The 57004-nt window shown below is 63.6% G+C and carries 49 protein-coding genes; 21 read left to right on the top strand and 28 right to left on the bottom strand.

Going from position 1 to position 57004, the window contains the following annotated elements:
• Window positions 1–280 precede the first annotated feature (280 nt).
• From FH061_RS26450 to FH061_RS26435, 4 genes are all read right to left on the bottom strand, one after another.
• Entirely contained in the window at window positions 281–2500 is a 2220-nt protein-coding gene (locus tag FH061_RS26450; RefSeq protein WP_151638826.1) for a hybrid sensor histidine kinase/response regulator, read from the bottom strand.
• A gap of 157 nt (window positions 2501–2657) precedes the next feature.
• The gene (locus FH061_RS26445) at window positions 2658–3287 is read right to left on the bottom strand and encodes a pyridoxamine 5'-phosphate oxidase family protein (RefSeq protein ID WP_151638825.1); all 630 of its coding nucleotides are present in this window, start codon (window positions 3285–3287) and stop codon (window positions 2658–2660) included.
• Between the two features lie 46 nt (window positions 3288–3333).
• Window positions 3334–3549 (bottom strand): hypothetical protein, encoded by a 216-nt coding sequence (locus tag FH061_RS26440; protein WP_151638824.1) that lies wholly within the window; start codon window positions 3547–3549, stop codon window positions 3334–3336.
• Entirely contained in the window at window positions 3546–3758 is a 213-nt protein-coding gene (locus FH061_RS26435) for a DUF4177 domain-containing protein (protein WP_151638823.1), read from the bottom strand. Before FH061_RS26435 ends, FH061_RS26440 begins: the two co-directional genes overlap by 4 nt.
• A 373-nt stretch (window positions 3759–4131) precedes the next feature.
• Here FH061_RS26435 and FH061_RS26430 point away from each other — a divergent pair, with 373 nt between their 5' ends.
• Window positions 4132–4911, top strand: coding sequence for a fused MFS/spermidine synthase (locus tag FH061_RS26430; protein WP_151638822.1), 780 nt, complete (start codon window positions 4132–4134; stop codon window positions 4909–4911).
• Window positions 4912–4950: 39 nt separating this feature from the next.
• Here the strand turns inward: FH061_RS26430 and FH061_RS26425 are convergent, their stop codons facing one another.
• Window positions 4951–5349, bottom strand: coding sequence for a lysozyme inhibitor LprI family protein (locus FH061_RS26425; RefSeq protein WP_151638821.1), 399 nt, complete (start codon window positions 5347–5349; stop codon window positions 4951–4953).
• 153 nt (window positions 5350–5502) lie between these two features.
• On the bottom strand, window positions 5503–6321 hold the full coding sequence (locus tag FH061_RS26420) for an alpha/beta fold hydrolase (RefSeq protein ID WP_151638839.1): 819 nt from the start codon (window positions 6319–6321) through the stop codon (window positions 5503–5505).
• Window positions 6322–6602: 281 nt separating this feature from the next.
• On the opposite strand from FH061_RS26420, the gene FH061_RS26415 reads away from it, so the two are divergent.
• Complete coding sequence (locus tag FH061_RS26415; RefSeq protein ID WP_151638820.1) at window positions 6603–7292, top strand: gamma-glutamylcyclotransferase; 690 nt, start codon at window positions 6603–6605, stop codon at window positions 7290–7292.
• A gap of 50 nt (window positions 7293–7342) precedes the next feature.
• On the opposite strand, the gene FH061_RS26410 is transcribed toward FH061_RS26415, so the two are convergent.
• The gene (locus FH061_RS26410; protein ID WP_192805269.1) at window positions 7343–7609 is read right to left on the bottom strand and encodes an MbcA/ParS/Xre antitoxin family protein; all 267 of its coding nucleotides are present in this window, start codon (window positions 7607–7609) and stop codon (window positions 7343–7345) included.
• Between the two features lie 284 nt (window positions 7610–7893).
• Here FH061_RS26410 and FH061_RS26405 point away from each other — a divergent pair, with 284 nt between their 5' ends.
• From FH061_RS26405 to FH061_RS26395, 3 genes are all read left to right on the top strand, one after another.
• Complete coding sequence (locus tag FH061_RS26405; protein WP_151638819.1) at window positions 7894–8091, top strand: hypothetical protein; 198 nt, start codon at window positions 7894–7896, stop codon at window positions 8089–8091.
• 488 nt (window positions 8092–8579) lie between these two features.
• Window positions 8580–10214 (top strand): FAD-dependent monooxygenase, encoded by a 1635-nt coding sequence (locus FH061_RS26400; protein WP_151638818.1) that lies wholly within the window; start codon window positions 8580–8582, stop codon window positions 10212–10214.
• 491 nt (window positions 10215–10705) lie between these two features.
• Window positions 10706–12259, top strand: coding sequence for a DUF4214 domain-containing protein (locus FH061_RS26395; protein WP_151638817.1), 1554 nt, complete (start codon window positions 10706–10708; stop codon window positions 12257–12259).
• A 93-nt stretch (window positions 12260–12352) separates the two neighbouring features.
• On the opposite strand, the gene FH061_RS26390 is transcribed toward FH061_RS26395, so the two are convergent.
• The 5 genes from FH061_RS26390 to FH061_RS26370 form a co-directional block, all read right to left on the bottom strand.
• Window positions 12353–12607, bottom strand: a complete 255-nt coding sequence (locus tag FH061_RS26390; protein ID WP_151638816.1) for a hypothetical protein — start codon at window positions 12605–12607, stop codon at window positions 12353–12355.
• A gap of 289 nt (window positions 12608–12896) precedes the next feature.
• Window positions 12897–13493: a hemerythrin domain-containing protein gene (locus FH061_RS26385; protein WP_151638815.1), complete on the bottom strand. Its 597-nt coding sequence runs from the start codon at window positions 13491–13493 to the stop codon at window positions 12897–12899.
• Window positions 13494–13658: 165 nt separating this feature from the next.
• Window positions 13659–16598, bottom strand: a complete 2940-nt coding sequence (locus tag FH061_RS26380) for an Hsp70 family protein (RefSeq protein WP_151638814.1) — start codon at window positions 16596–16598, stop codon at window positions 13659–13661.
• A 22-nt stretch (window positions 16599–16620) separates the two neighbouring features.
• Entirely contained in the window at window positions 16621–18468 is a 1848-nt protein-coding gene (locus FH061_RS26375) for an Hsp70 family protein (RefSeq protein ID WP_151638813.1), read from the bottom strand.
• Entirely contained in the window at window positions 18465–19067 is a 603-nt protein-coding gene (locus FH061_RS26370; RefSeq protein ID WP_151638812.1) for a DUF2760 domain-containing protein, read from the bottom strand. The genes FH061_RS26375 and FH061_RS26370 overlap by 4 nt, the downstream gene beginning before the upstream one ends.
• A gap of 729 nt (window positions 19068–19796) precedes the next feature.
• On the opposite strand from FH061_RS26370, the gene FH061_RS26365 reads away from it, so the two are divergent.
• Both FH061_RS26365 and FH061_RS26360 read left to right on the top strand, forming a co-directional pair.
• Window positions 19797–21524 carry a methyl-accepting chemotaxis protein gene (locus FH061_RS26365; protein WP_151638811.1) on the top strand — a complete coding sequence of 576 codons (1728 nt, stop codon included), beginning with the start codon at window positions 19797–19799 and terminating at the stop codon, window positions 21522–21524.
• A 110-nt stretch (window positions 21525–21634) separates the two neighbouring features.
• Window positions 21635–22375, top strand: coding sequence for a sulfite exporter TauE/SafE family protein (locus FH061_RS26360; protein ID WP_151638810.1), 741 nt, complete (start codon window positions 21635–21637; stop codon window positions 22373–22375).
• Between the two features lie 110 nt (window positions 22376–22485).
• Here FH061_RS26360 and FH061_RS26355 read toward each other — a convergent pair whose 3' ends face one another.
• Window positions 22486–23328: a class I SAM-dependent methyltransferase gene (locus FH061_RS26355; RefSeq protein WP_225984903.1), complete on the bottom strand. Its 843-nt coding sequence runs from the start codon at window positions 23326–23328 to the stop codon at window positions 22486–22488.
• 212 nt (window positions 23329–23540) lie between these two features.
• Here FH061_RS26355 and FH061_RS26350 point away from each other — a divergent pair, with 212 nt between their 5' ends.
• Window positions 23541–24257, top strand: coding sequence for a winged helix-turn-helix transcriptional regulator (locus FH061_RS26350; protein WP_151638809.1), 717 nt, complete (start codon window positions 23541–23543; stop codon window positions 24255–24257).
• A gap of 117 nt (window positions 24258–24374) precedes the next feature.
• On the opposite strand, the gene FH061_RS26345 is transcribed toward FH061_RS26350, so the two are convergent.
• Complete coding sequence (locus FH061_RS26345; protein WP_151638808.1) at window positions 24375–25148, bottom strand: endonuclease III domain-containing protein; 774 nt, start codon at window positions 25146–25148, stop codon at window positions 24375–24377.
• Window positions 25149–25193: 45 nt separating this feature from the next.
• Here FH061_RS26345 and FH061_RS26340 point away from each other — a divergent pair, with 45 nt between their 5' ends.
• The 4 genes from FH061_RS26340 to FH061_RS26325 all read left to right on the top strand — a co-directional run bounded on the left by FH061_RS26340 (window position 25194) and on the right by FH061_RS26325 (window position 31000).
• Window positions 25194–25550, top strand: coding sequence for a hypothetical protein (locus FH061_RS26340; protein WP_151638807.1), 357 nt, complete (start codon window positions 25194–25196; stop codon window positions 25548–25550).
• 84 nt (window positions 25551–25634) lie between these two features.
• Window positions 25635–26387 carry a peptidylprolyl isomerase gene (locus tag FH061_RS26335; protein WP_151638806.1) on the top strand — a complete coding sequence of 251 codons (753 nt, stop codon included), beginning with the start codon at window positions 25635–25637 and terminating at the stop codon, window positions 26385–26387.
• A gap of 132 nt (window positions 26388–26519) precedes the next feature.
• A complete protein-coding gene (locus FH061_RS26330; protein WP_151638805.1) occupies window positions 26520–29579 on the top strand; it encodes an ABC transporter transmembrane domain-containing protein in 3060 nt (1019 codons plus the stop codon).
• Window positions 29576–31000 (top strand): sigma-54 interaction domain-containing protein, encoded by a 1425-nt coding sequence (locus FH061_RS26325; protein WP_151638804.1) that lies wholly within the window; start codon window positions 29576–29578, stop codon window positions 30998–31000. Before FH061_RS26330 ends, FH061_RS26325 begins: the two co-directional genes overlap by 4 nt.
• Before the next feature lie 338 nt (window positions 31001–31338).
• Here the strand turns inward: FH061_RS26325 and FH061_RS26320 are convergent, their stop codons facing one another.
• The 9 genes from FH061_RS26320 to FH061_RS26280 form a co-directional block, all read right to left on the bottom strand.
• Complete coding sequence (locus FH061_RS26320) at window positions 31339–32112, bottom strand: PP2C family protein-serine/threonine phosphatase (RefSeq protein WP_151638803.1); 774 nt, start codon at window positions 32110–32112, stop codon at window positions 31339–31341.
• Window positions 32113–32164: 52 nt separating this feature from the next.
• On the bottom strand, window positions 32165–32458 hold the full coding sequence (locus tag FH061_RS26315; RefSeq protein ID WP_151638802.1) for a hypothetical protein: 294 nt from the start codon (window positions 32456–32458) through the stop codon (window positions 32165–32167).
• Window positions 32459–32620: 162 nt separating this feature from the next.
• Complete coding sequence (locus tag FH061_RS26310; RefSeq protein WP_151638801.1) at window positions 32621–32881, bottom strand: hypothetical protein; 261 nt, start codon at window positions 32879–32881, stop codon at window positions 32621–32623.
• Between the two features lie 110 nt (window positions 32882–32991).
• Complete coding sequence (locus FH061_RS26305; protein WP_225984902.1) at window positions 32992–33276, bottom strand: hypothetical protein; 285 nt, start codon at window positions 33274–33276, stop codon at window positions 32992–32994.
• 64 nt (window positions 33277–33340) lie between these two features.
• Entirely contained in the window at window positions 33341–33625 is a 285-nt protein-coding gene (locus FH061_RS26300) for a hypothetical protein (protein ID WP_151638793.1), read from the bottom strand.
• Window positions 33626–33960: 335 nt separating this feature from the next.
• Window positions 33961–35385: an ABC transporter permease gene (locus FH061_RS26295; protein WP_151638800.1), complete on the bottom strand. Its 1425-nt coding sequence runs from the start codon at window positions 35383–35385 to the stop codon at window positions 33961–33963.
• Window positions 35382–36851, bottom strand: coding sequence for an ABC transporter permease (locus FH061_RS26290; protein WP_151638799.1), 1470 nt, complete (start codon window positions 36849–36851; stop codon window positions 35382–35384). The genes FH061_RS26295 and FH061_RS26290 overlap by 4 nt, the downstream gene beginning before the upstream one ends.
• A complete protein-coding gene (locus tag FH061_RS26285; RefSeq protein ID WP_404822515.1) occupies window positions 36848–37618 on the bottom strand; it encodes an ABC transporter ATP-binding protein in 771 nt (256 codons plus the stop codon). The genes FH061_RS26290 and FH061_RS26285 overlap by 4 nt, the downstream gene beginning before the upstream one ends.
• Before the next feature lie 229 nt (window positions 37619–37847).
• Complete coding sequence (locus tag FH061_RS26280) at window positions 37848–40016, bottom strand: TonB-dependent siderophore receptor (protein WP_151638797.1); 2169 nt, start codon at window positions 40014–40016, stop codon at window positions 37848–37850.
• Window positions 40017–40422: 406 nt separating this feature from the next.
• Here FH061_RS26280 and FH061_RS26275 point away from each other — a divergent pair, with 406 nt between their 5' ends.
• Entirely contained in the window at window positions 40423–41025 is a 603-nt protein-coding gene (locus FH061_RS26275) for a DUF3455 domain-containing protein (RefSeq protein WP_192805268.1), read from the top strand.
• Between the two features lie 189 nt (window positions 41026–41214).
• Here the strand turns inward: FH061_RS26275 and FH061_RS26270 are convergent, their stop codons facing one another.
• From FH061_RS26270 to FH061_RS26255, 4 genes are all read right to left on the bottom strand, one after another.
• Window positions 41215–41415 carry a hypothetical protein gene (locus FH061_RS26270; protein WP_151638795.1) on the bottom strand — a complete coding sequence of 67 codons (201 nt, stop codon included), beginning with the start codon at window positions 41413–41415 and terminating at the stop codon, window positions 41215–41217.
• Window positions 41416–41592: 177 nt separating this feature from the next.
• Window positions 41593–41853: a hypothetical protein gene (locus FH061_RS26265; protein ID WP_151638794.1), complete on the bottom strand. Its 261-nt coding sequence runs from the start codon at window positions 41851–41853 to the stop codon at window positions 41593–41595.
• A 110-nt stretch (window positions 41854–41963) separates the two neighbouring features.
• Window positions 41964–42248, bottom strand: coding sequence for a hypothetical protein (locus tag FH061_RS26260; protein WP_225984902.1), 285 nt, complete (start codon window positions 42246–42248; stop codon window positions 41964–41966).
• Between the two features lie 64 nt (window positions 42249–42312).
• On the bottom strand, window positions 42313–42597 hold the full coding sequence (locus FH061_RS26255; protein WP_151638793.1) for a hypothetical protein: 285 nt from the start codon (window positions 42595–42597) through the stop codon (window positions 42313–42315).
• Between the two features lie 531 nt (window positions 42598–43128).
• Here FH061_RS26255 and FH061_RS26250 point away from each other — a divergent pair.
• A complete protein-coding gene (locus FH061_RS26250) occupies window positions 43129–45414 on the top strand; it encodes a serine/threonine-protein kinase (protein WP_151638792.1) in 2286 nt (761 codons plus the stop codon).
• A 32-nt stretch (window positions 45415–45446) separates the two neighbouring features.
• On the opposite strand, the gene FH061_RS26245 is transcribed toward FH061_RS26250, so the two are convergent.
• Window positions 45447–46592 carry a formylglycine-generating enzyme family protein gene (locus FH061_RS26245; RefSeq protein WP_318841052.1) on the bottom strand — a complete coding sequence of 382 codons (1146 nt, stop codon included), beginning with the start codon at window positions 46590–46592 and terminating at the stop codon, window positions 45447–45449.
• Between the two features lie 557 nt (window positions 46593–47149).
• Here FH061_RS26245 and FH061_RS26240 point away from each other — a divergent pair.
• From FH061_RS26240 to FH061_RS26210, 7 genes are all read left to right on the top strand, one after another.
• Window positions 47150–47575 (top strand): DUF4399 domain-containing protein, encoded by a 426-nt coding sequence (locus tag FH061_RS26240; protein WP_151638790.1) that lies wholly within the window; start codon window positions 47150–47152, stop codon window positions 47573–47575.
• Window positions 47576–47683: 108 nt separating this feature from the next.
• The gene (locus FH061_RS26235) at window positions 47684–48109 is read left to right on the top strand and encodes a DUF4399 domain-containing protein (protein ID WP_151638789.1); all 426 of its coding nucleotides are present in this window, start codon (window positions 47684–47686) and stop codon (window positions 48107–48109) included.
• A gap of 229 nt (window positions 48110–48338) precedes the next feature.
• Window positions 48339–50288, top strand: coding sequence for an HD domain-containing phosphohydrolase (locus FH061_RS26230; RefSeq protein ID WP_151638788.1), 1950 nt, complete (start codon window positions 48339–48341; stop codon window positions 50286–50288).
• An 89-nt stretch (window positions 50289–50377) separates the two neighbouring features.
• Window positions 50378–51793, top strand: coding sequence for an efflux transporter outer membrane subunit (locus FH061_RS26225; protein ID WP_151638835.1), 1416 nt, complete (start codon window positions 50378–50380; stop codon window positions 51791–51793).
• Window positions 51794–54331, top strand: a complete 2538-nt coding sequence (locus FH061_RS26220; RefSeq protein ID WP_151638787.1) for an FHA domain-containing protein — start codon at window positions 51794–51796, stop codon at window positions 54329–54331.
• On the top strand, window positions 54328–55698 hold the full coding sequence (locus FH061_RS26215; RefSeq protein WP_151638786.1) for an HlyD family efflux transporter periplasmic adaptor subunit: 1371 nt from the start codon (window positions 54328–54330) through the stop codon (window positions 55696–55698). The genes FH061_RS26220 and FH061_RS26215 overlap by 4 nt, the downstream gene beginning before the upstream one ends.
• Before the next feature lie 167 nt (window positions 55699–55865).
• A partial coding sequence (locus FH061_RS26210) for a DUF6861 domain-containing protein (protein ID WP_151638785.1) occupies window positions 55866–57004 on the top strand: 1139 nt, incomplete at its 3' end.

Genomic DNA, 57004 nt, shown 5'->3' with positions numbered 1-57004 from the left:
CAGTTCATCTTCATCGAGGCATTGCCCGCATCCACGATTGCGTGGAGTGGCTTGCGTGATGGGCATGGCTACGGCATGGCCGCGCCGTCATGCCTGCCGCAGGTCCGGTACCATGCCGCGTTGTCTTCGTCTCTGCCCTCCACGTGACGCTGGATTGAGCAGCAGGACAGTCGCATGACGTCCCAAGGCAACAGATCCCCGCCACACCAGCGCAAGAGGGAGGTTATGTCCTCCAGCCGATCGACTCGTCAATGATGCGGCCGTTCCGCGGCCGGCCTCCTCACTGGCTGAGCAGCTTTACCGCCTTGCCGATTTCGTATGGCTTGGCCAGCAGCTGCACGCCGGGGATGTCGATGCGCTTGTCGGTATAGCCGGTACTGAGTACCACCCTGATGCCCGGATAGCGCTCGCTTACGATTTTCGCCAGGTCGATGCCGCTGATGCGGCCCGGCATCACGATATCCGAAAACACGACGTCCGGACGGGGATGCGCGCCGCTCTCCAGCATTGCCAGCGCGGCATCGCCTGAGCCGGCAACCAGCAAGCGGAAGCCGGCTGCCTCCAGCGCCGGCAGCACCGCCTCGCGCACCAGAGGATCGTCCTCGACCAGAAGCACGGTCATGCCGCGCCCCGCGCCGATGGCTGCCGGTTCCGCATCCGGCAGCTCCGCCATCGCGGAAACCGGGTGCGTTCCCCTGGGCAGGTATATCTCGACGGTGGTGCCGGCACCAGGCGTGCTATGCAACAACAGCGTACCGCGCGACTGCGTCGCAAAGCCGTACGCCTGCGGCAAGCCCAGGCCGGTGCCCTTGCCGACCCCCTTGGTCGTGAAGAAGGGATCGAGTGCCTTGGCCAGAACCTCCGGCGGCATGCCGAAGCCGGTATCCGAAACCGCGATGCGCACATAATCGCCGGCGGGCAATGTGTTCAAAGGATGCGTTAAGGCGTGGTTGCCCGCCTGGACACGCAGCCGCCCGCCTTCAGGCATAGCGTCCTTGGCGTTGAGCGCGATATTGAGCAGGGCGAGCTCAAACTGCAGCGGATCGACCGTGACCTGCCACAAGCCGGGGGCGCAGTCGACTTCGAGCGCGATATTGCTTGGAAGTACGTTCTGCACCAGTTGAACGAAACTGCCGATGCGTTCGTCGACGCTGGTGGTGACCAGGCGCGCATCCTGTATGCGGCCGAAGGCGCCGAGCTGGCTGGTCAGCGCCGTGGCCCGGTCCACTGTCTTCTTGCAGGTTTCGATCAGGGATTGCACGCGCTGCCGGTCCGAAGTGATCTCGGCCAGCTGCAGCGCGGTGGCGAGGGTTTGCAGGAGGTTGTTGAACTCATGCGCGATGCCGCCGGTCAGCCGGCCGAGCGCCTCCAGTTTCTGGCTCTGCAGCAGCGCCGACTGCGCGCGCTCGAACGCGGACACCGCCTCGGCGACGCGCTGTTCAAGTTCGGTCTTGGCGCGCTGTATCTGCCGGCTGGCATTCACCATGGTGTAGCCCACCGTATCCGCTTCGGCCAGACCCTGCGGCGTGTAGCTGACTTCCTGCCCCTGCCCGAGGATCTCGGCGGTCCTGCCGAGATCCTCGATGGGCCGGATGACGCCCGAGGCGAAGCGGCGCGCCGCGATCACCGCCAGTGCCAGCAGCAGCAGCATGACGGCGCCCAGCAAGGCGGCGGCGCGCAGGGCGACACGCCGAACCTCCGCTTCCGGAATGCTGATCAATACTTTCCAGTCGGCGTTCGGCACATGGCTGTAGAACGCCTTCACCGGGATGCCATCGAGCGAGACACTGCGATAGACGCCTTCCCGGCGGCTTGCCAGCTGCTGGCGGCTGCTTTCGCGCAGCACCCGTCCGACATTGCTCTGCGGGTCCCGGGTGCGCGCAACAATCGTACCGGTACGGTCAACGATCGAACCTATCCAGCGGGATGGAAAACTCTGGGCCTGGAACAGCGACTGCAATTGCGCGGTGTGCACTCCCATCATCAGGAAATACCGGATCTGCCGGTCGACCTTCACCGGCACCTGTATGTTGAAGTCGTAACGCCTGCCGACCGGCGCGAAAAACATGTCGGACACCAGCGTGTTATCGGCGCCGTACCTGTCCATCAGTTGCGCCAGGTTCGATGAGCGCTGCGTCGGCACCGGATCGCCGAATGCGGCCCGGGTATTGAAGACCTGGCGGCCGTCGGGCTCGATCAGGATGATGGCGGTATCCGCGGTTGGCGCCATCTTGCGGGCGAAGGCATAGAACAGGGAGAAATCCCTAGCGCGTATGCTGTCTTCCAGCGACGGCGAGCTGGCCATGGTCCGCAGTATGCTTTCCCGGTTGCGCAATTCGCTGTCGACCAGCAGCGCAAAGGCGCGCGCCGTCTCGGCCACGGTACGCTCCTGTGCCTTCTGCTCCTCGCGGTAGACGTACGAGACCACCAGCGCCGATGCGATGAAGGTGGGCAGGAACAAGGCAAGGACGAGCAGCAGCAGGCGGTTTCTAATGCGCATTGTGAATGTGGTGACGGTAGGCTTGCGAACCGCACAGTGTATAGAAAATCCGGAGCGGGCAAGGTTGTGCGCCGGCGCCTGCTGCCGGCGCCGGGTCGGTACGACGGGAATGTTTTAGGCGCAACTGATCGAGCAGCGGCGCGCTGCCGTCATTGCGTCAATAAATGCTGGTCTTCAGGCGCTCGGGCAAGTCCTGGTCATACTGCTTTCCATCGATCTCCTGCCGGCTCAGGTCTTGCAGGATCGTCCCGAGACTCGGCAGGGAAGAGCGGGCCACATGCTCTTCCGCATCCCACAGCCGGGAGCGCAGTATCGCCCGCGAACACTGGAAGAAAACGGCATCGACATGAATTTCCAGCACCGAACGAGGCGGCTTCCCATCGATCGCGAAGCGGTCCAGCACCGCCGGGTCGATCAGGATGCGCGCCCGGCCGTTGACGCGCAGGGTTTCGCCGACTCCCGGAATCATGAACATCATGGCGACGCGTGGATCGGCAATGATGTTCCTCAGGCTGTCGATGCGGTTGTTGCCGCGCCGATCCGGCAGCAGCAGCGTCTTTTCATCGCGGACCTCGACGAATCCTCTCGGATCGCCCCTGGGCGACACATCAAGACCGCCCGGGCCGCTCGTGGCCAGGGCAAGGAAAGGAGAGGCTTCGATGAATGCCCGGTAATGGGGGTGGAGGTAATCGACCTCCTTGCTGATCGATGCCGCCGCAGGCACGCCGTAAAGCTGTTCCAGCGCCGCCATGTCGGAAATGCTCAAGGGCTCATTCTCTGCGTGCATCGTTGGCTCCTCCGCCGGGTTGTCGAAGTGTAGGGATGTCCGTCGATCATCCATCAATGAAGCCATTGTCCTTCATTTTCTTTTCCGAGACATATTCCCTGACGGCGAGCGTGACGACAAGGACGATCCCGATCAGTATGCCCGCCGTGACGGACAGTTTGAAAAACACTTGTGCCGAGACCGGCTGGATCCAGATCTGGGCAATGGCGAGCAATGCCCAGGCGACCGCAATGGCAAGCGTTGTCAGCAGGCCGGCTTTCATTCATCCCTTTCCAGGACGACGACATAGGCTTCCCTCTTCCAGAGAAGCAGCATGCGCCGGATATCCTTTTCCATGGTGATGACCCGCCAGCCCTGGCTGGCATTCTTGTTCAAAAATTCGGTGAAGCGGACCGGGTCGACTTTGGAAGCGCCGAGCAGCAGCGAACCCAGCATGCCTTCCTGATAGATAACGACTTTGTATTGTTTCATGGTGTGAATGAGTGAAGAAAAAATCGGCACATGCGCCCGGCAGGATGATATCTCCGCCGCGCGCGGCCGCGCCAGCCCGATAGTAGGGGAAAAACGCAAGTCGTGAGAACGTGATCGATCACGGCGATGATCTCAAGCCGCCTATCCCAGCGCTGCACCCTGTCCAGTCCCGAGCGCCAAGGAGATACCTGGCACTGTACTCGATCGCCGCGTTCATCGGTGAACAATGAGCCAAGCAAAAGGCAGTTGGCTTCCGCCATGCCGCCCGCCGCATGGCCATCGTTTGTTTTCATCGCGCCGGAACCATGCCTTGACGGATGTTACTCATTCGTTATGACACAGGGCATCGTGCCGATCACGAAAAGAGAAGCGCATGAACTACAAGGCATACGAAATCGCCGGGACCGACTACGTGATCGTTGATCATGAGGGATATCGCTATCTGATGACCCGGCAAGGAGAAAATGCGGCACACGGCCGCATGGTGCTGGAAGATCCGGACGGCCTGCCCGGGGAATACCTCGTCGCCACGTTGCGCGTGATGCTGTTCAAGCCGGATCCTGCAGATGTGCTCAACGTCGGTCTCGGCACTGGGATGCACGCCAAATTCTTTCATCGCTTCATGCCGAAGACACGTGTCGTCGCGGTGGAAATCGATCCCGATATTGTTGCCGTTGCACACCAATATTTTTTCTTGCCGCCCGACGATGAACGGCTTTCCATCGTCATCGACGACGGCGCGCGTTATCTGGCGCGGCAAAGTGACCGGTACGATCTGATTTTTTCCGATTGTTTCGACAACACGTTTTCCATGATCGATTCGCTTGCCGACGAGCCCTACTACCGCTCCTGCAGGCAAGCCTTGCGGACCGACGGAATCCTGTGCATCAACGTCTTCCGCAGAGATGCGGATTGGCAGAAATGGCATCTGGCCTTGCTGCACTCATTGTTCGCGGCAGTGCTGGTGGTGGCGGTTTCCCATGAACAGAATGTGGTGTTTGCATTCAAGTCGGCGCCCGAGCTGGACCTCGATGTGCTCGCCGAGCGTGCCCGCGCTCTTGAACCTGCTCTGCAACTCGGGCTGCCGGATTTCGTTGATCGGCTTCCGGCACTCTTGTATCTCCAGTCTCCGATCCATGCGGTAGCGCCATGATATCGAGCCTGCAAAACGGGTGCGTCTTCCCGGTCCGTCCTATTCCGCCTCGAAATATTCAAGGTCCTTGATGCGCTTTTCCGCATGATTCTGCATGCAGCCGATATGCATCATGGTGCGAATGCTGCCGCCCGCATGCTTCTGATAGACGGCATTGCAGTCAGCCTCGCGGAATTTGACCCATGCCCGCTGCGCCGCGATGAATGCGTTACGCACTTTCGCATCCGGCTGTTCCGCATCCTTGTCGTCAAGCGACTTCAGAACCCGCTGATAAACCCGGTTCAAGGTCGCTTCGACTTTCTTCTGTTCGATCGAGGCGCATTGATTCAGGTCTGGCGTCGTGATCGCCTTGCTGCAGTCCAGGCCGAAAGCGCTCCTGGATGCGGCCAGGATGATCAGGTAAAGGAGGGTGCGCTTCGCGATGGAGAAGTAAGGCATGGATTTGCGGGGGCAGGACGTCGTCCCTGAATGATAAACGGGTTGCGGCACGGGTCAAGCGCCATCGGGCAGGAAGCGGCGGCATGGTTTCGGACCGGGAATGGCGACGGCGATGGCGCGGAAGGCGCCGCCGCCTTTGTCATGTAACCGCTCTCATCCGCATGAGGCGATGAACCCGCTGATCAGGGCAATGGTTTCTTCGGGCCGTTCACGGTGCGGCACGTGATAGGTATCCTTCATGATCTCCACCTGCGAAGGCCCGCCGCTGAGCTTGCCGATCAATTCCGGATGCCGCGTCGAACCATATTCGTCGAACTCGCCGTGAATCGCCAGCACCGGGCAGACTAGCTCGGGCAGAACGCCTGCGATAGTCCATGAGGCGAATGCCGGATCGAGCCAGGTGCCCGTCCAGGCATCAAGCACCCACGCCGCCTTGTCTCCGTGGTACTTCTTGAGGCGATCCACCTGCTTCTCATCCTGGAACAGCTGTTGCGCCTCGCGAATGCCCTGCAGGGTCCGGTCTTCGGGAAAGACTTGCGCCGACTCGGTGATCAGCGCCTCGCAATCCGCGGCGAAGAGAGCGGCGCAGTGAACCGCCATGCCGCCGCCGACGCTGTGGCCGAGGGCGATGAATTTTTGCAGACCCAGCTGTTCCCGCAGCACCGGAAAGTAGGCATGCGCTTCCTCGGCAACGAAGTCCAGTGCCGGCCGGTCGGTCCGTGCATCGGATTGTCCAAACCCGAGCCTGTCATAGGCGATGATGGCGCGCCCGGTGGCTGCGCTCAGCTGCGCCGGAAAATCGCGCCACAAGTCCACGCAGCCCAGTGAATCGTGAAAGAGCACCATCGGCGCTTTTTCCCGGAACGCGTCTGTATCGCGCGGTCCATTCCAGGTTCTGACGAAGATCTTTCCGCGTGGATGGTCGATCCGGAGGTCTTTGGAAACAATGTCGGCGGTCTCGAAGTTTTTCATGTCGGCGATGTGATGGTTGATCTTGATCTGGCAATGGCTCTGCTCTTCCAGCGGAGTGGATACGGCTCCCCGCCGATGGGCATGGCAGGCAGGTTGGCGGGCGGCCCCGTTACCGGTTTGCAAGCTTATGATAAGCGACCTGGATTTTCCGCGTCGAAGGTGGAACCGGGTCCCATCGGCGCAGCATGGAGGGCAAGCAGCGCGCGCATTTTGGCCGTACACTGCCAAGCTGATGGCGCGCAATGGCGCCGCTTCGTGCCAAGCCCTGGAAAGTCCCAAGCATGCCCGCTCGCCACATGGCCCTGACCGCCGACCTGGTCGCCCTGGTGCATCGACAGGTCGAAGACCCGGGGCCGCTTCCCGATGTCGGCTATCAGACGGACGGCGATTACGACAGCATGGTGGACGGCCTTCTTCATGCGCTTCCCGAACAGGAAGACGCCTGGCTGTTTGCGTTCGGCTCGCTGATCTGGAAACCCGAATGCGAGTTCGCGGAAGAACGCTGCGGCACGGCGCATGGATGGCACCGGTCATTCTGCTTCCGGATCCGACGCCATCGCGGCACGCCGGAATGTCCGGGGCTGATGATGTCCCTCGACCGCGGCGGCCAGTGCACGGGCATGCTGTACCGCCTGCCGCGTCGGGCGCTGCGCGAGCAGCTCCACAAGCTGTGCCGGCGCGAAATCACCATCAAGCCGCCGAACACGGTACCGCGCTGGATCAATGTGGCGAGCGATGGTATCTCCATGCGCGCCATTGCCTTTGTGATGAACCGGGAGTCGAAGGCGTATGTCGGCACACTGGCGCCGGAGGAGATTGCGGAAGTTCTTTCCAGCGCATGCGGCCACTGGGGTTCGGGCGCGGAGTACCTCTTCCATACGGTATCCCGGCTTGAAGAGCATGGAATTCATGACCGCTACCTGTGGCGCCTGCAGGAGCTCGTCGCACAGCGGATTGCAGCCGGCAGGTAACCGCACCGGCGGCATGTTCCCTGAAATTCGCCTCAGTTGCCTCAGTTGCTTTAGCCGCCCGACGCCTGCCTGAGTGATGCGATATGGCCGAGCACATCGTCCGCGCGTCCATCGTTCACCAGCTGCGCCGGAGTCTTGCCGTCAAAGGCAGGCAATGGCTGGTTCATCCACGCGCTTGCGGCGTCATCGCTTCCCGCGATGTCCCGCGCGCTGTGCATTACCGTGTAATAAGCCTGCGCCTTGCGCGACTGCTCCTGAAAACGTGCCCGCAGCGCATCGATTCCCTGAGGGGAAAGATTGCCTTCTTCTTTAGTCATGACTGGATGCCTTGCAAAACTGGGAATTGTACGCACGACGTGCCTTGTCTGCTGCGCGCCATGCTTCTGGCCGCGATGAACAGCTGCATTAGCTAGGATATCTGCGGTTGGAGCGGGACCGCATTGCCATGACATCATCATCTGCCAGGTTGACGGCTCCACGGCGAACGGAACAACTGGTGCTATGATGGCCTCCCGCCGTTTGTGCCTTTTTGCCGTTGCTCCCTAGTGCGATGCGGCTTCGGCATTGAACGGCGGATTTCAACTAAAGACAGGAAATTGCAATGGCCAAGAAAGAAAAGCTCGATCCGGAAACAGAGGCACTGATCGCATGGTGCACCGAGGTGGAAGGCTTTCTTGTCGCCGGCGGTGCTACGCTCGCCCAGGCGCAGGAACATATCGAGGAACAGGTCGAGTGGTTCACCGACATGTTCTATGAAGGATTGTCGCCGGAAGACGCGGCGAAAGCCGCATTGGCATGACCGATGCCATCATCCCGGAATGGCCGCAATGGCCATTCCGTTGACGCGCCGTTGATCTACCGGCTGCCTTCAGCTTGCCTGATCGGGCCGGGAGCGCGCCTGTTGTACCGTTCCCCTGCTGTTTCCCCCGCTGTTCCCGTGTTCATGCCCGACTCGTCCTGGTGTCAGGCTTCCTTTGGCAAAACTGTTCTAGAATAAAAAGACAAGACCTGAGCAGAAAGCCATGTAGTTTCGGCGGAGCATTTTTTCCATGGCAACACAGCTCCCTGCCGCCGCAGCTTTACAAACGCAGCGTGGTGAGGCAAGTTAGTTAAATGTCGGCCAGATGATGGACGCGCATGACGTCGAACCCGTGCCAGCGAGGCGCGCAAGGTTTCGGTCTCCCCATCCTTCTTGCTTGCCCCGGCCCGATGTTATGGAGTCATGATGTCGCCGCATTTGCCTTCAACACATCTTCCACTTATACCATGAGTGAAATCGGAGAGCGGATGAACACCAAGGTGCTTATTGTCGGAGCCGGGCCGACCGGCTTGATGCTCGCCAACCAGCTTGCAAGACGGAATATTGCGGTAACCATCATTGACCAGCATGCCGGTCCGTCCACGCAGACCAAGGCGCTCGGCGTGCAGGCTCGCACGATGGAAATCTACTCCCGGCTCGGCATCGCGGAGCGCGCGCTCGAACTCGGCAAGCGCGCTGCCGGCGCCACCATCTGGGTCAAGGGAAAATCGGTGGCGCGGGTGCCGCTGGGCGATATCGGCGCGGAGATAAGCCCCTATCCTTTCCTGCTGATACTCGGGCAGGACGACAATGAGGCGCTGCTCGGAAATGCGCTTCAGGCACATGGCATATCCGTGCAGTGGAACAGCAAGCTTGTCGATCTTGTGCAAACCGCCGATGGTGCTCTGGCAAGGATAGCGCGGCAGGACGGATCGATCATGGAGATCGCCGCGGACTGGGTTGCGGGCTGCGATGGTCCGCGCAGCATGGTGCGCGATGCATGCCAGATTCCTTTCTCCGGCGCGCTCTACCAGCACGTGTTTTATGTCGCCGATACGCAGGCAACCGGTTTCATGAAGCCGGACGAACTGAACGTCTATCTCTGGCGCGGCGGATTCCACCTGTTTTTTCCATTGCGGGGAAAGGATCATTGGCGCGTCGTCGGCATTCTTCCTGCCGAGCTGCACGACAGAGAGGCGCTTGACTTCGATGCGGTCGCTCCCTTCGTGCGCAGGGAAGTCGAAGGCGCGGAGCAGGGGACCGCATTGTCATTCCAGGAATGCCGCTGGTTTTCCACGTATCGGGTACACCACCGGCGCGCCGAACGCTTTCGCGACCGCAGATGCTTCCTTCTCGGCGACGCCGCCCATATCCACAGCCCTGTCGGCGCGCAGGGCATGAACACCGGCCTGCAGGACGCCTACAACCTTGCATGGAAGCTGGCGCTCGTCATCTCCGGGAAAGCGGACGAAGCCTTGCTGGATACCTACGCAATCGAACGCATACCGGTCGCCGAACGCCTGCTGAAAACCACGGATCGCGCATTTTCCTTTCTTATCTCGGAGCGGTGGCTTGCCGAAGTGTTTCGCACGCAGATCTTTCAGCAGATCGTCGCAAGGGCAATGACGCGGGAGCGTACCCGCAAGCTGGCATTCCAAACCATCTCCCAGACCGGCATCCGCTACCGCCGAAGTCCCCTGTCACGCATGCAGGCGCACATGCCGGAAACGGCGCCGCAGGCGGGCGATCGGTTTCCCTGGCTGCAACTGAAGTTCACCGCAGGCGGTCCGGTGGAGGATCTGTTCAGGAAACTCGATGACAGGGGGTTCCATCTCCTGCTGTTCGGTCAGAAGCCGGACGCAGGCGGCCTGCAGGCAGGAGCTGACGGAATCATCCGCATCCATGAGATACCGAGAGACACCTTCAATGACCAGGTTCTCGCGCACGCCGGCATTCCGCTGCCTTCGTTCTACCTGGTGCGCCCGGATGGACATGTGGCAATGGCAGGTGCCGGACTGGATAGCCATGCGCTGCATCACTATCTGACCGATGCCCTGAAACTTCATCCACACGCGGCAACGGCATCTGCCGCGGATAGCGCCGCCTCCCATTCTCCTCATTGACGGGAATAATTACCGCGCCACATCCGCGGTCATGCCGACAGGCATTCCGCCAGCAGCGATCAACAGGCAAAGCCTTGCAGGCAAGATTGCCTGTCGTTAACTCAACGCCAAGCTTTGAGATTCTTCAAACTTGCGGCCAGACTGCTATGGCACCGTAGACGCCTGCATGAATTGACCCGCGCCTCGACTTGCGCTGGCGCGGCTCGCCTTGCATGAATGCAATCCATCTCGGCCCCCGAATCCAGGCGGTAGGAAAGACAGGCTCGACCTGGTAATTCAAGCCGGAATTTTCCGGGCAAATGATGGACGAGAATCATGCGGATACTGCGTCAACAATGCGCCCAAGGCTCTCGCCTTGCCGTGCTTGTTTCCTTGTCCTGATTTCTAACGCGCGCCACTGGTCTGGCTGGCAGCAACAGTGGAAACGACTTGCCGACCAAGGCAGCGTCCTCCGTCCATAAGCCTCCTTTTTTACCTACGCAGGAAGATACATGGCCATTCCCTCGGCAACTCCTTTTCCTCTCACCGGCGACGTCGCAACCGATGTCACCACTCACGGCTACGCCTGGCAACTCGACGCCGGCCGTACAATACGCTGGTCGGTGGCCGGCGGACTGAACGGCGAATTCTGGAGCGACCCCAAAGCCATCGCCGATCAGATGAACCTGATTTTCGGCAGCCTGGCCTCCTATGCCAATGTGCAATTCGCCTACACGGGAAGCTATGCCAATCCGATAGCGGCGGCACCCAACTCGGATATCACGATCACCCTGAGCGGATCGACGGCACTGTTTCCCAGCGCTTCCATGTGGGCTCTTGCCTTCTTCCCGGACGCCAGTTACAACGCGGCTTACGAGGGTGCGCCGGGCGACGTCTTTCTGAATGTCCGCAGCCAAGCCAACTCCCTTGCCAGCTATGCGCCCGGGTCGGCGGGATACTTTCTTTTCCTGCATGAAATCGGCCATGCCCTTGGATTGAAACACCCCCATGACAGCGGCGGCACCGAACGGCCGACCTTCGCCCAGCTGGGGCTCACCGAACTGGACAACGACTGGTTCTCGGTCATGTCCTATGAGGACGAATTCAATTTCAACCTCACCAGCTACGATCCGGCGACGCCCATGCCGCTGGACGTTCTCGCGCTGCAGTATTTGTACGGCAAGAACATGAGCACCAACGCCGCCGACAGCACCTACACGCTCCCGGTCAATAATTTCTATTCCACCATCTGGGATGCCGGCGGCAAGGACACGATCGACCTGAGCAACGCGGACCGCGGCTGGTCCGTCAGCCTGCCGGACATGCAACTGTCCGGGCTGGTCGATACCAAAACCGGCATGGCCTTCCTGGAAAGCGAGAAGACTTCCTCCACCCCCACGACACTCCACTGGCTGATGGGAGACATCGAGAATGTGACAGGCTCCGCGTTCACCGACACGCTGGCCGGCTCCCCGGGGACCAACGTCATGCGGGGCGGCGGAGGAAACGATGCGATCGATGGCGGAGCTGGGACCGATTATGCATTCTTCGGATCGTCAAAGGACACTTACGCGATCACGCGGGCACCCGCCGGCATTACTGTCGCATCGAGAGCCGGCAATGAAGGAACCGACAGCCTCAGCAATGTGGAGCGCCTGTTCTTCGCGGACAGGAGCGTCGCCTTCGACGGCACCGGCGAATCCGGATTCCGGCTTTACCAGGCGGCGTTCGACAGAAAGCCGGACGAGGCAGGGCTGGGCTACTGGATCGCGCAGCTTGACGCAGGGCTCAGCTTGCAGGACACGGCCTGGAATTTCATCGCGTCGCCGGAGTTTCAGCAAAAGTATGGCGCGGATCTGAACAACGCCGGTTTCATCACCGCGCTATATGCGAACGTGTTGCACCGCGCACCCGACGCCCCCGGCTTTGCCTACTGGTCCGACGTGCTGGAGCGCGGCGCGATCAGCCGCAATGCCATGCTCGCCGAATTCAGCGAAAGCCCGGAGAATGTCGCCCAGCTTGTCGGTGCGGTGCAGAACGGCGTCGACTATATCCAGTACGGATAAAAGCGTCTTCGCATTTGTCATCGCGTTGCGCCGCCATCAATGTGACGCGTCGACCTGCCTGGCCCTGCGCGATCCGCACCCGGGGAGCGCAGTTCAGGCGCTGCCCGGCAGCTTGCCTTGCGCTGCCGCCTGAGCCGACGCGACGTCATCCGTGCCGACGTCGGCCGAGGCTTTCAATGGATTCAGCGGCTTCAGCGGCTTCAGCGGCTTCAGTGGCTTCAGCGACAGCCACTGCCGCAGCGTCTGGTAGGCGGCGATCAGCACCGCCCCTGCATAGATGCAGAGTACAACGAACGTGCACCGAATCCATAGAACCACGGCAGACATGTTTTCTTCTAATTCGCTCATGGTACGCCCTCCATAGGTATCCCTGATTCAGACTCTACTCCCGGCAATGGGTAAAACATTGAGAGGAAGCAAAGGACTGGCGGCAACCTGGCGCACGCGAATGACGCCATGTCGGCTTGTATCGCTCCCGGGTCGTGGCATCACGAAGGAGAGCGATGGCTTTTCAATTGCCAGGCATGGTGTGGCAGTTCACAAGCCCGAGGCAGGGCAGCGAAAAACGGATGGCGAGCGCCACGCCGCCATCCGAAAAAGACGCGGTCTCACGTGACGTCATGACCCCGCTTGGGTATTACATTGCGGGGCCGACCCCAACCGGCGGCGGCGCGATGTTGACAATCAGCGAGAACAGCTGCTGCATGCCTGCCTCATGCCGGCTTCCCGCCAGCGGATTCTTCTCTTCGGCGAAGGCGGCATCCAGCTCCCGCCAATCGTCCTCGCTCAATACCTTCAGGGCGACGGCAAGAATGGTCTGCTCCTCCAGCCGCATGTGCGCCTTGTAGAAATCGGCGTACTGTTCGGCCATCAACGCAAAGGCGTCGAACGCCGCAGCGCCTTCCAGCTCAAAGCGGTTCAGCGCATGTTCCAGGTCGAGCACCAGGCGGTCGCCGAGCGCGTGCTGCGCTTCCAGTTCAATCATGGCGTCGTCGGCCTCCCTGGTGCGCTTGCGAATCATCGGAAACAGGAAGCGGTCTTCCTTGGGATGGTGAACGCGCTCGGGATACTCGTGGATATAGAACAGCATGGCCCGCAATACCTTCAGGTCGGGCGCCTTCCCGCTCTCGCCGATGGCACGGATGATCTGCAGCATGCCTTGAAGGACTGCGCTGAGAACGTCGTGGTCGTGCTGGATGATGTTGACCGCCGGATGGGATGAGCGCAAACGCATGGTGAACCTGCCTGTCGTGGATGATGAGATGGGAATGCGCTTCCTTGCGGCGGGCTGGGCACGCGGCTTGGGGGCGACACGGTAGGCAGATGCTATTGGGGCGCCCCCTTGAAATCCTTGACCTCAATCAAATTTCTCCGGATCGCGGGCTGAACGGCATTTCGGTCAGGCGATCAGCTTCAGCCCCGGCGGCAGCGAGTCGCCGAGGAATCCGCGCTGGCCGGCTTCGTCGAGCTCGATCTTCTGTTCCACCATCGTCACCCATGCCGCCGGTGCGCCGGACAGCTTCAGGCGCTGCGCGACACGCCCGCGCATGTCCTCCGGCAGGTCGCGGCTGCGGTCATCGGTGGCGCGGGCGATGTGGGCGGCGGCCAGCGCCGCTCCTTCGGTGCGCTTCCAGTCGAGTGCCAGCAGTCTTTCCAGCCAGGGAAGAGCGGTGGCGGGCGGGACCACGTCGTTGGCATTGCCGTAGAAGGGATGGCGCGCGCCGATGCGGGCAAGTGTCCAGAGGACCAGGCTGTCGGCGGGCGCGGCGGCGCCGCGCTGGACCGGCGCCGATTTATCCAGCAGGCCGAGCAGCCAGCCGCCGATCTCCGCCTTGTAGTTCGCCGGAATGCGTTCCAGCGAACCGGCCAGGCGCAGCATGTCGTCGTAGCCGGCGATGACGAGATGCGGCGGCCGGTCCCGCAGTGCGGCCTCGTCTTCCTGCACATTGAAGGCAAAATCGTCCAGCAGGCGCAGCTGCCTGGCATTGTCCAGCCCGCCGGCGACGCGCCGCCACATGGTCCACCATTCCGTTGCGACCTGGCTCTCCTTCACATGCTGGATGCCGGTCTCGAAGACGGCCCAGAGCTGGTCGATCCTCCAGTCGTCGAGCGGATAGCCGAAGCCCGGGCGCAGGCAATAGCCGGCCAGGTTCAGCCAGACGCGTTCATGATCGGCGGAACGGCGCCGCGCGCGGGCGCGCTGCAGCAGCGCATCGAACAGCTTGCGCAGCACCGGCGTGCTCCACTGCTCGCGCCCGCCGATCAGTTTTTCCAGCTGGGCGCGCAATTGCCTGACTTCCTTCGGCGGCAGTTTTTGCGCACGGGCGCCGAAGATGCGATCGATACGCTCCAGCGCTTCGCCGAGGCGGGCCGGCAAGGCGTCGCCGCCAGCCGACGTCGACGCGGCTTGTCCCGGTTCGACGCCGGATGCCTGCTGGCCGTCACGCAGCTGGAACTCGAGCAGCCAGCGCTGGCGGGCATCCTCGGTGCTGACGCAGTGCATTTCCAGCGTGCCGACCTCGGTCAGCGCGGTGGCAAGCCGCACCGGCACCTCCGGCTTCGCGCCCGCCCTGGCCGGCAGCACGGTGGCGATCGGCGGCAGGGGCACGAGATCGGCGGGTGCAAGTTCGACCAGCTCGCCGGGAAGCGGAGCCCGGTTGCCGGCGTCCACCGTGGACGACATCAGGTGAAAGCGCACCGGCCGGCCGAGACGCAGTGCGAAGATGCGGTCTTCGAGCAGGAGTTCGCGCCCCTGTTCGCTGCCCTTGGGAAGAATGCAGACGGCGCGCAGCGGGCGTTGGGAATCGGGCTCGTGCTGCTCATCGGCGCCGCCTTGCGCAGCCGCCGCTCGCGGCGCGGAAGATGCCCTGGCGCGTTCATCGAGCATCAGGAAATAGGAGCGCGGCGAGCCGCCGCCGATGCGCGGCGCCAGGCCTTCCCGCGCGAGCGAGTAGGCGACGGCGCCGCGCGCGACCGCGACATCCGGGTTGTCGTTGTGCAGCAGATGCAGGGGCTGCCCGCGCCAGCGGCCAAGCGCATCCCGCAGCCGCGAGGCAAGGGCCGGCGCACGGAACACGCCGCCGTTGAGCAGCAGGGTATCGGGGATCGCCGGCGCATTGGCTCCGGCATCCGCATCCTCATGGGCAGGCAGGCCGAGGGCTTCGCGCGAGGCGGCGGCAAACTGCGCGAGGAAGGCGGCGAGATGGCGGGTGACGGCGGGATCGCTCGCATAGGGCAGGCCGAATTCAACGATGCCGCTGCGCCGCTGCTGCACCGGTTCATCGGCGGCAACTAGGGGAAAGAAACCGTCGACCACGATGCGTTCGGCTTCCTCGCGCGTCAGTTCGACGCTGCGCGATCCGCCGATCAGGCGCGAGCCGGCGCCGAGCAGCGTGACCGCCACCTTGTCCGGCGCCTCCGATGCAAGCAGCTGTTCCTTGGCGCCGCGGCAGCGTTCCAGCAGTTGCGACAGCTCGGTGGCGGACAGACGGCGCTGGCCGCCGTTTCCACTGTCGCCGCCCTGCATGCGGCTTTCGGCCAGATGCGCCAGCACCAGGTCCATGTTGTCGCCGCCCAGCATCAGGTGCTTGCCAACGCCGATGCGCGTGAGCTGCGGCTGGCCGTCCTGCAGTTCCACCCGGATCAGGCTGAGGTCGGTAGTGCCGCCGCCGACATCGCAGACCAGTACCAGGCGGGTCTGGGCCAGTTCCTGCGCCAGGCTGCCGCGATGGCGGAAGACCCAGTCGTAGAAGGCGGCCTGCGGTTCTTCCAGCAGGCGCAGCTGCGGCAGGCCGGCTTGCGCCGCTGCGCGTACGGTGAGGGCGCGTGCGCTTTCGTCGAAAGACGCGGGCACTGTCAGGATGATGTCCTGGCGCTCCAGCGGCGCGTCGGGAAAGCGCAGGTTCCAGGCGGCGTGCACATGGGCCAGGTAGCTGGCGCTGGCGTCCACCGGCGACACCTTGAGGACATCGTCGCCGGCGCCCCAGGGCAGGATGGGCGCAAGCCGGTCGACCGCCGCATGCGACAGCCAGCTCTTGGCGCTGGCCACCAGCCGTCCGGGTACCTGGGCGCCCAGCCTGCGCGCCAGGGCGCCGACAATGACAGGCGCGCCCTGCGATGCCTGATCCTGCCCGGTCCACGGCAGCTGCAGATCGCCCGGCGCCAGTTCGCCGGGCGCGGCATGGTAGCGCAGCGAAGGCAGCAGCAGCGCCGCCCTGACTTCGCCGGGGGCGCTCAGCTGCTCGATATCGAACAGGCGGATGTCATGGCTGCCGTGTTCCGCATAGGCGACGACGGTATTGGTGGTGCCGAGATCGATGCCGACCCTGTAGCGTTTCATCGCATCCTGTGTTGAAGTCGCTTCAGGATTGCGCCTGGCCGCGCACGTCGAACTCCACCTTCCAGCGCTCGCTGCCGTTGCGCGGCACCGCCGACAGTTCCAGCGTGCCGGCTTCGGTTACCTTCGCCTGCAGCCTCACCTGTACCACTTCACCCGGCTGGCGGCCTTCGGTCGGCAGCATCGACTGGATCTCTTCGAGTTCCTGCAGCTCGTCGGGCTGCCAGAAATCGAGCATGGTGCCGATCTGGTCCTGGCGCCGCGTGGAAGAACCGAAGAAGCGGAAATGCACCGGCTCGCCGACCACCAGGCCGAATTCCTCGGTCTGCAGTTCGGCCTCGGTGCCTTCCTCCATGCCAAAGGGCGCGATGCACAGCGCCTGGATCGGCGGCTCCATGCCGGGAATGGCGGGCATCGAGGATTCGACGCCGACATAGAAGGCGCGTGCCGTGCCGCCGCGGATGCGCACGCCGCTGCCGCGCCGCACATAGCCGTAGTAGGCCGCGCCGCGCGCCACGGCCAGGTCGAGGTCGGCGCCGGTGAGCAGGCGGGCCGGCTCGGCGTTCTCGGCGGCGAGCCAGCCGTTGATGGTGGCCAGGGTGCGTTCGGCGAGGATGCCTGACTTGAACACGCCGCCGTTGAACAGCACGGCGGTCGGATGGAGGAAGGAGGCATCGGTGCGAACCCGGCCTGCGAAGTCGGGCAGCTCCGACAGCGCGGAGGTCTGGCGCGCCAGGAAGGCGGCGAGATGGCGGGTGACGGCCGCGTCCTGGGCGAAGGGCAGGCCGAGCTGGGTCAGCGCCGCGCGCGTACGCGTCGCCGGGCGGGCCGAGGCATCGACCTGCGGGAAGAAGCCTTCCAGGATGACCGAGGTGACTTCCTCGCGGGTGAGTTCGGTGCGGATGGAACCGCCGATCAGTTTCGAGCCGCGGCTGGGCACGACGATGGGCACGTTCTGCGCGCCGGCATCCGACAGCAGGCTTTCCTTGGCCGAGCGGCAGGCATAGGTCAGCGCCCGCATCTGCCAGGGATCGAGCTGGGTGCCCGCGGCGGACAGCTTGCGCGCCACCACGTGGGCCAGCGTCAGGTCCATGTTGTCGCCGCCGAGCAGGATGTGGTCGCCCACCGCCACCCGGTGCAGTTCCAGGTTGCCTTCACGCTCCAGCACCGCGATCAGCGAAAAGTCGCTGGTGCCGCCGCCGACGTCGACCACCAGGATGATGTCGCCTGGCCTGACCTGCTTGCGCCACTGGCCCTGGCTGTTCTGGATCCAGCTGTAGAGCGCCGACTGCGGCTCTTCCAGCAGCGTCAGCGACTGGTAGCCGGCGGTGCGCGCCGCTTCGGCGGTCAGTTCGCGCGCCGCCGGATCGAAGGAGGCGGGAATGGTGACGGTAACGTCCTGCATTTCGAAGGGCGCGTCCGGATGCGCATGGTTCCATGCGGCCTTGAGGTGTTCGAGATAGCGCACCGAAGCTTCCAGCGGCGACACCCGCGTCACTTCCGGCGGCGCATCGCCGGGCAGGATGGCGGCGCGGCGGTCGACGCCGGGATGGCAGAGCCAGCTCTTGGCGCTGGACACCAGGCGGATCGGCGTGGTGGCGCCGCGTCCGCGGGCCAGTTCGCCGACCACATAGGGCAGGTCGCCGCTCCAGGGCAGGGTGCGCTCGCCCGGCGCCAGTTCATCGCCATGCGGCAGGTAGAGGAAGGACGGCAGCAGCGGCTGCGCCTCCACCGCGCCGGGCGCCGTCAGCTGCGGCACTTCCAGCACGCCATGAATGGTCTTGTCGCCGTCGCTGGCGCCCATGTCGGTATAGGCGAGCGCCGAATGGGTGGTGCCGAGATCGATGCCGATCGAATAACGGGCGGTGCTCATAGCTCCACCTCCGCCGGCGCCAGCACCGAGGCGTCATGGCTTTCCGCCAGCTTCGGCAGGCGCACGTCGGTGGCGCGCCAGCCGCGGTGGGTCAGGGTGCCGCGGAAGGGCGCGCTGCCGACCACGTTGCCGGTGAGGCGGATGGCGGCGGCATCGAAGCCTTCCTGCAGCGTCACCGTGCTGCCCTCATTGTCTTCGCGCACCGGCGCGATGGTGAAATGCTCGTTCAATACCTTGCGGCAACCCTCGTGCACCACGCGCGCGGCGGCGCCGATCTCGGCGTCCGAATAATTGGCCAGGTTTTCCTGCGTGAAGTCGATCAGGCGCGCATCCCGCTGCAGCAGGCTCAGCAGCAGCAGCGCGGCATCGGAGGAGGCTTCCTTCAAGGGCGGCGGCGCGGGTTCCGGCTGCTTCTCGGGTTCGGGCGGGGTAGGAGCGGCAGCGGTGTCGGCGGCTTCGGGCTCCCTGCTCAGCGTATTGATGCGGGAGGCGAAATCGATATCCGAAAAGGTACGGAAAAAAGCGCCGAACGCCAGCGGAATCCTGCGGAGGAAGGACGGCTTCGCAGTGGTCGCCTGGCCGGGCGTTGAGTCGTTCATGTATTGCTCCTGTTCTCATGATGGATTCGAGCGGACATGCGCGGTCCCTGACCGGCCGCGCAGCGGCTGCGTTGCGATATTGCGATATCGCTCCCGCAGGGCGGCGGCATGCTGTCACGTGCTGTGACGTGCTGGCGCGTGTTGTCGAATCCGAAAGGGCTGGATTATGTCAGATTCACATCAAAAACAGATGGTTCGCGAATCCGGCTGGTAATGCAATGCGGAAATGCCCGGGCTCGGCCATGATGTCTTGCGAACAAGCATCCCGGCGCGGCCCGGAGAGACATGGATGACACTTCGTCCACTCCGCGCTGCCGCAATTTTCGCACAAGGGCGCAAAGGCGGCCGCGAGCGAGCTCAATTCCTCGTTGCCGGCCATGCCGAACAGATAACGCAGGCATGCCGTCGGTGGCCATTAACGTTAACGATTCAACCATGTTTAAGGGACTTTTCAGCGCACGGCGTTGTTCCGAGGGCTGTATTACTTACATTGGGGCAATACATAAAGCTATAATCGGAAGCAGATACAACAGCAACTCCCACCCCGTCAGCCCCATCCCCGCCGTCGGTCATCGCGTTGTTCGCATATGAAGCCGTTTGTCGCCCAGGTATAGCGGCAAACATTCCGAATCCGTCATCAGCACGGCTCCCGTTGCGCCTGCATCCACCTGCGCGGCGACTGCCGGCATCGGCTGACGGTGATTCTGTTGATTGACTCACATCGACAATATGAAGATTAAAAACTTGAAAATCGGCGTGCGCCTCGGCGCGGCCTTTGGAGCGGTGCTCGCCCTTACCGCATTAATGACCGGCGTTGGCATAATGGAACTGTCGCGCGTCGCGCAGGCCAAGAACAACATGGTGGAGGCTTCCCAGAAGAGGCAGCTGGCCGAAGAGTGGCTGCGCGGCATCGCCACCAACTCGGTGCGCACCTTTGCCAAGGCGAGAAGCAACGACGCCGACGACCAGCGCTACTTCGAATCCGAAATGACGGCCACCAGCAAGCGGGTCACCGAGATCCAGAAGGAGCTGGAGAAGCTGATTCAGTCCGAAGAAGGCAGGCGCCTGATGGGCAATGTCGGCGACATGCGCAAGACCTATGTCGAAACGCGCGACAATGTCTTCCGGCTCAAGAAGGACAACATGGGCGACGCGGAACTCAAAGCCGTGATCGATGCGAAGATGGTGCCGGCGATGAATGCCTATGTCGAATCCGTGAAAACCGTGCTGGCCTTCCAGGGGAAGGTATTCGACGACGCCAATGCGCGCATCGATGACGTGTATGCCGGCGCGAAATGGATGCTCGGCGCACTTGGCGCGATCGCCATCGCGCTCGGCGCGCTGCTCGCGTGGCTGCTGTCGCGCAGCATCACGCGCCCCTTGCAGGAAGCGGTCGAGATTGCGCAGACCGTGGCTGCCGGCGATCTCACCCGCGACATCAACGCGGGTTCGCAGGATGAAGTCGGGCGCCTGCTCGCTGCATTGAAGCAAATGAATGCCAGCCTGCTGAAGACCGTGCTCGAGGTACGCAACGGCACCGACACGATCGCGACCGCCTCGCACCAGATCGCCGCCGGCAATCTCGACCTCTCTTCCCGCACCGAGCAGCAGGCCAGCTCGCTGGAGGAAACCGCATCCTCCATGGAGGAGCTTGCCGCCACCGTCAGGCAGAACGCCCAGCATGCGCGCCAGGCCAATACGCTGGCCATCGATGCTTCCGGCGCGGCGGCCGAGGGCGGCAGCGTGATCAAACAGGTGGTCGGCACCATGACCGACATCAGCGCATCGGCGAAGCAGATCGTGGACATCATTTCCGTGATCGACGGCATTGCCTTCCAGACCAATATCCTCGCGCTCAATGCCGCTGTCGAAGCGGCACGCGCCGGCGAGCAGGGCCGCGGTTTCGCGGTGGTGGCGGGCGAGGTCCGTACGCTGGCGCAGCGCTCGGCCGCCGCCGCCAAGGAAATCAAGACGCTCATCAATACCTCGGTGGAGCGGGTCGAAACCGGCAACCGCCTGGTGAATGCGGCCGGCGGCAGCATGCAGAACATCGTCGACAGCGTGCGCAAGGTGACCGACATCATGGCGGAAATCAGTGCCGCGAGCCAGGAGCAGACTTCGGGCATCGATCAGATCAACCAGGCGGTCACGCAGATGGATCAGGTCACGCAGCAGAACGCCGCCCTCGTCGAGGAAGCCGCCGCCGCCTCCGAATCGCTGCAGGACCAGGCGGCTAAGCTGGCGCAGGCCGTCAGCACCTTCAAGCTGGGAATGGCGTCCGGCCAGTTGCAGGCGCCCGCGCCGAAGCTGGCCGCAAGTACGGCAAGTTCGATGCAGCCGGCCGTTAAACGAATGGCCGCGCCACAGCGCGCGGCAGCGCCGGCCGCGATTCCCCGGCAGCCGCAGGCCCGCGCCCTTCCCGCGACGAGCAATGGCGATGAGTGGGAAGAGTTCTGAGGTCTCCCGACTTGCCTTGAGGCCGGCATGAACCGCATGGATCGCAGGCAATCCATGCGCCCGGGGAAATTTCGCTATCATTCGCCGCTGTAACGAATTTCCCCATCCTCATGCTCCTCGCCCTTATCTTCGTCGCCGGCCTCTGGGCCGGTCTCCAGAATGCCCTGGCCGGCGGCGGTTCCTTCGTGACGCTGCCGGCGCTGATGCTGACCGGCATGTCTCCGCTGGCGGCCAACATCACCTCCACCGTCGCGCTCTTCCCAGGGCAGATCACCTCCGGACTGGCCGGGCGCAAGCTGGTGACGGGCGCCGGCGCGCTCCCGTTCCGCGCGCTGTTCATCGTCAGCATCCTCGGCGGCGCCGTCGGCGGCCTGCTGCTGCTGAAGACGCCATCCTCGGTCTTCGCGAAACTGGTGCCGTGGCTGGTGCTGTTCGCCACCACCGTATTCGCCTGGGGCAGTTTCTTCCGCAGGCAGGGCGCCGCCAGCGTGCATCTCGGGCCGGTCACGACCGCCTTCGCCCAATTCGCGATCGCCATCTACGGCGGCTATTTCGGCGGCGGCATCGGCTTCCTGATGCTGGCGGCGCTGACCATGGCGGGCCTGCCGACGCGCAATGCCGGCGCCACCAAGAATGTATTGGCCGGCGTGATGAATGCATCGGCCGTGGCGCTGTTCTTCACTTCACCCCATCTGCACTGGCTGGAAGCGATCATTCTCGGCGCCGGCGCCATCATCGGCGGCCTGTGCGGTTCATGGGCGCTGCATCGCGTCAATGAAAAGATCCTGCGCATCGCGGTGGTGTGCATCGGCATCGCGCTGACCATAGGCTTGTTCGTCAGGCCGCTCTGAGAACCCGTGTAGACGGCGGCAAGCGGCCCGGCCATTCATGCTTGTTGTTCCTGTGCCGGGCCCGTTCCGCTTTCCGCTTCCGCTTCGGTTGCGCGGCGCGGTCGCGCGGTTCACTGCCGTATCGCGGTCACATGCAGGTATTCCGCCTGCACTTCCGTGATGTTGCCCTGCGCCCGGTTGCTGGCGCTCCATAACTGCACGAGCTCTTCACGCAGCGCGGCCTGGCCGTCCGGCGCCAGTGCCGCCAGGGCGCGGTTGGTCGGACCGTAGTAGGTAAAGAAGAAATCGACCACCTGTTCGGGTGGAAACGGATAGCGCATCGGATACAGGAATTTCTCGACGCTCACCTGTGCCGTGCCAACTCCCAGCCGGTCCCGCACGATGGCTTCGTCACCCCATTTCATTGGCGACGGCATGAGGGGAGAAGGCGGAACATGACGGCCGATGATCTTGAACATCTGGCCGACATGCCCCTCCGGCGTCCAGTTCGCCATGACGATCCTGCCGCCGGGCCGGCAAACGCGCACCAGTTCCGCCGCCACCTTGTCGGGGCGCGGGGCGAACATCGCGCCGATCAGGCTGACCACGATATCAAACGAGGCATCCTCATACGGAAGCGCTTCCGCATCACCTTCCTCGAAGCTTGCTTCGATGCCTTCCGCCGCCGCGCGCTTGCGCGCCTGCTCTATCAGGTTGGTTGCAATGTCGATGCCAGTGACCTTGATGCCGGCGCGGGCCGCCGGAATGGCGATCTGCCCGGCGCCGCATGCGACATCCAGCATGCGCGTTCCCGGCGTCAGCCGGAGACGATCAAGGAATTCAAGGGCGCCTGGTTCCAGGTACTGCGCGAAGTGACCGTAGTCGCCCGCCATCCATGTCGCTTTCAGGCGGGCCTTGAAGCTTTCCATTTCCGGCGACATTCCCGCGGGCGCTTGTGACGCAATGGTACTCATGTTGAATTCTCCTCAAGACAGATACGCAAAGGTGCAAAAGGGAAAGGATGCATGCCGGATGCCGCCAGGCGTGCGCGGCGTAGAGAAGTGCGAGGCTGGCCGGCCCGGGATGCGAAAGCGGCATGTCGGCAGGGGCAGCGTGCGCTTGACGGAGCATGGTGTCCAGTCCAGAATCTGAAGCGGTTGGCTCGCCTTGAAGCCGGGAGGTTTGCATGGATGAAAGCTACGGCCGGTCCTGCACGTTCGCGCGCGGTGCGGAAGCATTGTGCGAGCGATGGACAACGCTGGTGCTGCGCGAATTGTTATGCGGCAGCAGGCGCTTCAACGATATACATCGCGGCGTGCCGCGCATGTCGACCAGCCTGCTGGCGCAGCGTCTGCGGCATCTGGAAGGCATCGGCGTCCTGCGCCGGGTGCCCACCGGAAAAGCCTGGGAATACCGCCTCACGGAATCCGGCCAGGAACTGGGCCCGATCATCATTGCCATCGCCAAATGGGGCTCGCGCTGGATGAACTACCGCTTTCGGGATGAAGAGCTCGACCCCGGGCTGCTCATGTGGGACATCCGGCGCGTCTTGCGCCTTGAAATGTTTCCGCAAGATCCAGTCGTTATCCAGTTCGTCTTTCATGATGCCCGACCCGGCGAAACGATGTGGTGGCTGGTGGTCGGCGATGGACAGGTCGATCTCTGCCGGGATGAGCCCGGCCGCAAGGCGAACCTGATCGTGTCTTCCACCGTGCGCGCAATGACGGAAATCTGCGTCGGCAACATGAAGCCCGAGGATGCGATTGACGAGCGGCAAATGCGGGTGGAAGGTCCGCCGCGTATCGCACGACATTTCTGGAACTGGCTGGGAACCGGCAGCCGCTCTCCAGGCTGCCGTCGCGCCGACCGGGCTTGCCTGGATCAGCGAGTCGATGCGCATTGATGGGAAGCAGGCGATCCGCGTCCACGATACGGGCATGTCGTATTCGAAAGCCCTGCGGCATTGCTTATTGAATGCATGGCATGCCGCGCTCATGTGCCTATCACAAACTATCGCAACCTACCGCGCCGGCTGTTCGCCCTCATGCTTCGCCGTCCGCTTGCCGGCCAGCCTTGCCTGACCATGCGGGCAGAGATCCAGCAGCACGCACTGCCGGCATTTCGGATCGCGCCAGGTGCAGGTTTCCTTGCCGTGCCGCATGATGATCTGGTGATTGTCGTACACCATCTGCGCATCCCATTCGCCCGGCAGCTGGGATTCGAGAACGCGGTGCGAAGGACCCACCGGCAAGTCCTCGGGGATCAGGCCAAGCCGCGCCGCGACCCGGTGATGATGGCTGTCAACCGGCAAGGCCTTGCCGCGCAGGTTGCTGAAGGAAATCACCGCCGCGCTGGTCTTGGGACCGACGCCGGGCAGGCTTTCCAGCCAGGCGCGCGCCTTTGCCACCGGCCAGTCGCGCAGGAACTCCAGAGACAGGCTGCCATTGTTGCGTTCGCCGACTGCGCGCAGCACCGCCTGCAGGCGCGGCGCCTTCTGTTCCGGCCAGGTACAGGCGGAGATGGCGTCCTGCACCTGATCCACCGGCGCATCGCGCGCCTGTTCCCAATCGGGAAAGCGCTCGCGCAGCGTGCGGAAGGCGAGTCCCGAATCGCGATTGCGCGTGCGGTGGGACAGCAGCGCCGATACCAGTTCCGACAACGGATCAAGCCGGTGGAAATAGCGCAGCGGGCAGTCGTATTCCTTGCAGAGACGCCGGTGCACTTCCAGCGCCTTGGCCTCGGGAGGATCGTTCGGCACGTCGGTATCGAACAGGGAAAGGGTTTGCTGGTGCATGAGTGTTCTTCGTTGATGATGCGGTGAAAGCATGGTGAATAAAGGATGAAAACACCGCGCCTATGCATACCGCCGATATCGGATGTGACCCGCGCCGGCGGCAATCGTTTCCCGCAACAACCTCAACGCCCGGCTTCGCCGTCCGCAACCGTAAGGCCGATGTGCTTCTTTTCCGATGCGCCGGAAGCGTGCCGCGATGCCGCCGCGCCACATTGCATCCGGTTAAGCAAGAAGCACCGATTGTCCTTTCAGACATTGAGCAAACACAGCGTTGTTGGTTTACACCGTCTTATTATTCTCAATCTCGAGGTAGATAATGTGTATGGAGTGCTGCCGCTGCCGCTGCCGCTGCCGCTGCCGTCTTCCTCGATCGACCGCCGGATGGTCGGACAGTTGCTGTAACACCAGCAGTCAGGCCGCTGCATGCGCGCTTTGTCAATCGCGCTTGCCCGGCGGCGCCGTCCTGCATCTCAAGGAGAATGCGAAATGACCGAAATAGTGCGCATCGACGATGAAGTCATCGGCTTTGAAGATTTCGTCAGGACATTGAAACTGAGCGGGCAATTCGACAGCCTGGTCGAGCAGATTGTGCGCGACAAGCTCACGGTCAAGGCGGCGAAGCGGCAGGGCATCGTCATCAGCCCAGAAGACATACAGGAGCGCGCCGACCAGTTCCGGCGCGTGCAGGGCCTGCACCGTGCGGCGGACATGAACAATTATCTCGACGCGCTGCGCATCAATCTCGATGAATTCGAGACTTACATCACCGACATGCTCTACCAGGAAAAGATGCTGGCCCAGGTCTGCAGCGACAAGGCGGTGGAGAACTACTTCAAGCTCAACTTCCCGAAATTCGACAGCATTGAAATCAGTCATGTGGTGCTCGACACCGAGGGCAAGGCCAAGGAAATGATTTCGGTGCTGGAGGACGATCCCGACAGCTTCGAGGAAATGGCGCGCGAACATTCCATCGCCGATACGCGCGACAAGGGCGGCCTGATCGGCAAGGTGCTGCGCGGTTCGCTCAAGAGCGACATCGAGGCCAAGGTGTTCAATGCGCAGGTGGGTGAACTGCTCGGGCCGTTTCCGTCGCCGGACCGCAGCTTCTTCGAGATCTTCAGGGTGAACGCGAAAACCCCGGCCCGGCTGGATGAAGAGGCGTCCGCGGAAATCCGCCGCCTGCTCAAGGAAGAGTGGCTGCAGGCGAGGGCGCAGGAGCACATTATCGAAGCACGATAATCCTTCACCCGCTCCAACGCCCGCGCAAGGCTGCATGCCGATCCCGGATTCCTCCATGCCAGAACCCGGGATCGATAACAGCCGCACGGCAGGACGGCCCGAACGCAACCAAGCGAGGAAGATGGCGAATTCATGGACACCTCTCCCCAACTGCATCCGCTGACCGACTTCCTCGCCAACGTCGAAATCCTCTCGCCGTTCAGCCGCGAGGAACTGGAGCGGCTCGCCGCCAGCGCCGAATCGCGCTTCTTCGGCTTCGGCGACACCGTCTGCAACGCCGGCGACGCGGCCGAGGGCCTGTTCGTGATCAAGAGCGGTTCGGTGCGCATCTTCACCGAAGAGCAGGGCAAGGAGATCAGCATGGGCGTGCGCAAGGCCGGCGAAGTGTTCGCCGACATTGCCATGCTGCGCGAATACCGGCATGAATCCTCGGTGCGGTCTTCCACCAAGACGGAACTGCTGTTCATTCCGCGCCAGGTGATCGGCCCCATCGTGATGCAGAATCCGGCGGCCTATGCCTTCGTCACCAGCTATGTCGCCATCAGTTCGGCCGGCGGTTTCGTGGCGCGGCTGTTCGATCTCAAGGGCAAGGTCAACAAGAAGGAGCTGGAAGAATTCATCCGCAGCGTCGGCGTCAAGCGCGTCGCCGCCGGCAAGGAAATCCTGAAGCAGGACGCGCGCGAGGATCGCAGGCTGTATGTGGTGCGCCATGGCGAGGTGCGCATCGTGCGCACCGAGGAAGGCGCGGAATATCCGCTGGCGACGCTGCGCGAAGGCGAGATCTTCGGCGAGAAGGCATGCGTGATGCGGCAGGAGCAGATGGCCACCGTCACCGCCAATGTCGACACCACGCTGCTGGTGATACCGGAAAAGACCGTGCACCAGCTGGTGGAACGCAATCCCAAGCTGCGCGAGGCGCTGGAAGCGCGCATCCAGTTCATCGAGCGCGAACTGCACCGGCAGAAGAAGCTGGCCGAGCGGCGCAAGCATCCGGTGCGGCTGGACCTGCTTTCGGAGCCGGAGCATGGCGAGAAGCTGATCAAGCGTTTCCCCTGGGTGGAGCAGGCGGAAGAGATGGATTGCGGCGCCGCCTGCCTGGCGATGATCTGCAAGCATTACGGCATACCCATGACGCTGGGCAAGCTGCGCGAACTCGCCAACGTGACGACGCAGGGCGCCACCCTCGACAGCCTGGCGCGGGTCGGCGATTCGCTCGGGTTCACCACGCGCGGCGTGCAATGCACCTATGAATCCCTGCTCGGCTTTGAACTGCCGTTCATCGTGCACTGGGAGGGCTACCACTACATCGTTGTCTACGGCGTGTCGAAGCGGCATGTGCGCGTGGCCGATCCGGCGGTCGGCTACCGCAAGATGACGGTGGAGGAATTCGAGCGCGGCTGGAGCGGCACCTGCCTGCTGTTCACCGCGCGCGAGGACATGGTGCAGATGGCGGCGACCCGCTCGCCCTGGATACGTTTCGTCGCCTACCTCAAGCCCTATAAGAAGATCCTGCTGCACCTGTTCCTGGCCACCTTCGTGATCCAGATGCTGGGGCTGGTGCCGCCGCTCATCATTCAAAACATACTTGACGGCGTGATAGTGCATCAGAATTTCGGCCTGCTGCACCTGCTGATCGCCGGCCTCATCATTTCCAACGTGTTCACGCAGCTCATGAGCACCATCCGCGCCTATCTCGCCAACTTCATGGTGCGCAACATGGATTTCGCGATGATGTCGCACTTTTTCCGGCACACCATGTCGCTGCCGTTTTCCTTCTTCGCCAAGCGCAAGACCGGCGACGTGCTGGCGCGCTTCCAGGAAAACCAGACGATACGCGGCTTCCTGACCGAATCCACGGTCACCACGGTGCTCAACCTCCTGATGGTGTTCATCTATTTCACCATCATGTTCATGTACAACGCCAAGCTGACGGTGGTGCTGATCGCCTTCGTGATTCCCATCATTACGCTGACCGTGCTGGTCACGCCGAAGAGCAAGAACTATGCACGCGAAGCCTTCGCCTCCGCCACGGACGCCCAGGCCTACCTGATGGAAACCCTGGGCGGCGTGGAAACCGTCAAGGGCATGGGCATCGAGCGGGCGGTGCGCATGAAGTGGGAAAAGAAGTACGCGAAGTCGCTCGACGTGCAGTACCGCGCGCAGGGCTTCAACATCGTCGTCTCGCTTACCAGCCAGGTGCTCAACGCCGCCACCACCATTACCATTCTCTGGGTCGGCGCCAACCTGGTGCTGTCGCGCGAACTCACCATCGGCCAGCTGATGGCCTTCAATGCATTGATGGGCAGCGTGATGGCGCCGCTGATGGGGCTGGTCGGCCTGTGGAGCCAGCTCAACGACGCGGCGGTGGCCATGGAGCGCCTGGGCGACGTGCTCGACATGGAGCCGGAACAGAAGCCGGAAGACTTGCCGTCGCGGGTGGTGCTGCCCGACCTGCAGGGCGATATCCGCTTCGAGAACGTGTATTTCCGCTATGGCGGCAACGAGACCGACTATGTGCTGGAAAACATCAGCTTCGACATCAAGCCCGGCGAGCTGGTCGCGGTGGTCGGCCGCAGCGGCTCCGGCAAGACCACGCTGGCCAAGCTGCTGGTCGGCTTCTATGCGCCCACCGAAGGCAAGATCACGGTCGACGGCTATGACGTCGGCAAGATCGACAAGGATTATTTCCGCGCGCAGGTCGGCTATGTCATGCAGAGCAACCTGGTGTTTTCCGGCACCATCGCCGAAAACATCGCCAGCGGCGAGGAAAGTCCGGACCGCCGCCGCATCGAGGAAGTGGCGAAGATGGCCGATGCCCATCCCTTCATCGCCAAGATGCCGCTCGGCTACGAGCAGATCGTCGGCGAGCGCGGCGTCGGCCTGTCGGGCGGGCAGATACAGCGCCTGTGCATCGCGCGCGCGCTCTATCATGATCCGCGCCTGCTGGTGTTCGACGAAGCCACCTCGGCGCTCGACACCCAGTCGGAGAGCAACATCATGGGCAACATGAATGAAATCCTGAAGGGCCGCACGGCGGTGATCATCGCCCACCGGCTCAGCACCATCATGCGCGCCGACAAGATCCTGGTGCTGTATGAAGGCGCGATCGTGGAGCAGGGCCGGCACGATGAACTGGTCGACCGCCGGGGCATGTATTACCAACTTGTGCAAAAACAGCTGAGTGCCGCATGAAGCTATATAACCCCGGCCTGCCAGGCAACTCCGCGATGTCCTATGCGGGGGTGATCGAAAAGATAGAAATTCTCCGCACCACGCTGCGCTGGGCCAACCGGCTGGAACGCAGCGACATCGAAAAGCTGCTGCGGCAATCGAATGCCTTGCGCGATGAAGTGATGCAGCTGTCGCACAAGGAGCGCTTCATCAAGGCCGCCGGCGAAAGCGAAGGACCGGAGGCATCGAGCCGGCTGCCGGGCGAGCGCCGCAAGGCGTTGCTGGCGCGCAGCTTCGTCTTCGAAGGCACCTTCGGCGACAACCCCGACCTGCTCGATGCGCTGGAGGTCGCGGAAAAGGCGGCGCCGACCGAGCTGCCGGTGCTGATCGACGGCGAAAGCGGCACCGGCAAGGAATTGATGGCCAAGGTGATCCATGCCAACGGTTCGCGCGCCGACAAGCCCTTCATCTCGGTCAACTGCGGCGCCATCCCGGAAAACCTGATCGAGTCCGAACTGTTCGGCCACAAGCGCGGCTCCTTCACCGGCGCGGCCACCGACCGCAAGGGCAAGTTCGAAAGCGCGCACCGGGGCACCATCTTTCTCGACGAGATCGGCGAGCTGCCGCTGACCGGGCAGGTCAAGCTGCTGCGGGTGCTGGAAGCGCACGAGATCCAGCGCGTCGGTTCGGACGAACCCATCCCGGTCGACACCCGCATCGTGGCCGCGACCAACCGCAACCTGCGCAAGCTCAGCGAGGAAGGCACATTCCGCGAAGACCTGTTCTACCGGCTGAGCGTGATCCATGTCAGCCTGCCGCCGCTGCGCCAGCGCAAGGACGAGATTCCGCTGCTGTTTTCCTATTTCTGCGACGAGGCGGCGGAAATGATGAAGCGCAGGCCTATCAAGATGACGCCGCAGCTGCGGGAGTTCCTGCTGAACTACCGCTATCCCGGCAACATCCGCGAACTGCGCAACCTGATCTACCGGCTCAGCTGCCTGGCCGGGGAAACGGCGGACCTGGCGCACCTGCCGGTGGATATCCGCCCCGCGAAGGCGGAGGATGCCAGGGCTTTTTCCGCAGGCATGGGAAGGGACGCGCCTGCGGCGCCGGAGGCCGGCGCCGGCCCGGCTGCCATGCCCATCCCTGCTTCGCCGTCCGCAGTCATCCCGGCGCGCCGCATCGATGTGTCCGGCATGCCCCTGCTGCCGGGTTCGCTCAGCGATGCGCGGCGCATCGCCAGCGACGAGGCGGAAAAAGCCTTCCTTGAAAAAGGCTTGCGCGAAGTGGGCGGGACCGTGTCGGAACTGGCGCGGCGCTGCGACATGAACCGCTCGCACCTGCAGATGCTGCTCAAGAAACACGGCATCCATTCCAAGGATTTCCGCGCGCCGCGCAATCCTCGCGCGCAAGGGGCGGATAGCGGTCAGCAGCAGTTGTGAATGTGCTGCGGCGGGCCTGAATCCGGATGCGCCGTCCCGAGCATGCCCGGTCCCTCCTTTCGATTCCTGATATATCGCCGAGACCGGGGCTCGCGTTTCCAGCGGCAATCTGTCCGGGATCGGCAGGCAGGCCAGGGAGAAAGCGCTCCAATGGCGGGCCGGAAAAATGTGCATCGGAATCCGCAAAGAAGGCAGGCTTCAAGGCCGTTCACAAAAGCGGCAAGGGAAATGCCGTAGCCGAAAGATGCTTGAAAAGAACACTCGACTGGCGCCGACGCATTCGGATGGGCTTCGCCGCGGACTTCGTCGTTGCGTCGCGCGGCCGGCATGCATCTGCGCTACAGCGCCGGATTGAGGCTGGTCATTTCGATGGTTTCGCCTTCGCCGCTGGCCCGCACCACCACCACGGTGATGTTGTCCCGGCCACCGCCGTCAAGCGCCAGAGCGATCAGCATGTCGGACGCCTGCGCACAGTCGCCCGGCGCCATCGCGCCGCAGATGTCGGTTTCGCTCACGGCATTGCTCAGGCCGTCGCTGCAAAGCAGGAACATGTCGCCGTCGCTGACCTCCACGCTTTCCTGGTCGATATCCAGCACGTCGGCGGCGCCCACCGCGCGCGTGATCATGTTGCGCAGCGGATGCATGGCGGCGTCTTCCTCGCTGAGTCCGCCGCGCATCTTCAGTTCCTCCAGCTGGCTGTGATCGCGCGTGAGCTGCCGCAGCTTGCCGTTCCTATAGAGATAGATGCGGCTGTCGCCGGCCCACAGGTAGCCGCATTGCCGCTCGGAGGCCATCAGCACCACCACGGTGCTGCCGATGATATGCGTGTCCCGCGCCGCCGCCTCGCTGCGCAGGCTCTTGTTGGCCATCTGTATCCGCAGGCGGGCATCGCGCAGGGAGGCGGCGAGATTGTCCGCCGGCTTCAATTCGGCAAGGCCGTTGACGACCGTCTGGCTCGCGTAATCGCCGAAGGAATGTCCGCCCATGCCGTCCGCAACCGCCCAGATGCCGCGTTCCGGCAGCTCCAGGAAAGAGTCTTCATTGAGCTCGCGCACCAGTCCCACATGGGAACGCGATGCCGAGGTCCAGTGAAGTTGGCTGATAGTATTCATCGCATCCTCCATGGTCGACCGACTGCGGATGAAAGCGGTCCTGCTGCCCGGTTCAGCTCTTTGCGACAGTCTTGCTGTTATTGCTGTTCCCCGACACCGCCACGTTGATGCTGGAATTGGCCGCCGAGTTGTGCACGTCGATCATCTGGATCTGGTTGATCATCTGGTCGGCGCTGTAATTGTTGATCTGGTAGAAATTCACCACACCGCCGAAACCCGATCCCGATTTCGCATAGGGTTGTATCCAGCCGAACACCCAGGGTGCGCCGCCGCCATGGATGGCGGACATTGCCTTGCGGTCGAGTGCGCGGTTCATCGGCAGGTCGTTGATCGTCAGGGTGGCCATGTCTGTTCTCCGTATCGTTGATCAGGGTGTCGCGGCTTGTCGCACACTTTCATGCTCCATGCCGTATGTTGCAAGCGGCGTGCCTGCTTCATGGTCGATCATGATCGCAGGCGGAACGGGGCGCATGCGGGAGCTTTTTCACCCTGCCGATATTCACCGGTATCACACCGTCGTATTCAGCATAGCCCATTGATTGGGGCTGACATTGATCTTCGGCACGGCGAAGCCGGGGCCGATGGAGCCGACGTTGTTGAGGGTATTGACTTCGACGTTCTGCAGCTGCGTCAGGTTCTGGCTCACGCCGACATTGACGTTGGCAATCGGGCCGAGGCCGGCAAGCCAGGAATTGCCGCCGCGTACCGCCGCCATCGAGGCATGGTCGAGTTCGCTGCTGCTGGCGATATCGTTGATCTGGATGGACATGGGATGCTCCTTGCTGATGTGAATGAGTAAATACATGAATGCGATGCCAGCTTGCCGCTCGTCGGCGGAGGCCTTGCCTCCACCGTAGCGATAGGTTCAAGCGTCTTGCATCAGGACATGAAGTTGATGGTGTTCTTGCCGGTCTGCGTCGGGTTCACATCGGACTTGATGCCATGCACGAAGGCGGCATTGTTGCCGTTGTTGACCAGCGTGTTCTGGCCTTGGCCCAGCATTTGCTCGGCGCCGAAGCTGATCTCGCTCTTGGCCACGCTCACCAGCGGACCCCAGACCAGTGCCGGGCCCTTGACCATGCCGGTGCCGCCGGAGACGGCTGCCATGTCCTTCTGGTCGAGGTCTTTGGAAACGGACAGGTCCTTGATGTCGAGTGCTTTCATGATGATGCTCCTGATAAAAGTCGTAAGTGGCGATGATGGAATCGTTGTGGTCAAGCCCGGCGGCTCAGGACATGAAGTTGATGGTGTTCTTGCCGGTCTGGGTCGGGTTGACGTTGGACTTGATGCCGGAAGCAAAGGCGACGTTGTTGCCGTTGTTGACCAGGGTGTTCTGTTCCTGGCCGAGTGCCTGCTGGGCGCCGAAGCTGATTTCGTGCTTGGAGAAGCTGGCCAGGGGGCCGACGAAGAGGGCGGGCATCTTGGCCAGGCCGTGGCCGCCGCGAACGGAAGTCATGGCTTGGGCGTCGAGTTCGGAAGTGATGGACAGGTCCTTGATGGTCAGTGCTTTCATGGTGGTTCTCCAAAAGAGTGATGGTGTGGTTTGCGGGTGGTGAGCGTTTTGTCGCACTCGAGGGAGATATAGCAGGGGCTGTGCCAGGTGCCGCCGAAGAAAACGAAAATCGCCGCAAAGCCTTGTAAACAAAGGCGTGTTTGAGATTTTGCTTGGGCGGGGAAGAATTGGATTGACGCCGGTGCGCGCGCGATGGCGGCTTTTATCCGACACTGCGGCGCGGGGTGTTGGGCTGGATGCGACAGACGCTTGCCGGGGCCGACAAGTCTTGTGCATTCGAACAAGACAGGGCCGCCCGAGCGGAGGCCGCAAGACTTCCGCTCAGGCGCCAGGTATCACGCGGTGCGCGCTTCGCCTCGCGCAAGCGGGCTGACGCCGCGCAGGACAAGCACGCAGGAGCCGGCAATGATGCAGGTGGCCAGCAGCAATGCGCCGAGCATCGGCAACGGCAGCGATCCGGAAGGCGGGCGCGGCTGGAATGCCGGCAGATTGCGCAGTTCATCTGGGCCGAAGCGCCGTTCCTCGAAGACAAGCGGATAGAAATAGTGCCGCAGCCGGCCGTGGAATTCGGCAATGCGGTCACGGTAGGCGAGTTGCGCCTGGAGGTCGGTGTCGGCCAGCCGGTGCAGCGCCAGCTGCGCCGCTGCTGCCGGCACCAGCCATGCCGTGCGTGCCGTCCATGCTTCGCGCTGCATCATGCTTTGCCGATAGGCCGCTACCTGCGCCGATACCGCTTCGTCGCCGACCTGGTGCATCGCGTAATACCACTTCCAGTGAAATCTTCCGATCACCGGCGGCGTGTTGCTCCATTCCGGATGCGTGCGGAAAAACTTTTCCATCACGACCGCTTTCGGAAGATCCCATCCCTGGTGAACTTCCTGGCGCTGGGCCATCGCCAGTTCCACGCCCTTTGCCACCGGCACCAGCCGGTTGATGGCGGCGTTGGCCAGCGTCGGCAGCAGCAGCGTGAGAGTGACGAAGAGGCCGAGCTGCGTGGCGGCGGCGCCGGTGGACGAGCGGGCAAGCGCCCCCACCAGCACGCCGGCGCCTATCCAGAAGGCGGTGTAAAGCGCGGCGATCGCCAGCACCCCGGCCGCCTGCGCGATACCGGCCGAGGCGAACAGCAGGCCGGCGGCGAGCGGCAGCAGAATGGCAGCCATGATGAGCCCGTAGCGCAGCCAGGCGCGGCGCCGCCACAAGCCTTCCTGCCGCAGCGGCAGGGACATCAGCAGGCGCAGGCGGCCCGACTCGCGCTCGGCCGTGATCCAGTCATGGGTAAGGGCGATGACGAAGAGCGGCACGAGATAGATGAGCACGAAAGCAAAGTCGAACTTGCCGAGCAACACCAGTTCCGGATTGAAGTTTTCGGATTCGTAAAGCTGGGAATGCAGCCCGAGCATGCGGACGCGCAATGCCGGCGGCTGCAGGTCGCGCTGGCCGAAGGCGAGGAAGGCGAGCGGCGACGGCGCGTCCCAGGTGAGCTGGAATCCGTAGTACGCCGCGGACCCGGCATCGCCGCCACCGCTTCCATTTCCATCCTTGCCCTCCTTGCCAGCCTTGGCATGGGCGTACCTGGCGGCGAACGCCTTCTGCTCTTCCTGGTGAGCGGCGGTCAGCCGCGCCAGCGTCTGGTGCTGCGCGGCGACGGCGCGATAACCGTTCCACACGGCCAGTGTGGCCAGCGCCAGCAGCAGCGCCAGCGCACCGGCGGCCAGGCGGGATTGCAGGATGATGCGCAGTTCCAGCATCCAGGTTGTCATGCTGCCTTCCTTTCCAGTCGTTTGCCAAGCAGCGCGAGCGCAAGCATCAACACCGCCAGCCAGCCTGCCAGCACGCCAAGCGAGGGCAGCACCTGCGCGCGCAGGGTGTCGGCGAACGGACGCGGCGCGGGGGCGAAGCGCGGCAGGGACTGCCAGTTGCGCTGGCTGATGCGCTGCTCCTTGTCGTTGTGGTAATGCACCTGTTCCGCATGCATCCGGTTGAGTGCCTGGATCAGCGCATAGCGGTATCTTTCGGCGTCGGCCAGGAAGCGCTCGTAGCTTTCACGGTCGCTGCCGGCAAGCGCGGCGGAGAGGCGGCGCACCGCAAGGACCGGGCTCACGGGAGCGAATGCATTGACCCAGCCGCTCTGCGCCTGCTGGCGTTCGAAGTTGTCCCGCATGTAGCGGTCGAAGAGCTCGCTGGTCATGCGCTCGCCTTCCGCCATCAGCAAGCCGCCGTAATTGACGGGCAAGTCTTCCACGCGTTTTACGCCGTAGCGCGCCAGGGTTTTCTCGCGGAACTCGCGGAAGTAAGGATCATCGGGATTGTGGCTGTCGCCGATGGCCGCCAGGTCCTTGTGGATGGCGACTTCGGTTTCGATGCGCGAGGGCAGGATGATACGGCTGGCGGCAAGATCGGGGAGCATGCGCGGAAGCAGGATGACGATGCCTATCCACAAACCGGTAAGCATGATCAGCGCATCGCGCGCGCGGCTTGAGCAGGCGGAAATACCTACCGCGACGCAGCTCCACATCAGCAGGTAGGCCGTGTAGCCGGCCAGCATGAATGCCGCCGATGCCATGATTGACATGGCTGCGCCGCCGCTGCTGCTGCCGGAGGACGCGAAGGCGATGAATGCAATGCCGGCGAAGGCGGGCAGCGCAAGCAGGCCGGGGATCAGTGCATGGGCGAGCAGCTTGCCGAGCAGCAGGGAACGGCCGGCGATGCCCTGGGCAATGGAGAAGCGCAGCTGGCCGCGTTCCCGCTCGCGGGCGATGCTGCCGAACGCGAGGAAGCCGATGAGCAGGGGCACCAGGGTTTGCAGCACGAAGGCCGGCGTCAGCAGGCCGAAGCGCAGCAGCACCGATGACTGGCCGGCATCGCTGAAGTTGGCTGAGTTCTGGCGGTGGCCTTCCAGGTAGAGGGTGTGGCCGGTGAAGGTATCCACGCCGAAGTCGAAGAAGGCGAGCGGGCTCAACGGCCGGAACACATAGTGGCCGTAATGCGAGACGCGGTGCGGATGGCGGTCGGGCTGGGCATCCCATTGCTGGTCGGCCAGGGCCTGGAAGCGGGCGCGTTCGCTTTCGATCGCATGCCGGTGCTCGAAGCCGACGAGCGTGGCGGTCAGCGTCAGCAGCAGCATGACGGCCACCGCGGTGAGCGCGACGCGGCTGCGCAGCAGCGAGCGCCATTCTTCCCGGGCAACGACCCATGCGGTCCGCCAGGCGGTGGGGCGCGGTCTCATGCCTGTCTGCTCCATGCGGCATCCTGCGGGGCAATGCGGCCGGCATAGTGCCGGTACAGCAGGCGTACATCGAAGCGCTCCGGTCCTGACGCATGGAATTCCTCCACGATGCGCCCCTGCGCCAGGAAGCCGATGCGATCGGCCACTTCGGCCGCGCTCAGCAGATCATGGGTGACCATGAAGACGGCGATATCCTGCGCGCGCAATTGCTTGAGCAGGCGGTTCAGCTCGCTGGTGGCTTGCGGATCGAGGCCGGTGTTGGGTTCGTCCAGCAGCAGTACCGGCGCGTTGCGCGCCAGCGCCAGTGCGATGGCCACTTTCTGGCGCATGCCCTTGGAAAACCCGCCCAGCCTGCGGTCCCAGGCCGCCGGATCGAGCCCGACGGCGTGCAGCGCCTGCCCGATGGCGTCGGAATCCTTCATCGGCATGCCGGCCAGGCGCATGAAGTAGTCGATGTTCTCGCGTGCCGACAGGTGTTCGTACAGCGCAACGTTTTCCGGGACGTAGGCAAGCTGCGCGCGCGCCGGCAACGGATCTTGCGCGACGTCATGTCCGCAGACATGCACGCTGCCGGAGGCGGGGCGCACGAAACCGAGGAAGGCATTGATCATCGTCGACTTGCCGGCGCCGTTGCCGCCGAGGAGTGCGTAGATTTCGCCGCGATGGACATGCAGGTCGACGCCGCGCAGGACGGGGGCGGCATGGTAGGAGACTTCAAGGGCGCTTGCCGCCAGCGCCGCCTTGTCATTGGCTGTGTTGTTTGGCATGGTCATTCAGACTTGGTGGATGGAGGCCTGGTAAAGGCCGGTGCGTAGAAAATTCCCTTCTTCCGCAGGCAGGAGAAGGGTCAGGGATGAGGGGGCTTGTCAAGACATGCGGCCCTGCCAGGCGGAAAAACACCGGCCTCATTCGGCATGCGATGACGCAGGATGGGTATTGCCAACCAACCCGCCTTTACCCCGCGCAAGAGAGAAGGCGATCAATCGCTTGCCAATCTTAAAACTTCGCCTGCAAGCCAAGCACCACCGTGCGCGGATTGCCGGGCGATACCCAGGTGCGCTGGAAGGAGCTGGCGTAATAGGTCTTGTCGAAAAGATTCTCGACATCGAGGGAGAGCCGCAGCGTCGGACTGAGCCGCCAGTAGGCGGCCAGCCTGGCCACCGTGTAGGACGGCAATTCGAAGGCGGGCCTGCCCGCGTTCGCCTGCGCCTGCGTGCGCGCCTCGCCGAGGCGGCTGGCGCTATGGGTGAAACCGCCGCCGATGCCATAGCGGGTGCCGTTGGCGAGCGCATCTTCATACATCGCCAGCAGGCTGCCGTTGAGGCGCGGGATATTGAGCAGGCGGCCGCCGGTTTCGAGCAGGTTGTCGCGTTCGACCTCGGCGTCGATATAGGCCAGGCTGGCATTGACGCGCCAATGGCGGCTGAGCTGGCCGCTCAGGTCGAAGTCCATGCCGCGGCTGCGGACCTCGCCCGCGGCCATGGAAAAGCCGGTATTGACCGGGTCGGCGGTCAGCACGTTCTTCTTGCGGATGTCGTACAGCGCCAGCGTGGCGCCCAGGGTCCCGGCTGCGTTTTCCCACTTGGCGCCGACCTCGGCCGCGCGCCCCGATTCCGGATCGAAAGGCGCGGCGCTCGCGCTTGAACCGTTGTTCGGCCGGAACGACTTGCCGGCGTTGGCAAACAAGGTCCATTGCGCATTGGCGAGGTAGCTGATGCCGAGCCGCGGAGAGGTGGCGGTCGGGCTTTGCTGGCTGCGCGCGCCGCTCCTGTTGTTCAGCAGGGACTGATCGTAACGGTCGAAGCGCACGCCGGCCAGCAGGCGCCATTGCTCGCCCAGGGACATCGCATCCTGCAGGTAGAAAGCCAGGTTCTTCTGGTCTTCACTGGTATCGGTGTTGGGCAGCGGCACGGGCCGCGGCTGGCCGTAGACCGGATTGAACACGTCGATCGCATAGGGCGACGTGTCCGTGGGATTGGCGCGCAGCATGCGCTGGTCGAAATCGAGGCGATAGGTTTCCATGCCGGCCAGCAGCTCATGCGCCACCGCGCCGGCCTGCAGCCGCCCGATCAGCTCGGCCTGCAGGGTCACGTCGTCGGACGCATAGTCGCGGTAGCGGCGCTGGCGCGGCAGGCTGCGCCCATCCGAGGCCAGCGCCGGCTGCGCCTCGGTGGAATACCCCTTGAGCGATCCCTCCTTGTAGGACAGGCCGATGCGGCTCGACCACCTCGCATTGAACATATGCTCAAGGGCAAGCTGATGCGTCTGGTTGTCGACGCGCACGTCGCCGTCCGCGGGCTCGCCGAGGAAGCGCGAGCGCGGCACGTCGCCGAGGCGGTTGCCGACGGCGACGATGCCGCGGTCGAGCGGCGTTTCGTGGCGCAGCACTTCGCCGCTGTAGTCGAGCCGGGTCGCAGGCGAGAGCTTCCAGGTGAGGGCCGGCGCGATGATGGCGCGCTGCGCATCGACATGCTCGCGGAAGCTGCCGCGGTTCTCGACCGCCGCATTGAGGCGGTAGGCAACGCGTTCGCCGAGCGGTCCCGTCGTATCGATGGAGGTGCGGTAGAAGTCATCGGTGCCGGCATAAAGCTCGACCGAATGAGCGGCTTTCCACAGAGGCTTCTTGGTGACCACATTGATGGTGCCGCCCGGTTCGCTGGTGCCGTACAGCGAGGCGGCCGGTCCCTTCAGGAATTCGATGCGCTCCACGTTGGCGGTATCGCGCGGCGCATTGAAGCCGCGGTTGCCGGAAAAGCCGTTGAGCAGCAGCGGCATGCCGCTGTTGATGTCGCCCGCAATGCCGCGGATGGCGACGTTGTCCCACAGGCCGCCGAAATTGTTCTGGCGCGAAATGCCGCCCACGTAATCGAGCGCATCGTCGATGCGCGTGGCGCCGAGGTCGTCGAGCGTTTGCCGCGACATGATGCGCACGGCCTGCGGCAGTTCGCGCAGGGGCAGGTCGGTCTTGGTGCCGCTGGCTTCATCGGCGTGATAGCTGCCCGACTGCCTGCGGCCTACGACTTCTACCGCGGGAAGGGAGGCGTCGGCCTCGGCCTGGGAGGCTTGCTGTTGTACGCCGTCCTGTGCGGCGGCGGGCAGGCAAAGGCAGGTGCCAAGCGCGGCAATGCCGGACAAGGCAAGGCGCCGGCTCATCGGAAATGGCATGTGAGCTCCATTGTTGTTGATTGTTGTTATGGCTTGGGCAACCGGAAACCATGCCGGCGGGTCGGCTTCCGGCCGTAAATGCAACTGCGTTGCAAAAGGCGCTTGATCATAAGCCAAGAACGAATTGATTGCAACCGTGTTGCATTTGGAGGGCCGGTAACCGATCCGAGCCCGGTGAGCCGCTTTCAGGCGGGGCTGGCGGAATGGCGCACGCCCGGGGAGGCCAAGGCCGCAAGGCAAAGTCGAGGCGCTCCGAAAATTGTTGAATCCGAACCGCGCTGGCGTGCGTAGCAATTGCAGCAGCGGAAAAAGCAACAGGGAAGCTGTCTGCCTCGATTCCCGGTCATGTTCCGAAACGGGCCGGGATCGGCCTTGAATTCATCGCCTGACAATTATGGAGAAAACAATGAAAACATCACGCCAGACCCGTATTCCTTCCATCGCCGCGGCGCTCGGAGCGCTTGCCGTGCTGAGCGCCTGCGGCACCATGTCGCCGAAAGCGGCCATGTATTCCCAGGACAGTCTGCCGGATGCCGTCAAGGTCCCGGCCGGCAACAGGGTGGCCATGGAAACCGTGGGCGTCGGGGAAATCACCTATGAATGCCGCGAGAAGGCGGCAGCGGCCGGTGCGCCCGCCGTGGCCGCTTCTGCAGCCATGCCGGGCCAGATGGAATGGGCATTCGTCGGGCCGAAGGCCGTGTTGAACGACCGCGGCGGCAAGCAGGTCGGCACCTACTACGGACCGCCTGCGACCTGGGAAGCGTCGGACGGATCGAAGATCACCGCCACCCAGCTCGCAGTGGCGCCGTCCGGTGCGGGCAACCTGCCGTACCAGCTGGTCAAGGCCAATCCGGCAAGCGGCTCGGGCGTCATGAACGGCGTCACCTACATCCAGCGCGTCGCGCTCAAGGGCGGCGTGGCCCCCGCAAGCGAATGCAACGCCGCCAGCAAGGGCAAGCGGGAAATCGTGCGCTACCAGGCGGATTACATCTTCTGGAAAGCGGCCTGAGCTTAAGAGATTAAGAGCTTGAGAGCTTGAGGCTGCGGCGGCCTCCTGCTCCGGCCGCCTCATTGGATCAGCGCCTTGCATCAGGCGGCGAGGCGGCCCCCTTCATCGAATCAACATGGCATCAACACGGCACCGAGCCGGTGCCGTGTTGCATCGTCAGCGCATAAACCGTATCAACGCATCAGCGTATCAACGCGACGATCCCTGCTTGCTCGGCACGACCCTGTGGGTAAACCCGGAAGGCGTGTTGATGAGGCCGCTGCCGCGCACCAGACTGCGGTGCGGAAAAGCCTGCCTGCCGCCGCTGCGGGAGCCGCCGGTAATCGTCCGCATGGCTTCCCGGTCGAGTTCGATGCTGTCGGGCAGATCCTTGATGGTAATGCTGGACATGATGTCCTCCTTGAAAGGCAAAGCGGCCCGAGGCATGGCTGCATCGGGCATGGGCTGCACTCCTGCACGGTTTGGTGAGAGCCTATCAGCCTCCGCTTCAAAAATCCACGTTGCTGAACATCACCGGAGATGGCTCGCCGGTGACAGGGCATGCAATACCTGTGACTGCGCCGGCGCTCAGACCGAAACATCCAGCTTGCCGAACTGGGCCGGGCTGACATTGATCTTCGGCACGGCGAAGCTGGGGCCGATGGAGCCGACGTTGTTGAGGGTATTGACTTCGACGTTCTGCAGCTGCGTCAGGTTCTGGCTCACGCCGACATTGACGTTGGCAATCGGGCCGAGGCCGGCAAGCCAGGAATTGCCGCCGCGTACCGCCGCCATCGAGGCATGGTCGAGTTCGCTGCTGCTGGCGATATCGTTGATCTGGATGGACATGGGATGCTCCTTGCTGATGTGAATGAGTAAATACATGAATGCGATGCCAGCTTGCCGCTCGTCGGCGGAGGCCTTGCCTCCACCGTAGCGATAGGTTCAAGCGTCTTGCATCAGGACATGAAGTTGATGGTGTTCTTGCCGGTCTGCGTCGGGTTCACATCGGACTTGATGCCATGCACGAAGGCGGCATTGTTGCCGTTGTTGACCAGCGTGTTCTGGCCTTGGCCCAGCATTTGCTCGGCGCCGAAGCTGATCTCGCTCTTGGCCACGCTCACCAGCGGACCCCAGACCAGTGCCGGGCCCTTGACCATGCCGGTGCCGCCGGAGACGGCTGCCATGTCCTTCTGGTCGAGGTCTTTGGAAACGGACAGGTCCTTGATGTCGAGTGCTTTCATGATGATGCTCCTGATAAAAGTCGTAAGTGGCGATGATGGAATCGTTGTGGTCAAGCCCGGCGGCTCAGGACATGAAGTTGATGGTGTTCTTGCCGGTCTGGGTCGGGTTGACGTTGGACTTGATGCCGGAAGCAAAGGCGACGTTGTTGCCGTTGTTGACCAGGGTGTTCTGTTCCTGGCCGAGTGCCTGCTGGGCGCCGAAGCTGATTTCGTGCTTGGAGAAGCTGGCCAGGGGGCCGACGAAGAGGGCGGGCATCTTGGCCAGGCCGTGGCCGCCGCGAACGGAAGTCATGGCTTGGGCGTCGAGTTCGGAAGTGATGGACAGGTCCTTGATGGTCAGTGCTTTCATGGTGGTTCTCCAAAAGAGTGATGGTGTGGTTTGCGGGTGGTGAGCGTTTTGTCGCACTCGAGGGAGATATAGCAGGGGCTGTGCCAGGTGCCGCCGGAGAAAACGAAAATCTCCGCAAAGCCTTGCGGCGCAAGGAGGAAATGGAAATCGCATCGGAATCGGCCGTGCCGTTACTCTCGCCGCACCGCCAGCAGTGGCGGAGAAAAACAGACACCTTTCACCCAACAGTCGGCAGGCAGGGCCTCGTTTGTTGTCCTCGGCCGCACAGATGCTGCGCTGAACACGGCGCGCGCGCGGCGCCCATGCCTGCAAAAGCCCTCGAACAGCATCGCGCCGTGTACTATCTTGATAGCCAGTGGTACGCGTCGAATACCAAGCGATCAAAGGATGGAGGAGAGCGACGCCGATATCGCGTCCACCGTGCGCGCAAGGTCTCTGCTCATCCTCTGTTGAAGCTCAACAGTCGTCCACATGCCGAAGGCATCATGTTTGCATGCACAGGTAACGATACGAGCATTCACCTTCATAACCATGGCTACTCTTGCTCAGGCGATACGTTCCTTCCAAAGCGGCGGGCTTTCGCACAAGGAGCTCCTTGCGCAGATCGATCACGTGCTTGCGGCCGACCATGCCAATACCGCCCGGCTGCGGGATCTGCTGAGCGACGAGCATACCCGCATCGAGTTGCCGCCCGAGGTGTATGCGGAATTGAAACGAAGGGTGGAGCCGTCGCCGCAGGTCAATCCTCTGCGCAATGGAAACGGGCCCGGGCATGGCGACGACACTTTCGTCATCACGCGTTCGCCGGAAATTCCTTCGCATCCCGCGCCGTCCTATCCGTCGATGCCATCCATTCCCTCCGTGCCTTCATTCAAGGCAGGCGACACGCAGGCCGAGCCGGAGCGGATGAAGGGCGTGGGCGATACGCTCAACGGCCGCTTCGTGCTGGAAGAGTGCATCGGCTTCGGCGGCATGGGAACGGTGTACAAGGCGCTGGACCTGCGCAAGCTGGAGGCGTCCGATCGCAAGCCCTACATCGCGATCAAGGTGTTGAATGTGCAGTTCCGCGGCCATCCGAAATCGCTGATCACGCTGCAGCGCGAGGCGAAGAAGGCGCAGGCGCTGGCGCATCCGAACATCGTGACGGTGTACGACTTCGACCGCGACGGCGCCACCGTCTTTCTGACGATGGAGTACCTGGCCGGCAAACCGCTGAGCCGGATCCTGCGCGCGCCCGACTTCAAGGGCATGCCCTTCGAAAAAGCCTGGCATATCGCCAACGGCATGGGAAAGGCGCTTGCCTATGCGCATGAACGCGGCTTCGTGCACTGCGACCTGAAGCCGGCGAACGTTTTCATCACCGACCGCAACGAGGTCAAGGTGATCGACTTCGGCATTTCCCGCGTATTCCAGAAACCGGAAGACGACGCCGATGTGACGGTCTTCGATCCCGGCAGCCTCGGCGGCCTGACGCCGGCCTACGCCAGTCCGGAAATGCTCGAGCGCCTGGAGCCCGACCCGCGCGACGATATCTATGCGCTGGCCTGCATCACCTATGAAATGCTCGCCGGCCGGCATCCGTTCGACCGCATGTCGGCGACGCAGGCGCGCAGCATCGGCATGAAGCCGGCGCGGCCGAGTCATCTCGGCTGGAGCCAGTGGCAGGCGCTGCGCCATGCGCTGGCGTTCGAGCGCAAGTCGCGCACGCCTACCGTGGCGCGCTTCGTGCAGGAAATGAGCGGCCGAAAGTCTACCGCCGTGTATGCGGCGATCGCCGCTTCGTCGGTGGCGGCGATTGCGCTGGTGTCGGGCGGCGTGAGTTATTACCTGAAATCGGAGCCTGACACGCCGGCGGTGGCGGCGAGCAGCGGCGGCGGTGCGGCTGGCGAGGCGGCCAGTGGCGCCGGTGGCACTAATGGAACTGGCGGCGCTGGCGGTGCTAGTGGTGCTGGAGGTACTGGCGGTACTGCCGGAGCGAGCGGCAATGAAGCCGGCAGCGGCCAGCAGAAGGGAAGCGGACACGAGTCCGCCGCCAAGTCTTCCCCGCCTCCCGCCACCCCGGTGCAGCCGCCAGTGGCCGCGGCGCCCGCTATTCCAGCTCCAGCTCCAGCTCCTGCTCCAGCGGAAGCGCCGTTCTCGCTGGCCGCCGTCGCGCCGGTGCTGAAAGGCATAGGGTGTTCCGCGCTGACGGCGTCCGGGCGCGAGCGCGAACGCGCGCTGCAGGTGCAAGGATATCTGTCAAGCGATGTCAGCACGGCGCGCCTGAAGGATATGCTGCTGGCCGTGCCGGGCGTGCGCACGGTGGATCTTTCGCTGCAGCAGATCACGGAAGAGAAGTGCGAGGTGATCGAGCTGCTCGCGCCGTACTGGAAGGCCAACCGCACTGCCGGCGGTCATGCCGCCATCCGCACCCAGGCATCGAACGCCATCCTGCATGAAGGCGATTCGCTGATCGTCGATGTCAGGACGCCGTCCTACGATACCTATGTCTACGTCGATTATTACGCGCTCGACGGCGGCGTGGCCCATCTGCTCCCCACGCGGCGCGCCCGCGCCAACCAGGCGCCGCCGAATCATCGCGCGACGATAGGCGGCGGCACCGGAAACTGGATTATTTCCAAGCCTTTCGGCAATGAATTGATCGTGCTGCTGGTAACCCCGGTACCGCTCTTCGACGGTGCGCTGCCGGAATTCAAGACGCGCGAGGAATACCTGAAGGCACTGGGCAAGCAGCTCGACCAGGTAGCCGCCAAGCATGGACGGGAGCGCATCCTCGCCGATTTCGTGCAGATCACGACCAAGCCCGGCAAGCGCTGAACCCGTCACGCTGGCGCGCCCCACGCAGCGGATTACTTCAGATCGCGCGCCACGCGGAAGCCGTTCTGCGAGTGGCGCACGCTGGCGTCGTACTTGAAGCGGGTGGAAGAGGGCATGTAGCTCGCGCCTTCGCGCCAGGAACCGCCGCGGATCACGCGCACCCGGCAGCTTGCCTCCTCCCAGGAACGCGCATCCGCCGGTGCGCCCTTGTAGGAGTTGTGCCAGCAGTCGCTCACCCATTCCCAGACACTGCCGTTCATGTCATGCAGGCCGAAGGGATTGGGCGCGAAGGAGCCGACATTGGCCGGGCCGTCACGCTGCCATGGCTCGCCGCATTCCTTGCAGTTGGCCTTGCCGCTCTGCATCTGATCCCCCCACCAGTAGCGCGAGGAAGTGCCGCCGCGCAGCGCATATTCCCATTCGGCTTCGGTCGGCAGCCGATAGCTCTTGCCGCTGGTCTTGCTCAGCCATTGCACGAACAGCTGCGCATCTTCCCAGCTGACATCGCGCACCGGCGATGTGCGCGGACGGGTGGCGTCGGTTGAAACGCGCGGGCAGGCGCCGGCTTGCGTGCAGACATCCCACTGCTCGACGGTGACTTCATACTTGCCGATGGCGAAGGGCTCATTGACCGTGACGCGATGCGGCGGCCGCTCGGACGGATCGTCCGCCGCGCTGCCCATGGTGAAGGTACCCGCCTTGACCGGCACCAGCACCGGGCACTGCGGGCAATCCTTGATTTCTCCCGAGGCGACCGGCGGCATCGGTTTCTCGCGCGCCGGCGCGTCGGCGGCCTTGGGCGGCGGAGCCGCCGTATCCGGCGCCGGCCTGGCGGTGTCGGTGCGCGGTTTGTCCACCGGCGGGCGTTCCGCGGGCGTCTTCGCCGCCGGCGGCGGCTTGGCCGAGGGCTTTTCCGCCGCGGCCTCGGGCTTCGCAGCGGCGGGCGCCTGCGCCTTCAGGCGCTGCACCCGGGCGCGTGCGAGCGGCGCGAACCTGCCGTTGGGATAGGACTGGAGATAGGCTTCATAATCGGCCGCGTGATTGCTGTCCTTGATCGATTCCCAGAACGTGAGCTCATACTGTTCGGCGCTGTCCTTGGGCAGCACGCCGGCTTGCGCCGCGCAGGCAGACATGGCGAAGAGGCAGGCAACGAATGCAGTCAGAAGATTGGGTGGCACGGCATTTCCTTCACGTCTGATACCTGGTGCTTGCGTTTGGGGAACGGACATGCGGAGTGGGAATCGGCTTTCATCGCATGGTCCGTTTGTCATTTCCTGCGTGAACTCGGGGCTGCTTTTTCCTTGTGCAATCCATTCAAGCTTAGCCCACCTCTTCATGCAATCAAGACGGCGCCGTCAACTTCCCGCCAGACCTGTCTGCAGTGTTATCTTTCTGCCGCGGCGAGCCTTCAACTCTGTTTAATATCAAATGCGCGTGCCTTTCCTTTCTATTCGCGGCACGTTCTGATCTACGCTGTACGGGAATCAACGATGCATCGGCAATGCATCATCGGGACGCCGCCACCAGCATGTGCCCAGTATGTGTTGAGCATGTGTTGCAGTCATTTTGCGCGGAACATGCGGCGTGCTCAACCTACTCGAGAAGCGCAGGTGCCCTTCCGGCGGCGATCAGCACAGGCAGGCCGGCAGCAGGAAACAGGTTTCGAAGGCAAACGTCCGCCAGAGCCCTATATCGGGCACGAGCGGATCGTCATCTCAATAAGAAGAGGTGCAGCATGCAGAGAGCATACGTCTTCGCCGCGTTCGCATTGTTCGGCGGCTCCTTCCTTCCCGTGTCGAATGCCGCAACGCCCGCGCCGCAAAACGCGCAGGTGTATTTCATCTGGCCGCAGGACGGAACCGTCATCAACGGCGGCAAGTTCTGGGTCAGGATGGGACTGCGCAACATGGGCGTGGCGCCCAAGGGCGTGGACCTGCCGAACGTGGGGCATCATCACCTGCTGATCGATGCCGGTCCGCTGTCGATGAACGAACCGATTCCTTCCGACCGCAATCACCTGCACTTCGGCGCGGGCGAGACCGAGGCGCGCATCGAACTGCCTCCCGGCAAACATACGCTGCAGCTGATGCTGGGAGACCGCGATCATGTGCCGCACGATCCGCCGGTGCAGTCGAAAAAAATCACGATCACTGTTCGCTAGCGCCCGACTGCGCCGACAGCAGCGCAGCCGACTGTGCGGCCAGGGCAGACATGATTGTCGGGATCATGCCAACACGATTCGAACCAACCTGAACTGATGGGAGCCTTCATGGACAAGCTCGCCGGTGCCATTGCAATCATGATCAGCCTGTTGTCGCCGCTCGCCATCGCCGACGAAAAGCCCGCCAACCCCGAAGCCTATCTCTATATCGGATGGCCCAACGACGGCGAAGTCATCGCCGCCGGAAAGCCCTTCCGGGTCTGGTTCGGGCTGCGCAACATGGGCGTGGCGCCGAAGGGGGTGAACTATCCCAACACCGGCCATCACCACCTGTTGATCGACACCGCGCTGCCGCCCGCCGGCCAGGAGATTCCGTCGGACCGGAACCACCTGCATTTCGGCGCCGGCGAGACGGAAGCCATGGTGGAGCTGCCGCCGGGAAGGCACACGCTGCAGCTGCTGATGGGCGACGACAAGCATGTGCCGCACAAGCCGCCGATCGTGTCGAAAAAGATCACGGTCACGGTGCGATAGCAGAAGTCTGTCCGCAGGCATGCCGGACAGGGCATGCAACTTGCAACGCCAGTCTGGCGAATCGGGTTCGGACAGGTTCATGGCATGCGCCGCGCATGACGCTGCATTGCTTGCCTTGCATTGCGCGGCAGGCCGATGGTCCGGCGATTGGCTATTTTGAGTCCGGTTGACGATACTGTAATCAGCTGCGGATCGTCGGACGCGGGCATCCGGCAGATTGGATAGCAAAATGGACAAGGCAGTCGCTTTCTCCCAGCCAGGCAAGGCGGTGCTGGCATATCTCGAAGTCATCGGCGACGTTGGCTCGGGGCCGGCCATGTATCCGCTCCAGGAAGAAGTCGTGATCGGACGGGAACAGCAGGATTCGCTCGGCGACGATCAGTTCCTCTGCATTCCCGAACACACCATCAGCCGCCGCCATGCGCGCATCCGCCGCCGTGGCCTGACCTATTTCATCGAAGACCTGCATTCCTTCAACGGCACCTTTGTTTCCGGCACGCGATTGACGCCGGGTGCATGGCGCGCACTGCGTGACGGCGACGAACTGTTCGTCTCCTCCGTACAGATCGTGTTTCATTCCCTGCTGGAGCCGGCCGAAGACAGCCAGCCCACCATCATCACCAAGACCGTGGACGCCACCGAATACGCCAAGAGCCTGAAGGAAGAGGCGGCGGAAGCCCGCTCGGCGGCGAGCGCGAGCGACATGCAGCAGACGGTACGCAAGTTGCATGCGATGGCGCAGGTCGGGATCGCGCTGGGCGCGGTCACCGACGAAACCACGCTGACCGAAAAGATCATGAATTTCATCTTCGACCTGTTCCCGCTGGCGGAACGCGCCTTCATCCTGCTGCGCAAGCATGCCGATGAAGCGCCGTCTCCGGTAGCGGTGCGCCGCCGCGACGGCAGGCCGGTCGAACTGTCCTCGGTGCGCATGTCGCATACCCTCATCAATGAAGTGGTCAACAACAAGCAATCGGTGCTGTCGGTCGATACCTTGTCGGACAGGCATTTCGGTTCGCAGGAATCGATCATCAGCCAGGCCATCCGCAGCGTGATGTGCGTGCCCCTGCTGCTCGAGGGCGAATGTCTCGGCCTGATACAGGTGGATACCTCCTCCGATCCGTATGCCTTCAAGGAGCAGGACCTGGAGATGCTGACCGGCGTATGCGCCGAGACGGCGGTGGCGCTGCGCAACTTCCAGCTGTATTCCGACATCGAGCGCCTGCTTGACGGTTTCGTGCGCGCATCGGTGCAGGCCATCGAGGAACGCGATCCGGCCACCGCCGGGCATTCATTCAGGGTCGCCGATTATGCCGAGGGGCTGGCCTGCGCGGTCGACCGCGCCGACATGCCGGAACTGCGCCGCGTCGTCTTCAGCCGCGACCAGGTGCGGGAGATCCGCTATGCCGCGCTGCTGCACGACTTCGGCAAGGTGGGCGTGCGCGAGCATGTGCTGCGCAAGGAAAAGAAACTCCACCACATGGAAATGCGCCTGCTGGAACAGCGCTTCAAGTATGCGCAGGCCTGTCTTGAACGCGAAGCCTACCGCAGGCTTGCCGAAACGCACATGGAACACCGCCTCGGCATGACGGCGTTCTGCGAGGAGAAGCGCAGGATAGAGCGAGGCCTGCGCGAGGAGTCGGCCAAACTGGCGCGCTTCCTCGATGCGATCCGCATGGCGAATGAACCGGCCATCTCTCACGGCGAGGTGGCCGACCTGCGGGAAATCGTCGACTATGCGGTGCGCGATCTCGACGGCGCGATGATGGGCCTGCTCGATACCTCCGAGGCGGCCGCGCTGAGCATCTCCAAGGGTTGCCTGACCGAAGAGGAACGGCGCCAGATCGAATCGCATGTGGTCGATTCCTATTCCTTCCTGATCCTGATTCCCTGGACGCGCGATCTTTCCTCCGTGCCCGGCATCGCCCACGGCCATCATGAAAAGCTCGACGGCTCCGGCTATCCGATGGGATTGTGCGGCGATCAGATCAGCATGCAGACCCGCATCCTCACCATCTGCGATATCTACGACGCGCTGACCGCCAGCGACCGTCCCTACAAGAAAGCCTTGCCGGCCGAACTGGCGCTCGACCTGATCGGACGCGAATGCCGCAGCGGCAAGCTGGATGCAAATCTGTTCAATGTCTTTGTTGAATCACGTGTATGGGCACCATCATGAACACCAGGAAAGGAATTGGCCGCGACATGCGAACCATCGGAACCATCGGAACCAACGTAAGCGGAACGCGCGGATTCCTTGCGCTCGACATGGCGCTCGGCAGGCCTGCGCGCATCGCCGCAGTGCTGGCCGCGGCCATGCTGTGCGGCTGCGCCGACGTCAAGATGAGCGAATACCGGCAGCCGGAAACGCCGATGAAGGCATCCTGGTCGCAGCAGAACTCAACAGCAGTGGCGCCGGCGGAAGCCATCCGCCCCGACTGGTGGCGGGAGTTCCGCGATCCCTATCTCGATGCGCTGGTGACCAAGGCGATCGCCAACAATATCGACGTGAAGATCCTGGCGGCGCGTACCCGCGTGGCTTCGGCGCAGATCGGCGAGGCGCGCGCGGGCGCGCTGCCCATCCTCGATGCCGGCGCCGGCGCCAGCTTCGAGAAGAGCACCGGCCAGAAGCTGAGCAAGACCTTCAATGTCGGCACCCAGGTCAACTGGGAACTCGATATCTGGGGCAAGGTGGAAAAGGGCGTGCAGGCGCAGACCGCCGAGTTCAACGCCACCGAGGCCGACTGGCGCGCCGGTTACCTGAACCTGGTATCGGGCGTCTCGACTTCCTATTTCCAGATCCTGCAGCTCGACGAGCAGATCGAACAGCAGCGGCAGGCGCTGGAGAAGAACCGGCAGATTCTTTCGATCTACGAGGCGATGCACAAGAACGGCCTGCTGCCCAACACCCGGGTGCTGCAGCAGCGCGCCGAGCTGAACCGCCTCAACAACGACATGCTGGAACTCAACCGCGCCCGCGATCTGACGGGCAACGCGCTGGCCACGCTGCTCGGCGTGCCGGCCGGCGACTTCAAGGTGCCGGCCGGCCGCCTGCAGCAGAAGGTGCATCTGCCGGCGGTGCCGAATGGCCTGCCCTCGGAACTGCTGAAGCGCCGGCCCGACATCGTGGCCGCCGAATACCGGGTGCTGGCCGCGCACAACCTGACCGGACAGGCCAAGCTGGCGCAGCTGCCTTCGGTAAGCCTTACCGGCCGCGGCGGCAGCTCCAGCTTTGCACTGACGGACCTGCTCAAGACCTTCACGCTGGGATTTTTGCCAAGCATTAACTTCCCGGTGCTCGACCCCAATGTGAAGGCGCGGGTGCGCACCAGCGAGGCGGAATCGAAGCTGGTGGAAGAGGAATACCGCAAGACCGTGATCGGCGCTTTCGAAGAGGTCGAGAATGCGCTGGTCAACCTCGACATCCACAAGCGCCAACGCGACGAACTGCGCCAGCAGGTGGAACATCTCGATGTGGTGGCCGCGCAGATCGAAGGGCAGCTCCGGGAAGGCGTGGTGTCGCAGCTTGAAGTGTTTGAAACCCAGCGCTCGCTGCTGGGCGCGAAGCTGGCGCTGCTCGCCAATCACCAGCAGATCCTGTCCGATACCGTCACGCTGTACAAGGCGCTGGGCGGCGGATGGCCGACCATCGCAGTAGGTGCAGCAGGGAAGGCTGAACAGTAAATGTTGTCTCAAAAAAACCTGGCCGGCGAGGCCGCCGTATTGGCCGATCCCGCGATGTCCACGATGCTCGACGCCGGCATCGGCATCGTGCTCAAGCCGCTCGCCCATACCGAGCTGTCCGAGATCCGCATCCGCGACAGCCTGTTCGCGATAGGGCGCAGCGAGCCTCCCTTCGTCGACTATCCGCCCGACCTGGTCGGCGATCTGTCGCGCCGGCATGCGCGCATCTTTTGCGAATACGGCGCCGCCTACATCGCCGATCTCGGCAGCAAGAACGGCACCACCGTCAACGGCGACGACATCCGGCAGAAGACGCGCATGCTGCACGACGGCGATACCGTCTGCTTCGGCCGCGAACTGTCGTTCCGCCTGCAGATCGGCGAACGTATCAATGCGCCGCGCAAGACCACCCGGCTGGCCAGCGTGACGCTGAGCCCGGAATCGGGTGTGCCGGAGCTGCAGCCGGTGGTGGTCACCCAGTTTCCCTTCCTGATCAGCAAGAGCGATACCGTCTTTTCGCGTTACCGGGAGCAGTATCCGGAGCAGGTCAACTACCTATCGCGGCGGCACGCGCACATCTTCCTCAAGAGCGGGGCGCCCTTCATCGAGGATCTCGGCAGCACCAATGGCACCTTCCTCAACGGCAAGCGTCTCGACGAACGCGCCATGCCGCTCAAGCAGGGCGACACGCTCGCCTTCGGCGGCCATCATTTCGTCTACAAGATCGGCATCGAGGAAGCGCAGCTGCAAAGCGACAATACCGTCACCAAGTTCGGCAAGGCGATGCGTCCCGCCGAGAATGAGAGCGCGTCCGACAAGACCACCTTCGTTGCTTCCGCCGATTCGTTTCTCAACATTTTCTGCGTCGATCCCGCGCCCTTGCAGGACGATCCTGGCGGGGATGAGCCGGAACCGGCCGATCACCCGGAACGTCCGGCGCAGCCCGCGCAGGGCAAGCGGCGGCAGGGACGCATGGGGATCATGCTGGCCGAGATGCGCAAGGCGCTCGGGCACGGCGAGGGCCGCGATGCGGGCAAGGCAGCCAGGTCGGGATGGACGCGCGGCCGGATCGCGGCGGCGGCGGTCGTCGCCGCGCTCGCCGCCGGCGGCACCTTCCTGCTGATGCCGGGATCGGAACAGCAGGTCAGGGAACTCATGGCCGAGGGCAATCATGCCCGGGCCGCATCCATTGCCTCCGCCGCGCTGGCAAGGGATGCCGGCAATGCCGAACTCAAGGCGCTGGCCACCGAGGCATTGATGAAGACGCACGTGCCGGCATGGCTGTCGGCATTGCAGGCCGGGCAGTACGACCGCGCCGACGCCGTGCTGGCCAAGGCCAGTGCCGAAGCGGGGCAGAACGACGAAGCGCAGCCGCTGCTGCGGGAACTCGGCTGGATCGGCCGGCTGGAGCGTTTCGTGCTGGGACGCGGCGGGCTGGAAGCGCCGATCCGCCTGTTTGCCGATGAACAGCAGATCAGGACCCTGCTCGGGCAATGGGATGAGGACCCCGCCGCCCACCAGCGTTTGCTGGCGCGGGTCGCCAGCCTGGTGCCCGAATTCAAGGAGCCGTATGCCCTCGCGCTCAGCCACCTGCGCAAGCTGCAGAGCGACAATGCCGTCTATGTCGCCGCAATCGACAGGCTGAAGGCCACCATCGGGGAGGAATTGCGGCAGGAGAGGCCGCAGGCGCTGGAAAACGTGTTCAACGATGTTGCGGAAAAATATCCGCGCCTGGTCGGCGTGGATGCGCTGCGCCAGGACCTGCGCCGTTATTCAGCGATGCAGGGCCATATGCGGGCGCAGCAGCTCGGGCCGATGGTGACGCTGCTCAGCCAGGGCGGCTTCACGACGCCGCCGTTCCAGGCGCATGTCCGCTCGCTCATGCAGGGCGGCAGCCTGCCGCCGGAAGCCCTGATCGGACAGTACCGGCAAGTCATGCAGGCATGGCAGCAGGGCAATGCCCGCCAGGCGTTCACGCTGCTGGAACAGGCGCCGCGCGGCCCCTGGTCCGACGTGGCGGCGCGGCAGCTGGCGCACAAGAAGGAAGTCGCCGCCCAGTTCGCGGAACTGCAGCGCGCGCGCGGCGGCAAGGACTATGAGGAGCGGCTCCTTGCCTTCTACACCTTGCTCGACAGCGAAGAAGACACCTGGTACCTGCGCGGCATCGAACCCGAGATCAAGGCGCTGACCGTGCGCGCCGGCAAGCGCGCCGAGGAAATGCTGACGCGGGCCCAGGCGCAATGGCGGCGCTATCGCGACAACGGCTCGATCGGCGGCGCGCAGCGGCTGGAATCGGGCGTGTCGGGCCAGTTCCGGGCGCAGGCGCGGCTGTTGACCGAAGCCAATGACAGCGCGGTCAAGGGCATGCGCCTCTACAAGGAACTGAAGATCGCCTACCCGCCGCAATGGGACAAGCTGCAGGCCGAGATCGCGGCGGAAGCCGAACTGCAGCGGCGTTCGATGATGGAATTGCAGCGGGTGCTCGATCCGGGCGTCGTGAAAGCCAAGCTGGCCCTGCTGGGAGGAGCGGAAAAATGAAGGAAGCGCAACTCAAGCCGCTGTCGGTGGCGCTCGAAGACCACAGCGCCGAAGGCATTGCCATTCTCGCCTCGGAGCCGTGGCGGCTGACGCAGGCGGTGGTCTATACCATGCTCGGCCTGATCCTGACCGGACTGGTCTGGTCCTTCGTCGGCCATGCGGATGTGATGGTGGCCGCGCCCGGCGCGCTGGTGCCCGACTCGGAAGTGCGTCGCCTGTATGCGCCGGTCGACGGCGAACTGGCCAATCTCTACATCGCCGAAGGGCAGCCGGTATCCAAGGGCGACGTGCTGGCGAGGCTGAACGCGCGCGGCGCGATCGAAGCCGCCACCAATGCGCTGGAAGCGCAGCTGAAGCTCGAAGACGCGGAACGGGAATGGAAGCAGTTCCCCGAGCGCAAGGCGCTGATGGAGCGGCGCGTCGTCACGCTCAAGCAGCAGATCGAAGTCGCGCAGCGCCTGCATGAAAAACGCATGGCCGAAGGCACCTCCAAGCTGGCCGAAGGGCAGAAGGCACAGCTCGAAGAAGCGCGCAGCAACCTTGACAATGCGCGCCGCGCGCGGGATGTGGCCAAGGAAGAGGCGGACAAGTATGCCCGCCTGTTTGCGCTGCCGGGCGGCGGCGGCGTCTCGGCGCTGCAGGTCGAGGGCAAGAAGAGCGCGCTGCTGGCCGCCGAGAATGCGCTGCGGGTGGCGCAATCGAAGATCGGCGAACTCAATTTCCGGCTCAGCCAGGAGTTCGGCGAAGCCAGCGCCCAGATCGAAGGCAGCGGGCAGGAGCTCGCCAAGCTGCAGCTGCAGTACGATGCCGCGCTGCGCGAGATCGCCAATGCCGAGGACAAGTCGCGCCTGCAGGTGCAGACCGCCCGCCTGGTCGCCGACGCCGCCGCCCGCATCCGCTTCGAGAACATCGACAAGGACAACTTCCTGCTCATCGTCGCGCCCACCGACGGCGTGATCACCGATGTCATCTCCACCCAAAGCGGCGACAAGGTGCAGGCCAATACGCCGATCGGCGGCATCGCGCCCAAGAATGCGCGGCCCGTCCTCAAGATCGACATCGCCGAGCAGGACCGCGCCTTCCTGCGCGAAGGGCTGCAAGTGAAGCTCAAGTTCAATGCCTTCCCCTACCAGCGTTACGGCCTGATCAACGGCACCGTGGAATTCATCTCGCCGGCCACCAAGCCTTCCGCCCAGAGCAAGCAGCCGGTCTATGAAGGCCGGGTGGCGCTGGAGCGCGACTATTACGAAATCGGGGAAACCCGCTTTCCGCTGCGTTACGGCATGACGGCCACCGCAGAAATCGTGGTCCGCGAACGGCGCGTCATCGACCTCGCGCTCGACCCCTTCCGCCAGATCGGCGGATGACGCATCTTCCTGTTTAAGCTTTCTCTTTCTGGCCACGACATGCCGGGCGCGCCGTTCCCGTAATGTCTTGTTCACCCATCTGTGTTATCAAAACAACATCATCAATGTTAAAAGGATGCTAACATCGCGCGCTGGTTTTGTTTCCTTCCCGACAAGTCCCAGCCGCCATGTCCAGTCACCCCAGCCCACCCTTCCTGCCTTCCTCCAGCCCCCACTTCCGCAAGCTCCAGCACCTGCTCGACGACTACCAGCGCCTAGCCGCGCATCCCGAAGTCGCCTTGCGCGTCGCCATCGAGCAGCGCCTCGCCGCCTGGTCCTTTTCCTCCGCCAGCTTCGACAACCTCGTCCGCCTGGCCCATGCCCATAGTCCCACCCTGCGCAGCTCGTCCTGCGTCATCCATGCCCTCAGCGACTCCAATGCCCGCGCCCGCCTGCTGCTGCGCCAGCAGATCGACGGCATCGACCTGAGCGCCATCTGGAGCGGCCTGTGGGAAGTGCTGGCCGAATCGGCCATGTACCTGGGCGGCGGCATCGTCATCGGCGGCGCAGGCGGCGCCGCGCTCGGTTTCTTTGCCGGCGGCGGCGGTGCCGTGCCCGGCGCCATGGCCGGCGCCTCGGTCGGCCTGCAGGTGGCCGGCTACGTCATGACGCTGATGGGCTTGCCGGCCCTGGCCGAGGGCATCAGCGACGCCGCCGTGGAAGTGGCCAGGGCCTATGGCGGCGGCTTTGCCCATGGCTGGCAGGCCGGGCGCCAGCGGCCCGAGGATGCGACGGCGTATGCCCGCCACATGCAGCAGGCGGTGGAGAACTTCGCGCGCGGCCATGTGATGCTGGTGCGCGCCCTGCTGCGCTCCATCGTGCTGGTGCTGCTGCGCGGCGGCGCCGGCAAGGCGCGCCTCTTGGGCGAGCTGGGCAAGAGCCGGCTGGGGCCGGGTTTCGGCAGCTGGCTGCAGGCCCATGAAGCACGCCTGCTCAAGCATCCGGCCCTGCAGCCGCCGATCAAGGCGGAAGCGAGAACGCCGGCAGTCCCGCCGCCGCCGGCAAAGACCAGCAAGCCGGCACCGGAGCCCGACGCCGCCACGCCGGCCAAACCGGTCAAGCAGGGCGAAGGCCTGGCCTGCAAGAGCTGCGTGGAGGTCGGCAAGCCGGTCAATCCCCTGTTCGGCTGCAAGCTGCTCGAAGGCGACACCGAACTCGACTTCGACCTGCCGGCGCCCCTGCCGCTGCCCTGGCAGCGCACCTACTGCTCCGACAACCCCCATGCCGGCTGGCTCGGACAAGGCTGGAGCCTGCCGATCTCGCTGGC

The organism is Noviherbaspirillum aerium, assembly GCF_008929045.1.
Classification (GTDB): domain Bacteria; phylum Pseudomonadota; class Gammaproteobacteria; order Burkholderiales; family Burkholderiaceae_D; genus Noviherbaspirillum; species Noviherbaspirillum aerium.
This window is presented reverse-complemented; position numbering and strand designations above follow the sequence as displayed.

Excerpts from the sequence above, each read along its gene's own strand:
- FH061_RS26450 (WP_151638826.1), bottom strand. The coding sequence starts at position 2,500 with ATGCGCATTAGAAACCGCCTGCTGCTGCTCGTCCTTGCCTTGTTCCTG.
- FH061_RS26445 (WP_151638825.1), bottom strand. The coding sequence starts at position 3,287 with ATGCACGCAGAGAATGAGCCCTTGAGCATTTCCGACATGGCGGCGCTG.
- FH061_RS26440 (WP_151638824.1), bottom strand. The coding sequence starts at position 3,549 with ATGAAAGCCGGCCTGCTGACAACGCTTGCCATTGCGGTCGCCTGGGCA.
- FH061_RS26435 (WP_151638823.1), bottom strand. The coding sequence starts at position 3,758 with ATGAAACAATACAAAGTCGTTATCTATCAGGAAGGCATGCTGGGTTCG.
- FH061_RS26430 (WP_151638822.1), top strand. The coding sequence starts at position 4,132 with ATGAACTACAAGGCATACGAAATCGCCGGGACCGACTACGTGATCGTT.
- FH061_RS26425 (WP_151638821.1), bottom strand. The coding sequence starts at position 5,349 with ATGCCTTACTTCTCCATCGCGAAGCGCACCCTCCTTTACCTGATCATC.
- FH061_RS26420 (WP_151638839.1), bottom strand. The coding sequence starts at position 6,321 with ATGAAAAACTTCGAGACCGCCGACATTGTTTCCAAAGACCTCCGGATC.
- FH061_RS26415 (WP_151638820.1), top strand. The coding sequence starts at position 6,603 with ATGCCCGCTCGCCACATGGCCCTGACCGCCGACCTGGTCGCCCTGGTG.
- FH061_RS26410 (WP_192805269.1), bottom strand. The coding sequence starts at position 7,609 with ATGACTAAAGAAGAAGGCAATCTTTCCCCTCAGGGAATCGATGCGCTG.
- FH061_RS26405 (WP_151638819.1), top strand. The coding sequence starts at position 7,894 with ATGGCCAAGAAAGAAAAGCTCGATCCGGAAACAGAGGCACTGATCGCA.
- FH061_RS26400 (WP_151638818.1), top strand. The coding sequence starts at position 8,580 with ATGAACACCAAGGTGCTTATTGTCGGAGCCGGGCCGACCGGCTTGATG.
- FH061_RS26395 (WP_151638817.1), top strand. The coding sequence starts at position 10,706 with ATGGCCATTCCCTCGGCAACTCCTTTTCCTCTCACCGGCGACGTCGCA.
- FH061_RS26390 (WP_151638816.1), bottom strand. The coding sequence starts at position 12,607 with ATGAGCGAATTAGAAGAAAACATGTCTGCCGTGGTTCTATGGATTCGG.
- FH061_RS26385 (WP_151638815.1), bottom strand. The coding sequence starts at position 13,493 with ATGCGTTTGCGCTCATCCCATCCGGCGGTCAACATCATCCAGCACGAC.
- FH061_RS26380 (WP_151638814.1), bottom strand. The coding sequence starts at position 16,598 with ATGAAACGCTACAGGGTCGGCATCGATCTCGGCACCACCAATACCGTC.
- FH061_RS26375 (WP_151638813.1), bottom strand. The coding sequence starts at position 18,468 with ATGAGCACCGCCCGTTATTCGATCGGCATCGATCTCGGCACCACCCAT.
- FH061_RS26370 (WP_151638812.1), bottom strand. The coding sequence starts at position 19,067 with ATGAACGACTCAACGCCCGGCCAGGCGACCACTGCGAAGCCGTCCTTC.
- FH061_RS26365 (WP_151638811.1), top strand. The coding sequence starts at position 19,797 with ATGAAGATTAAAAACTTGAAAATCGGCGTGCGCCTCGGCGCGGCCTTT.
- FH061_RS26360 (WP_151638810.1), top strand. The coding sequence starts at position 21,635 with ATGCTCCTCGCCCTTATCTTCGTCGCCGGCCTCTGGGCCGGTCTCCAG.
- FH061_RS26355 (WP_225984903.1), bottom strand. The coding sequence starts at position 23,328 with ATGAGTACCATTGCGTCACAAGCGCCCGCGGGAATGTCGCCGGAAATG.
- FH061_RS26350 (WP_151638809.1), top strand. The coding sequence starts at position 23,541 with ATGGATGAAAGCTACGGCCGGTCCTGCACGTTCGCGCGCGGTGCGGAA.
- FH061_RS26345 (WP_151638808.1), bottom strand. The coding sequence starts at position 25,148 with ATGCACCAGCAAACCCTTTCCCTGTTCGATACCGACGTGCCGAACGAT.
- FH061_RS26340 (WP_151638807.1), top strand. The coding sequence starts at position 25,194 with ATGAAAACACCGCGCCTATGCATACCGCCGATATCGGATGTGACCCGC.
- FH061_RS26335 (WP_151638806.1), top strand. The coding sequence starts at position 25,635 with ATGACCGAAATAGTGCGCATCGACGATGAAGTCATCGGCTTTGAAGAT.
- FH061_RS26330 (WP_151638805.1), top strand. The coding sequence starts at position 26,520 with ATGGACACCTCTCCCCAACTGCATCCGCTGACCGACTTCCTCGCCAAC.
- FH061_RS26325 (WP_151638804.1), top strand. The coding sequence starts at position 29,576 with ATGAAGCTATATAACCCCGGCCTGCCAGGCAACTCCGCGATGTCCTAT.
- FH061_RS26320 (WP_151638803.1), bottom strand. The coding sequence starts at position 32,112 with ATGAATACTATCAGCCAACTTCACTGGACCTCGGCATCGCGTTCCCAT.
- FH061_RS26315 (WP_151638802.1), bottom strand. The coding sequence starts at position 32,458 with ATGGCCACCCTGACGATCAACGACCTGCCGATGAACCGCGCACTCGAC.
- FH061_RS26310 (WP_151638801.1), bottom strand. The coding sequence starts at position 32,881 with ATGTCCATCCAGATCAACGATATCGCCAGCAGCAGCGAACTCGACCAT.
- FH061_RS26305 (WP_225984902.1), bottom strand. The coding sequence starts at position 33,276 with ATGAAAGCACTCGACATCAAGGACCTGTCCGTTTCCAAAGACCTCGAC.
- FH061_RS26300 (WP_151638793.1), bottom strand. The coding sequence starts at position 33,625 with ATGAAAGCACTGACCATCAAGGACCTGTCCATCACTTCCGAACTCGAC.
- FH061_RS26295 (WP_151638800.1), bottom strand. The coding sequence starts at position 35,385 with ATGACAACCTGGATGCTGGAACTGCGCATCATCCTGCAATCCCGCCTG.
- FH061_RS26290 (WP_151638799.1), bottom strand. The coding sequence starts at position 36,851 with ATGAGACCGCGCCCCACCGCCTGGCGGACCGCATGGGTCGTTGCCCGG.
- FH061_RS26285 (WP_404822515.1), bottom strand. The coding sequence starts at position 37,618 with ATGCCAAACAACACAGCCAATGACAAGGCGGCGCTGGCGGCAAGCGCC.
- FH061_RS26280 (WP_151638797.1), bottom strand. The coding sequence starts at position 40,016 with ATGCCATTTCCGATGAGCCGGCGCCTTGCCTTGTCCGGCATTGCCGCG.
- FH061_RS26275 (WP_192805268.1), top strand. The coding sequence starts at position 40,423 with ATGAAAACATCACGCCAGACCCGTATTCCTTCCATCGCCGCGGCGCTC.
- FH061_RS26270 (WP_151638795.1), bottom strand. The coding sequence starts at position 41,415 with ATGTCCAGCATTACCATCAAGGATCTGCCCGACAGCATCGAACTCGAC.
- FH061_RS26265 (WP_151638794.1), bottom strand. The coding sequence starts at position 41,853 with ATGTCCATCCAGATCAACGATATCGCCAGCAGCAGCGAACTCGACCAT.
- FH061_RS26260 (WP_225984902.1), bottom strand. The coding sequence starts at position 42,248 with ATGAAAGCACTCGACATCAAGGACCTGTCCGTTTCCAAAGACCTCGAC.
- FH061_RS26255 (WP_151638793.1), bottom strand. The coding sequence starts at position 42,597 with ATGAAAGCACTGACCATCAAGGACCTGTCCATCACTTCCGAACTCGAC.
- FH061_RS26250 (WP_151638792.1), top strand. The coding sequence starts at position 43,129 with ATGGCTACTCTTGCTCAGGCGATACGTTCCTTCCAAAGCGGCGGGCTT.
- FH061_RS26240 (WP_151638790.1), top strand. The coding sequence starts at position 47,150 with ATGCAGAGAGCATACGTCTTCGCCGCGTTCGCATTGTTCGGCGGCTCC.
- FH061_RS26235 (WP_151638789.1), top strand. The coding sequence starts at position 47,684 with ATGGACAAGCTCGCCGGTGCCATTGCAATCATGATCAGCCTGTTGTCG.
- FH061_RS26230 (WP_151638788.1), top strand. The coding sequence starts at position 48,339 with ATGGACAAGGCAGTCGCTTTCTCCCAGCCAGGCAAGGCGGTGCTGGCA.
- FH061_RS26225 (WP_151638835.1), top strand. The coding sequence starts at position 50,378 with ATGGCGCTCGGCAGGCCTGCGCGCATCGCCGCAGTGCTGGCCGCGGCC.
- FH061_RS26220 (WP_151638787.1), top strand. The coding sequence starts at position 51,794 with ATGTTGTCTCAAAAAAACCTGGCCGGCGAGGCCGCCGTATTGGCCGAT.
- FH061_RS26215 (WP_151638786.1), top strand. The coding sequence starts at position 54,328 with ATGAAGGAAGCGCAACTCAAGCCGCTGTCGGTGGCGCTCGAAGACCAC.